The sequence below is a fragment of the Streptomyces sp. NPDC045956 genome, assembly GCF_056430705.1.
The window spans coordinates 287776-345446 of the sequence record NZ_JBWKKZ010000010.1; the positions used below are offsets into that span (position 1 = coordinate 287776).

Sequence of the window (57671 nt, forward strand, 5' to 3'; positions counted from 1 at the left end):
CCCCGGCCGACAGTCCTCCCACGTCGAGCAGGCCGTAGTACGCCGTCACGAACGCGATCGGAACCGCGGCGCCCTGGACGAAGGACCACCCCTGCGGAAGGGGAGCCGTCAGCCGCTCGTCCGCCACCGCCAACGGGCCCATCGCACCGCTGAAGAACCCCAGCACCCGGTCCCCCACGGCCAGCTTCGACACCCCGGGCCCGACCTCCACCACCACACCGGCGGCCTCGCCCCCCAGTTCCACCTCCCCGGGGTACATGCCCAGCACGTTCAGCACGTCCCGGAAGTTCATGCCCGCCGCTCGTACCGCCACCCGCACCTGTCCTGCTTCGAGCACGCTTTCAGCGTCGGGCGCGGCCACCAGCCCCACACCCTCGACGGCGCCCCGCGACACCACACCCACTCGCCACGGGCCCTCGGGGGCCCGCAGGGTGCGTTCGGCGAGCGAGGCCAGCCGGGCGGCGTACAACCGGCCGTCGCGGACTGCCAGTTCGGGTTCGTGCGCGCCGGGCGCGCCGAGCAGCGCGGTCCACGGGGCGGCGTCGACGTCGACCAGCTGCAGGCGGCCGGGGTGCTCCGACTGCACGCTGCGCAGCAGCCCGCGCACGGCGGCACCCGCCACGTCGGACAGGTCGTCACCCGCGTCGACGGCGACAGCGCCCCGGGTGAGCACCACGAGGGTGGCGTCGGTGTCCTCGCGGGCCAGGAACTCCTGGACGATGGCCAGCATCGCGGTCACCCGGGCCTCCGCGTCGTCGCCGTCGGCGGCGGCATCGTCGCGGCCGTCGGCGGCATCGTCGCGGCCGGCGTCCGGCGCGGAGGTGACGAGGAGCAGGTCGGCCGTGGCCGAGGCGAGGTCGGACGCCCGCGCGCAGTCGGCCCCCAGCTCCGAAAGCGCCTCGGCCGCGCCGTACGGGTCGGGGCCCAGGACCGCCCAGGTGCCGGGGGTGCGGGCCACGTCGGGGAGCGGAGTCCAGTCCACCCGGTGCAGTGGCCGCGACGGGGCGGCACCTGTCGCGGCGGCCTCGGCGAGGGGACGCAGCACCACGCGTCCGACGGAGACGACGGGCTGCCCGCCGGGGTCGACGGCCACCAGCTCCACCCCGTCGGCGCCGCGGGGGGAAACACGCACGCGGAGCCTGGTGGCGCCGGAGACGGTCAGTGCGATCCGGGACCAGGAGAACGGCAGTCCGGGGGGCCCGGCAGGGCCGTCGGACGCCTCCGTCCGCACGGCGAGCGAGTGGAGTGCGGCGTCGAGCAGTGCGGGGTGCACTCCGAAGCGTCCGGCGTCGGCGTGCGCCGTCTCGGGCAGCTCGACCTCGGCCCAGAGTTCGTCGCCCGCTCGCCACACCGCGCGCAGGCCCTGGAAGACGGGCCCGTAGTCCAGGCCGGCCGCGGCCAGCTCGGTGTAGAGGTCGTCGACCGGCACGGCCCGCGCGTCGGCCGGCGGCCAGGTCGGCTCCGGCACGGCCTCCGCGGTGCCGGTCGCCCGCAGCGTGCCGGAGGCGTTCCTGGTCCACGGCTGCCCGAACCAGCCGGTGTCGCCTGACATACGCGAGTGGACGGTGATCTCCCGTTCCCCCTCCTCGCCCGGGGCGCTCACGGTGACCTGGAGCTGGACGGACTCCTCGGCGGTCAGCACCAGCGGTGTGTGCAGGACGAGTTCGTCCACGACGTCGCAGTCCGTCTCGTCTCCGGCGCGCACCGCGAGATCGACGAACACCGTGCCGGGCACCACGATCCGGTCGTGCACACGGTGTTCCGCGAGCCACGGGTGCGTACGGAGGGAAAGGCGTCCGGTGAACAACAGGCCGCCGTCGTCGGCGAGATCCACACCGGCGGCGAGGATCGGATGCCCGGTCTCCCCCAGTCCGGCGGAGACCACGTCACCGGGGCGTGCCGACGCCGGAGCCGAGGGCCAGTAGCGCTCGCGGGCGAACGCGTAGGTGGGCAGCTCGATGCGCCGGCCACCGACGGGGGCGAGCAGGGCGGACCAGTCCACCGTGATACCCCGCACGTGCAGGGTCCCCAGGGCACGGAGGAGCGTTTCGGTCTCGTCGCGCCCACGTCGCAGTGCCGGTACGGCCACGGCCTGGTCCAGCAGCGCCGAGGCGGCCGCCGACAGCACTCCGTCCGGGCCCAGCTCCAGTGCCGTCCGCACCCCGGTGAGCCGGCCGAGCGCGTCGGCGAAGCGGACCGGCTCGCGCACCTGACCCACCCAGTACTCGGGGGTGGCCAGGTCACCCGGGGCGGTGGTGAGGACCGGGACCTGCGGGGCGTGGTACGTCAACGACCGCGCCACGGCCGCGAAGTCGACCAGCATCGGCTCCATCAGGCGGGAGTGGAAGGCATGCGAGACGGCCAGGCGCTTCACCCGCACACCTTGTGCCCGCAGCCGCTCCTCCAGATCGGTGACCGCCTCCGCCTCACCCGACACCGTCACCGACGTGGGCCCGTTGACCGCCGCCAGGTCCACCCCGTTGGGCAGCTCCAGATCCTCCTCGGCCACCTCCACGGCCAGCATCGCCCCACCCTCGGGCAACGCGTCCATCAACCGCCCCCGCGCCGACACCAGCACGCAGGCATCCTCCAGCGACAACACCCCCGCCACATGCGCCGCCGCCAGCTCACCGATGGAATGCCCGACCAGCACGTCCGGGACCACACCCCAGGACTCCAGCAGCCGGAACAGCGCCACCTCCAGCGCGAACAGCCCCGCCTGCGCATAGACCGTCCGCTCCAGCAGCCCGGCATCCTCGCCGAACACCACCTCACGCAACGGACGTTCGAGATCCACCCGCGCACACACCCCGTCGAAAGCATCCGCGAACACCGGAAACGCCCCGTACAGCTCCCGGCCCATCCCCGGCCGCTGCGACCCCTGGCCCGAGAACAGCAGCACCAGGGAGCCGTCCTCCTCGGCCCGTCCGACGACAGCGGCGCCGAGGTTGCGCAGGGCGGCGTCCGCGGTCTCGGTGTCGGCCGCCAGCACCACGGCCCGGTGCTCCAGGGCTCCCCTGGTCGTCGCCAGCGAGTGCGCCACGTCAGCGATCCTGTGCCCGCCCAGGGCCGCTCGCAGCTTTTCCGCCTGCGCCGGAAGCGCGGCCGCCGTACGGGCGGAGAGCAGGAGCGGGAGCAGCGAGGTGGTGTCACCTGGCGGGGCCGGTGTTGGCGCGGGCTCTCCCGCGGGCGCGGCCTCCAGCACCACGTGGGCGTTGGTGCCGCTGACACCGAACGAGGAGACGCCCGCCCGGCGGGGCCGGTCCGTCTCCGGCCAGGGACGGGCCTCGGTCAGCAGCTCCACCGCACCTGCCGACCAGTCCACCTGGGGCGTGGGCGCGTCGACGTGCAGCGTCCCCGGGAGTACGCCGCGGCGGAGCGCCTCCACCATCTTGATCACTCCGGCCACCCCGGCAGCGGCCTGGGTGTGCCCAATGTTCGATTTCAGTGAGCCCAGGTAGAGGGGTTCCGTACGCTCCTGGCCGTAGGTGGCCAGCAGCGCCTGCGCCTCGATCGGGTCGCCGAGCTTCGTGCCCGTACCGTGCGCCTCCACCGCGTCGACGTCGGAGTACCGCAGGTCCGCGTCGGCCAGCGCCCTGCGGATGACGCGTCGCTGGGCGGGGCCGTTGGGGGCGGTGAGCCCGTTGGAGGCACCGTCGGAGTTGACCGCGCTGCCGCGCACCACGGCCAGAACCCGGTGCCCGTTGCGCCGGGCGTCCGACAGCCGCTCCACCAGCAGCACACCGACGCCCTCGCCCCAGCCTGTGCCGTCGGCTGCGGCGGCGAACGCCTTGCAGCGACCGTCGGCCGCGAGCCCCAGCTGTCGGCTGAACTCCACGAAGGCGGTCGGTGTGGACATCACCGTGACGCCGCCCGCCAGCGCCATCGAGCACTCGCCGGCCCGCAGGGCGCGTACCGCCAGGTGCAGCGCCACCAGGGACGACGAGCATGCGGTGTCCACCGTGAGGGTGGGTCCCTCGAAACCGAGGGTGTAGGCGACGCGGCCGGAGAGCACGGCGGCCGCGTTGCCGGCGCCCTGGTGCCCCTCGCTGACGTCGGGGGCCCCGGCGAGCAGGATCGGGTAGTCCTGTCCGTTGGTGCCCGCGAACACGGCGGTGTCGCTGCCGCGCAGCGCGGTGGGGTCGACGCCGGCGTGCTCCAGGGCCTCCCAGGCGACCTGAAGCATCAGGCGCTGCTGCGGGTCGGTGGCGACCGCCTCGCGGGGTGAGATGCCGAAGAACGGGGCGTCGAACTCGGCGACGTCGCCGAGGAATCCGCCCTCACGGACGTACGAGGTACCCGGCGTGCCGTCGGGTTCGTAGAGACGTGCGGTGTCCCAGCCCCGGTCCTCGGGGAAGTCGGTGATGCCGTCGCGGCCCTCGGCGACCAACTGCCACAGCTCGTCCGGCGAGGTGACGCCTCCGGGGTAGCGGCAGGCCATACCGATGATGGCGACGGGCTCGTCGGCGGCGGCCGGGGCCGTCACGCCTCTGTCACCGTCCAGGTGCTGGATGAGGTCGTCGAGGTGTTCGGCCAGCGCGGCGGGGGTGGGGTGGTCGAAGACGACGGTGGCGGGCAGGCTGAAGCCGGTGACGTCGGCGAGGAGGTTGCGCAGCTCGACGGCGGTGAGCGAGTCGAATCCCAGGTCCCTGAAGGCCCTGCGGGGTTCGACGGCATCGGCGTCGTGGTGACCTAGGACGACGGCGGCACGGGCACGCACCGACTCGACCAGTTCACGCCGTCTCTCCTTGGCATCGAGCGCGGCGAGGCGGACCGCGAACGGGGAACCCGCCTCCGCGTCCGTCCTCCCGGCCGGCTCCTCTCCCCCGTCCTGCGGCAAGGTGCCGGGCAGCCCGTCGAAGAGCCGTTGCGGCCGCGCGGCGGTGAAGGCGGGCAGGAAGCGTGCCCATTCCACGTCGGCCACGACCACGGAGACGTCCCCGCCGTCCACCGCCGCGCCCAGAGCGTCGAGTGCCTTGGCCGGTTCCATGGTGCGCAGTCCGCGACGCCGCAGGTAGTCGGCGGTCTCCTCCGCGCCGGCCATGCCGCTGCCGTGCCATGGGCCCCACGCCACACAGGTGGCGGGCAGACCCCGGGCGGCGCGACGGGAGGCGAGGGCGTCCAGAGCGGCGTTGGCCGCCCCGTAGGCGGCCTGGCCGCCGCTGCCCCAGATGCCGGAGACCGATGAGAAGAGCACGAAGGCGTCGAGGTCCGCGTCCCGGAGCGCGTCGTCGAGGTGGAGGGCTCCGGTGACCTTGGCGGCCAGCACGGTGGCGATGTCGGCTTCGCTCGCGTCGTCGAGGGGGCCGAAGTCACCGCTTCCGGCGGCATGCACCACGGCGTTCGGCGGGTGCGCGGCCAGCAGCTCGTCGAGGGCCGCGCGGTCGCTGACGTCGCAGGCGGCGACCGTGACCTCGGTCCCCGCCGCGGTGAGTTCGGCGGCGAGGTCGGTCATGCCCGGGGCTTCGGCGCCGCGCCGGCCGGCCAGCACCAGGTGCGGGGCGCCGCGGTCCGCGAGCCACCGGGCGACATGGGCGCCGAGTGCGCCGGTGCCGCCGGTGATCAGGGTGGTGCCGCGCGGCCTCCAGGGCTCCGCCGGACGCACGGGAGCCGGAGTCAGTCTCCGGCCGAAGACTCCCTCGGCACGGAGGGCCACCTGGTCCTCGCCCGTACCGCCGAGCACGGCCGCCAGTCTGCGGGCGGCTTCCGCGTCAAGGTCTCGCGGAAGGTCGACGGCGCCGCCCCAGCGGTGCGGCTTCTCCAGCGCGGCTGCCCGGCCCATCGCCCACAGCTGTGCCGCCCCGGGGTCGGCGGCGGATTCCTCGGCACCGGTCGTGACCGCACCTCGGGTGAGTACCCACACCGGGGCGCCCTCTCCGCGCACCGCGTCGAGCAGTGCGGCCAGCCCGAGGGACAGCTCCGGATGGGCGGGGTGCGGCCGGGGGTCGTGCGGGAGGATCAGCCCGTCGACGTCCGGGGCGGGCGTGCGGCCTACGACGACGGTGGCGCCGTGAGCGCTCAGCGCTTCGGCGCACCAGGCGACCGGACCGTCCTCCGGTGCGTCGGGGTCTGCCAGTACCTGCCAGGTCCCCCGCAGTACCGGTCGCCCGGCTTCCGGCAGAGGGTGCCAGGTGACCGCGTACCGCCAATCCGCTGGGTCGGCGCCTTCGGAGGAAGGCGGTACCGCCCAGAAGTGCTCCCGCTGGAAGGCGTAGGTGGGGAGGTCCACGACGCGACCGCCCAGGCAGCCGAAGACGGCCCCCCACTCGCACCGCACTCCGGCGACGTGCGCCGCCCCGACCCCCGCGAGCAGGGCACTCACACCCTCACCGCCGGAACGCTGCAACGGAACGACGACCACCTCGGAGCGGTCGGCCAGACACAACCCCGCCTGCGCCGACAACACCCCGTCCGGACCGCACTCCACAAACCGGGTGACCCCGGTGCCGTACGCCTCACGCACCGCGTCCGCGAAACGCACCGGCTCCCGCACCTGACCCACCCAGTACTCCGGGGTGTCGATCGCACCCGGAGCGGTGGTGAGCACCGGTATCCGGGGGGCGTGGTAGGTCAACGCCTCGGTGACGGCCGCGAAATCGGCCAGCATCGGCTCCATCAGGCGGGAGTGGAAGGCGTGCGAGACCGCCAGCCGCTTCACCCGCACACCTTGTGCCCGCAGCCGCTCCTCCAGCCCCGCGACCGCATCCGCCGCACCCGACACCGTCACCGACGTGGGCCCGTTCACCGCCGCCAGGTCCACCCCGTCCGGCAGCTCCAGATCCTCCTCGGCCACCTCCACGGCCAGCATCGCCCCACCCTCGGGCAACGCGTCCATCAACCGCCCCCGCGCCGACACCAGCACGCAGGCGTCGTCCAGCGACAACACCCCCGCCACATGCGCGGCGGCCAGCTCACCGATCGAGTGCCCCACCAGCACGTCCGGGGCCACACCCCAGGACTCCACCAGCCGGAACAGCGCCACCTCCAGCGCGAACAACCCCGCCTGCGCATAGACCGTCCGCTCCAACAGCCCCGCGTCCTCGCCGAACACCACCTCACGCAACGGACGCTCGAGATGGACACCCGCACACACCGCGTCGAAAGCATCCGCGAACACCGGAAACGCCCCGTACAACTCCCGGCCCATCCCCAACCGCTGCGAACCCTGACCCGAGAACAGGAACCCCGTCCCGCCCGAACCCACCTCCCCCGTCACCACACCCACGCCCGGCACACCCTCAGCCACCGACTCCAACCCCGCCAGCAACTCCTCCCGCCCACCACCGACCACCACCGCACGGCACTCCAGCGCAGCCCGCGTCGTCGCCAGCGACAACCCCACATCCATCGCGGCCACCTCAGGCCGCGCCACGAGAAACCCACGCAACCGCCCGGCCTGAGCACGCAAAGACCGCTCGTCCCGCCCGGACAGCACCCACACCCCGACGGACGACGAAGAACCCGACCCCCCGCCGTCCGCCACCGCCCCCTCGGCCTCGACCCCCTCCAAGATCACGTGCGCGTTGGTACCGCTGACACCGAACGAGGACACCCCGGCCCGACGGGGTGCTCCGGAGTCGGGCCACGACCGGTTCTCGGTGAGCAGCTCGACGCTGCCCGAGGACCAGTCGACGTGCGGGCTGGGCGCGTCGACGTGGAGGGTCCTGGGGAGCACGCCGTGGCGCATCGCCTGCACCATCTTGATGACTCCGGCCACACCGGAAGCGGCCTGGGTGTGGCCGATGTTGGACTTCAGGGAGCCCAGGTACAGGGGTTCCGTACGCTCCTGGCCGTAGGTGCCCAGCAACGCCTGCGCCTCGATGGGATCACCCAGGGTCGTACCGGTGCCATGGGCCTCGACCGCGTCTATCTCCGCGGCGGAGAGCCGGGCGGCGGCCAGCGCGTCCAGGATGACGCGGCGCTGGGCGGGGCCGTTGGGGGCGGTGAGCCCGTTGGAGGCGCCGTCGGAGTTGACCGCGCTGCCGCGCACCACGGCCAGCACCCGGTGCCCGTTGCGCCGGGCGTCGGACAGCCGCTCCACCAGGAGCACCCCGACGCCCTCGCTCCAGCCGGTGCCGTCGGCTGCGGCCGCGAACGCCTTGCAGCGGCCGTCACGGGCCAGACCGCGCTGTCTGCTGAACTCGACGAAGGCGGCCGGCGTGGCCATGACGGTGACCCCGCCCGCCAGCGCCATGGTGCACTCGCCGGCCTGCAGGGCGCGTACGGCCAGGTGGAGCGCCACCAGGGACGAGGAGCAGGCCGTGTCCACCGTGACCGCCGGCCCCTCGAAGCCGAAACTGTACGCCACCCGGCCGCAGAGCACGCTGGTCGCGGTGCCGGTCAGCGCGTAGCCCGCCGCCTCCTCGGCGACGGGGACGCCGACGCCGTAGCCGGAGGTCCCGGCTCCGACGTACACGCCGACCGGACGGCCCTTGACCTCCCTCGGGTCGATGCCCGCCCGCTCGAACGCCTCCCAGGAGGCCTCCAGGAGCAGACGCTGCTGGGGGTCCATCGCGGCGGCCTCGCGGGGCGAGATGCTGAAGAAGGCCGCGTCGAAGCGTCCCGCGTCGTGGACGAAGCCGCCCTGGCGGGAGTACGAGGTGCCCTCACCCCGGGAGTGCGGGTCGTAGAGGGAGCGGAGGTCCCAGCCCCGGTCGGCGGGGAACTCGCTGACGCCGTCGCCTCCGGCGGAGACCAGGTCCCAGAGCGACTCGGGCGAGTCGACCCCGCCGGGCAGCCGGCACGCCATCCCGACGATGGCGATCGGCTCGTGCCCGGCGACGACCAGCTCCTGGTTGCGGGTCTTGAGCCGTTCGTTCTCCTTGATCAGGGTGCGCAGGGCTTCGACGTAACGTTCGTCGGCGGACGCCGCCATGGTCAGTGCTCCCCGTCGTTGGCTTCGACGAGCTTCAGCAGTGCCTCGCCGTCCAGTTCGTCCACCGCGTGCGCGGTCGGTGCTTCCACGTCGTCGGTCTTCTCCCCCGCCAGTCTCAGCAGGGGTTCGAGCAGTCCGGCCTCCCGCAGCCGGGCCGTCGGTACGGCGGCCAGGGCGGCGCGCACGCGCTGTTCCTCGTCGGCCGCGTCCTCGTCGACGTCCGGGGCGATGCCGCACTCCTCGAGGAGGTGCTCGGCGAGTTCGGCGGGCGTCGGGTAGTCGAAGACCACCGTGGCGGTCAGCGACAGGCCGCTGACCGCGGTGAGCCGGTTGCGCATCTCCACGGCGGTGAGCGAGTCGAATCCGAGGTCCCGGAAGGCGCGGTCGGGTTTGATGTCACCGCCGTGCGTGTGCCCGAGCACCAGGGCGGTCTGCGCTCGCACCAGTTCCAGGACCTTCTCGGACCGCTCGTACCGCGGCAGGGCGAGTAGGTCCGCGCGCAGGTCGCCGGGGGCTCCGGCGTCGTCCGCCCCGTCGGCGGACGCGCCGCCCTCCAGCCGGACCAGCAGGGAACTGGGCCGGGAGGAGGTGAACGTCCGCGCGAACACCGGCCAGTCGATGTCCGCCACGGTGACCGTGGGGACGGTGTCCGCGACCGCGTCGGCCATGGCGGTGATCGCCAGGTCCGGGTCCATCGCCAGGACGCCCCGGCGGGCCAGTTCGGCGCCCGCGCCCTCCGCCATGCCCTCCCCGCCCCAGGCGCCGAAAGCGACGCAGGTCGCGGGCGCCCCACGGGACGCCCGCCGCAGGGCCAGGGTCTCCAGCCGGGCGTTGGCGGCGGCGTACGCGGCCTGTCCGGCACCGCCCCAGACGGCGGCGACCGACCCGAACAGCACGAAGGCGTCGAGGTCACCGCAGAGTGCGTCCAGGTTCTCGGCGCCGGCCGCCTTTCCCGCCTGAGCCGCCACCAGGTCGTCCTCGGTGAGTTCGGCCAGCCTGCCCAGGCCCCCTACGCCCGCGGCGTGCACCACGGCGTTCGGCGGGTACGCGGCCAGCAGCGCGGCGACGGCGTCCCGGTCGGAGAAGTCGCAGGAGACCACCGCTGTCTCGGCCCCCAGCTCCGTCAGCTCCGCGACCAGTTCGTCGGCGCCGGGTGCGTCGGCACCCCGCCGACCGGCCAGCACCAGTCGTGCGGCCCCGCCGAGTGCCGCCCACCGGGCGACGCGGGAGCCGAGCGCTCCCGTTCCGCCGGTGATCAGGACGGTGCCCCGCGGGTGCCAGGGCGTGCCGGTGACCGGAGCCGCGGTGACCAGCCGCCGTGCGAGCAGTACGTCCCGCAGGGCGACCTGGTCCTCGGCGGTGACCCCGGAGAGGACCGCGATCAGGGAGGCGTCGCCGACCCCGGTCTCGGGCAGGTCGATCAGCCCTCCCCACAGCGCGGGATGTTCCAACGCGGCCACCCGGCCCAGCGCCCACATGGCGTGGCCGCCTGCCGCGGGGGGCTCCTCGCCCGGCAGCGCCACGGCACCGCGAGAGGCGCACCACAGGCGCGTGTCGGTGTCGGCCAGCGCCTGGACGAGGGCGAGTCCGGTGGCCACGGCGGTGGCGTCGGCCAGGCCGAGCAGGGACAGCACCCCTGCCCAGGGGCGGTCGGCGGAGGAACCCTTCACCAGTGCCTGGAGTTCGGCCGCCGCGTCGGCAGGATCGATCACCTGGACGTGCGGGTGTCCCCCGCTGCGTCGGATCGCTTCGGCGCAGTCGGCGGCGACGTCCCCGTGCTCCGGGTGCGCCAGCACCAACCAGCCGCCCACGAGAACCGGGTCCACGGGGAGGGAGACCGGCTGCCACTCCTCCCGGTAGCGCAGGCTCCGGGAGGAACAGAGGTCGTGCCAACCCGCCAGCACCGACAACGTGTCGTCGAGCCGCTCCCGTTCGTCGTCGGTGTCCACACCGAGCAGCCCGGCCACGGCGTCCGCGTCACCCCCGCGCACGGCGGCCCAGAACGCGTCGTCGGCGCCCTGCCCGCCGGCCCCGCCGGTACGGGAGGCGGGCAGCGGCCAGTACCTCTGCTGCTGGAAGGCGTAGGTGGGGAGGTCCACGACGCGACCGCCCAGGCAGCCGAAGACGGCCCCCCACTCGCACCGCACTCCGGCGACGTGCGCCGCCCCGACCCCCGCGAGCAGGGCACTCACACCCTCACCGCCGACACGCTGCAACGGAACGACGACCACCTCGGAGCGGTCGGCCAGACACAACCCCGCCTGCGCCGACAACACCCCGTCCGGACCGCACTCCACAAACCGGGTGACCCCGGTGCCGTACGCCTCACGCACCGCGTCCGCGAAACGCACCGGCTCCCGCACCTGACCCACCCAGTACTCCGGGGTGTCGATCGCACCCGGAGCGGTGGTGAGCACCGGTATCCGGGGGGCGTGGTAGGTCAACGCCTCGGTGACGGCGGCGAAGTCGGCCAGCATGGGCTCCATCAGGCGGGAGTGGAAGGCGTGCGAGACCGCCAGCCGCTTGACCCGCACATCCTGCGCCCGCAGCCGCTCATCCAGCTCCGTGACCGCATCCGCCGCACCGGAGACCGTCACCGAAGCAGGACCATTCACGGCAGCCAGATCCACGCCCTCGGGCAGCTCCAGCCTGTCCTCGGCCAGCCCGACGGCGAGCATCGCCCCGCCTTCGGGCAGCGCGTCCATCAACCGCCCCCGCGCGGACACCAACGCGCAGGCGTCGTCGAGCGACAGCACCCCCGCGCAGTGCGCCGCCGCCAGCTCACCGATCGAATGGCCCACCAGCACGTCCGGGACCACACCCCAGGACTCCACCAGCCGGAACAGCGCCACCTCCAGCGCGAACAACCCCGCCTGCGCATAGACCGTCCGCTCCAACAGCCCCGCGTCCTCGCCGAACACCACCTCACGCAACGGACGCTCGAGATGGACACCCGCACACACCGCGTCGAAAGCATCCGCGAACACCGGAAACGCCCCGTACAACTCCCGGCCCATCCCCAACCGCTGCGAACCCTGACCCGAGAACAGGAACCCCGTCCCGCCCGAACCCACCTCCCCCGTCACCACACCCACGCCCGGCACACCCTCAGCCACCGACTCCAACCCCGCCAGCAACTCCTCCCGCCCACCACCGACCACCACCGCACGGCACTCCAGCGCAGCCCGCGTCGTCGCCAGCGACAACCCCACATCCACCGCGGCCACCTCAGGCCGCGCCACGAGAAACCCACGCAACCGCCCGGCCTGAGCACGCAGAGACAGCTCGTCCCGCCCGGACAGCACCCACACCCCAACGGACGACGAAGAACCCGACTTCCCGCCGTCCGCCACCGCCCCCTCGGCCTCGACCCCCTCCAGAATCACGTGCGCGTTGGTACCGCTGACACCGAACGAGGACACCCCGGCCCGACGGGGTCGGCCGGTCTCCGGCCAGGGGCGTGTCTCGGTCAGCAGCTCCACCGCGCCCGCCGACCAGTCCACCTGGGGCGTGGGTGCGTCGACGTGCAACGTCTTGGGGAGTACGCCCCGGCGGAGTCCCTCCACCATCTTGATCACACCCGCCATTCCGGCGGCGGCCTGGGTGTGTCCGATGTTGGACTTGATCGAGCCCAGGTACAGGGGTTCCGTACGCTCCTGGCCGTAGGTGGCCAGCAGCGCCTGGGCCTCGATGGGATCACCCAGGGTCGTGCCGGTGCCGTGGGCCTCCACCGCGTCGACCTCGGCCGGTACGAGTGCCGCGCTCGCCAGTGCCTGGCGGATGACGCGCTGCTGCGCGGGGCCGTTGGGGGCGGTGAGGCCGCTCGACGCACCGTCCTGGTTGACCGCGCTGCCGCGCACCACGGCCAGCACCCGGTGCCCGTTGCGCCGGGCGTCCGACAGCCGCTCCACCAGGAGCACACCGACGCCCTCGCCCCAGCCGGTGCCGTCGGCTGCGGCGGCGAACGCCTTGCAGCGGCCGTCGGCGGCGGAGCCCTCCTCCAGGCCGAAGCCGGCGAACATCATCGGCCCGGACATGACCGTGACCCCGCCGACCAGGGCGAGTTCGCACTCGCCGGCGCGCAGCGCCTGCGCGGCGAGGTGCAGCGCCACCAGGGACGAGGAGCAGGCCGTGTCCACGGTGACCGCCGGTCCCCGGAGCCCGAAGGTGTAGGCGAGGCGGCCGGAGAGAACGCTGCCGGCGTTGGCCGTGCCCAGGTAGCCTTCGAGCGCTTCGGGATCGACCACCGACGGGTAGTCGTGGTACATCACGCCGGCGAAGACGCCCGTGCGTCCACCGCGCAGGGTGCGCACGTCGATGCCCGCCCGTTCGAACGCCTCCCAGGACGCTTCGAGGAGCTGCCGCTGCTGCGGATCGGTGGCGGCGGCCTCCCTCGGGCTGATGCCGAACAGTCCGGCGTCGAAGTCGCCGACGTCGTGGACGAATCCGCCGCGGGGTGCGGCCGACGTCCGTGCCGGGTCCCAGCCCCGGTCCGTGGGCAGCGGGCCGAGCGCGTCGGTGCCGGACTCGACGAGTGTCCACAGGTCTTCCGGGGAGCGGACGCCGCCGGGGTACCGGCAGGCCATGCCGATCACGGCTATCGGTTCGCGCGACCGGTGCTCCAGTTCGCGTACGCGGCGGTTGGCGTCGCGCAGTTGTGTCGTGGCCCGCTTCAGGTAAGCGAGCAGTTTCTCGTGCTGGGCCGGGTCCGTGTCGCTCATGATCTGCTGTTCGCGTCCTCTCACGGCGTCTCGAACTCGGAGTCGAGGAGGTCGAAGACCTCGTCGATCGAGGCGGAGTCCAGGTTGTCGTCGTCCCGCCCGGTCTGCTCGCCCTGGCACCGGTCGGCCAGGGACCGCAGCCGGGCCGCGAGCCGGGCCCGGTCCTCCTCGTCGCCGTCCAGCCGCGTCAGGTCTGCTTCCAGCCGGGCCAGTTCGGCCAGCAGTCGGTCGGCCTCCCGTACCGGTTCGGGAGCGAGTTCGGCGCGGAGTCGGCGGGCGAGTTCGGTGCAGTTCGGGTGGTCGAACACGAGCGTGGCGGGCAGCCGCAGCCCGGTGGAGGCGGCCAGCCGGTTGCGCAGCTCCACGCCGGTCAGGGAGTCCATGCCGAGTTCCAGGAAGCCCCGGTCGACGTCGACTTCACCTGGGGTGGCGAAGCCGAGGGTGGCGGCAACCTGGCCGCGGACCAGGTCGAGCACGACGCGCCGCTGGTCCGCCTCGGGCACTCCGGAGAGCGCGGCCCGCAGGACGGCGGGGTCACCCGAACCGGTCTGGGACCGCCGCTTCTGACGGGGAACCAGCGTCCTGAACAGCGGGGGCACCAGGTCGCGTCCCCGAAGGGCCGCCGGCCGGAAGGCCATCGGCACGACCAGCGGCCGGTCGGCGGCACAGGCCGCCGAGAAGGCGGCCATGCCGTCCTCCGTGGTGAGCGTGCTCATGCCGGAGCGGGTCACGCGGCGCACGTCGGCGTCGGTGAGCGTCCCGGTCAGGCCGGTGCGTTCGGCCCACGGCCCCCAGGCCAGCGACACCGCGGGCAGCCCCAGCCGGCGGCGGTGCGCGGCGAAGGCGTCCAGGAACACGTTGGCCGCCGCGTAGTTGCCTTGCCCCGCCCCGCCGAGCACACCGGCCGCGGAGGAGAACAGTGCGAACGCCGTGAGGTCGGCGTCCCGGGTCAGCTCGTGCAGGTTGACCGCACCTCGCACCTTGGGCCCGAGCACGCGCGCGACACTCCGGTCCGTCATCCGGGTGATCACGCCGTCGTCCAGGACGGCGGCGGTGTGCACCACCGCGGTCAGCGGGTGCCGCGCGGGGATCCGGGCCAGGGTGTCGGCCAGTGCCTCCCGGTCGGCCACGTCGCAGGCGGCGACGGTCGCCCGGGCTCCCAGGTCCGCCAGTTCGGCGACCAGCTCCTCGGCGCCGGGGGCGGCGGGGCCGCTGCGGCTGACGAGCAGGAGGTGCCGTACCCCGTGGTGTCGCACCAGGTGCCGGGCGAGGGCGCTGCCGAGGGTGCCGGTGGCGCCGGTGACGAGGACCGTGCCGTCGGCGGTCTCCAGGCCGGTGGGCGGCTCCGGTTCCGTCCCGTCGGTCCGTCCTCCGGGTACGGGCATGCGGACCAGCCGGGGCGCCAGGACCCGTCCGCCGCGTACGGCGACCTCGGTCTCCCCGGCCTCCAGGGCGGCGACGACGGCCCGGTGCAGGAGCACGGGGTCCGGATCGGCCGCCGGGTCGAGGTCGACCAGCAGGAACCGGCCGGGGTGTTCGGCCTGCGCGGAGCGCACCAGGCCGCGTACGGGGGCGTTGACCAGGTCCGTCAGGTCGTCGTCATCCGTGGCGACCGCGCCCCGGGTGACCAGCACCAGGGGTTGTCCGGTGCGCTGTTCGTCGGCGATCCGGTCACGGACGAGGCCGAGGGCCCGGGTGACGGCCTCCTCCACGGCGTCGGCCGTGCCGGCTCCGGCGGCGGGGCCGACGAACGGTGCGACGACGAGGTCGGCCTCGTCGGGCTTCGTCTCGCCGAACGCCCCGTCCAGCCAGGTGTCGTCCCCGAGCAGGGCGAGCCGGCCGGGAGCGGCGTCGGAGAGCGGCACCTCGGTGCCCCAGTCCACGTGCAGGAGTGTGTCGGCCAGACCGTGGCGGACAGCGGCCAGTTCGGCGCCCGCCGGCCGCGCCACCAGGGCCCCCACCCCGCCGACCGGGATTCCGGTGTCGTCGAAGAGTTCCAGGCCGACGCCGTCGTCGGACTCGGTGAGCCGCACCCGGAGGGTCACGGCACCGGTGGCGCTCAGCGTCACCTCCCGCCACATGAAGGGGAGGTCGGCGGTACGGCCGGCCTCGGTGCCGTCGCGCAGGCGGCGCAGCAGGCCGATGCCGTGCAGGGCCGCGTCGAACAGCGCCGGGTGAAGGAGGAAGCCCTTGTCGGACACCTCGTCGGACAGACGCACCTCGGCGTACAGCGCGCCGTCACGGTGCCAGGCTCCGGTGAGCGCCCGGAAGGCCGGGCCGTAGCTGTAGCCGGCGTCGGCGATGGCGTCGTAGAAGCCGGTGAGTTCGACCGGCTCGGCGCCCGGCGGAGGCCAGGTGGTGAGCGAGCGGGCGGCGGGGGCGACGGCGGGTGCCAGGGTGCCGGTGGCGTGCCGGACCCACGGGGCGTCCTGGAGTTCGGCGTCGCGTGCGTGGACGGCCACCTCCCGGCGGCCCGTCTCGCCGGCGGCGCCGACCGTGAGCTGCACCTCCACGGCGTGGTCCTCGCCCAGCACCAGGGGGGTGCCCAGGGCGAGTTCCTCCAGTACCGGGGCCTGTACCCGGGCGCCGGCGTGCAGGGCCATCTCCACGAAGGCGGTGCCCGGCAGCAGGACGGCGCCGAGAACGGCGTGGTCGGCCAGCCAGGGCTGGGTGCGTGCGGACAGCCGCCCGGTGAACACGGTGCTCGCGCCGTCGGCGAGGGTCAGCGTGGCGGTCAGCAGCGGGTGCCCGGTGCCGCTCAGGCCGGCCGCGCCGAGGTCGCCGACGCCCGGGGACGCGGTGTCGAGCCAGTACCGCTCCCGCTGGAACGGGTACACCGGCAGCGGGACCGTCCGCACCGGCAGTCCCGCGAGGGGTGCGGTGAGGTCGGCCGTGCCCCCGTGGGTGTGGAGTTCGGCGACGGAGAGGAGGAAGCGCTCCATGCCGCCCTGGTCGCGGCGGAGCGTACCGAGCACGGTGACCTCGCCCGGGGCGAGGTCGGGGATGTCGTCGAGGATCTCGCCGAGCGAGGGCGCGAGGACCGGGTGCGGACCGATCTCCACCAGGAACCGGGCACCCTGCTCCACCAGCCCCCGCACGCCCCGGTCCAGGTCGACGGGGGTGACGAGGTTCCGCTGCCAGTAGGCGGCGTCGAGGAGTTCTCCGTCGGTCCGCTCGCCGGTGACCGTGGAGTGGAAGGGGACGGCGCCCGTCGTGGGGCCGAGTCCCGTGAGCAGGTCCGCCAGTTCCCGGGCCGCCGGCTCCACCTGGGCGCAGTGGGAGGAGAAGTCCACTCGGATACGTCTCGCCCGGACGCCGTCCGCCTCGCAGGCGGCGAGGAAGTCGCCCAGTGCCTCGCGCTCCCCGGCGACCACGCTCCACGCGGGGCTGTTGATCCCGGCCAGGGAGAGCCGCGTGCCCCACGGCTCCAGCAGCTCGCGGGTCCGGTCGGCCGGCAGGGCCACGGACGCCATGCCGCCGAGGCCGGCCAGCGGGAGGAGCACCTTGCCGCGCAGGGCGACGACCCGGGCCGCCTCGGCGCGCGTGAGGACACCGGAGGCGTAGGCGGCGGCGATCTCGCCCTGCGAGTGGCCGAGGACCATGTCGGGTTCGACGCCGTGGGCCCGCCAGAGGGCGACGAGCGCCGCGGTCACACCGAAGAGCACGACCGGTGTCACGTCGACCCGGTCCAGCGGCGGGGCGCCCTCGGCGCCGCGCAGCACGTCGATCAGCGACCAGTCCAGGTGGCGGGCGAACTCCTCGCCGCACGCGTACAGCTCGGCGGCGAAGACCTCGGAGGTCTCCATCAGTTCGACGGCCATGCCCTCCCACTGGCCGCCCTGGCCGGGGAAGACGAAGGCGACCTTCCCGGCGCGCTCCACGCCCTGGACCAGGTGCGGCGCGGCCTCGCCGCGGGCGAGGGCGCGGAGCGCGGCCCGGCGGTCGGCGTCGGATGCGGCGACCACGGCGGCGCGGTGTCCGAGCAGGGCCCGGGTGGCGGTCAGCGAGTGGGCGACATCCGCGGGATGGGCGGCGGGTGCGGCGTCCAGGTGCTCGAGGAGTCGCAGGGCCTGGCCCCGCAGCGCCGCCGCGCCCCGGGCGGACAGCAGCCACGGTGCCACCACGCCGTCGAGTTCGGGAGCCCGTTCGGGCTCGGGAGCCCGGTCGGACTCGGGTTCCCGACCGGCCCCGGGGGCACGCTCCGGGTCCTGGGCCGGCGCGGGCTGTTCCACGTACTGCTCCAGGACCAGGTGGGCGTTGGTGCCGCTGCCGCCGAAGGAGGACACGCCGGCCCGTCGGGGGCGCCCCCCGGTGTCGGGCCAGGGGGTGGTCTCCGTCAGCAGCTCGACCGCCCCGGTCGACCAGTCGACGTGCGGGGTGGGCGCGTCGATGTGCAGGGTCCGGGGCAGGACGCCCTCGCGCAGCGCCATGACCGTCTTGATGACGCCCCCCACGCCGGCCGCCGACTGGGTGTGACCGATGTTCGACTTCACCGAGCCGAGCCACAGCGGCCGGTCCTCGGCGCGGTTCTGGCCGTACGTCGCCAGGATCGACTGCGCCTCGATGGGGTCCCCGAGGGTGGTGCCCGTGCCGTGCGCCTCGACGGTGTCGATGTCGGCGGCGTCCAGACCTGAGTTGGCCAGTGCCTGGCGGATGACCTTCTGCTGGGCGCGGCCGCTGGGCGCGGTGAGGCCGTTGGAGGCGCCGTCCTGGTTGACGGCGGTGCCGCGGATCAGCGCCAGGACCGGGTGCCCGGCGCGCAGCGCGTCCGAGAGGCGCTCCACCAGGATCATGCCGACCCCTTCGCCCCAGCCGGTGCCGTCGGCCGCCGCGGCGAACGGCTTGCACCGGCCGTCGGCGGCGAGGCCGCGCTGGCGGCTGAACTCCGTGAAGGAGGCGGGGGTGGCCAGGACCGCGGCGCCGCCCGCGACCGCCAGGTCGCATTCGTTGTTCCGCAGTGCCCGGCAGGCCAGGTGGATGGCGACGGCGGAGGACGAGCAGGCGGTGTCGACGGTGGCGGCCGGCCCTTCGAGGCCGAAGGTGTAGGAGATGCGGCCGGAGGCGGCGGCGGTACCGGTGCCGGCGAGGAAGAAGCCCTCGGCCTCGTTGCCCGGCTGCTGGGCCCCGATGCCGTAGCCGACGAAGGAGGTGCCGACGAAGACGCCCGTCGAGCTGCCCCGCAGGGAGGACGGGTCGATCGTGGCCCGTTCCATCGCCTCCCAGGTCGCCTCCAGCAGCAGCCGCTGCTGCGGGTCGGTGGCCACCGCCTCGCGGGGGCTGATACCGAAGAGGGACGCGTCGAAGTGGGAGGCGTCCGCGAGGAATCCGCCCTCCTTGACGTAGGAGGTGCCGGGGTGGTCGGGGTCGGGGTGGTAGAGGTGCTCCACGTCCCAGCCGCGGTCCGACGGGAAGGGCCCCATGGCGTCGGTGCCGTCCAGCACGAGCCGCCACAGGTCCTCGGGCGAGTCCACTCCGCCGGCGTACCGGCAGCTCATGCCGATCACGGCCAGCGGCTCGTCCGCGGCGGCGCCGCCGGCTCGGGCCGCGGTGCCCTCGGCGGCGCCCTGCTCGCCGAGCACCTCGACGAGCAGGTGGTCCGCCAGGTCGGCGGGGGTGGGGTGGTCGAACACCAGGGTCGGCGGCAGCTTGCGGCCCGTGGCTGCCTGCAACCGGTTGCGCACGTCGACGGCCATCAGGGAGTCGAAGCCGAGGTCGCGGAAGGCGCGGCCGGCCTCGATCGCGGCGGTGTCGGTGTAGCCCAGCGCGGCGGCGGCGTGTTCCCGTACGAGGTCGAGCAGGTGCCGGGTCCGCTGCGGTCCGGTCAACCCGGCCAGCAGGTCGTGCAGTTCGCCGGTCTCCCCGGGCTGGTCGGCCGGGGTCTCGGGCGTGGCGAGCGCGGCCCGGGCCTCGGGGATGTCCATGATCAGCGGGCGGGCGCGGGCCGCGCTGTAGCCGGGTGCGAAGCGTGCCCAGTCGATGTCGGCGACGGTCAGGCAGGTCTCGTCGGCGTCCAGCGCCCGGTCGAGCGCTTCGAGGGCGAGGCGGGGATCCATGGCGTGCAGTCCGCGCCGGCCGAGTTCCGCGACGGCCCGCCCGTCGTCGGCCATGCCGCCCTCGGCCCAGCCGCCCCAGGCCACGGCGGTGGCCGGCAGTCCCCGGGTGCGGCGGTTCTGGGCCAGGGCGTCGAGTACGGCGTTGCCCGCCGCGTAGGCGGCCTGGCCCGCGCCGCCCCAGACCCCGGCGCCGGAGGAGAAGAGGACGAACGTGCCGACGTCATCGGCCAGTTCGTCCAGGTGCCGGGCCCCCTCGGTCTTGGCGGCCGTCACCGCGGCGAGCTCGGTCTCCCCGCAGTCGGCGAGGGCGGTCGCCTGTGCCACCCCGGCGGCGTGGATCACCGTGTCGGCGGGGTGCTCGGCGAGCAGCGCGGCGACCTGGTTCCGGTCGGTGACGTCGCATGCGGCGACGATCGTCTCGACGCCCCGTGCGGTGAGTTCGGCGGCCAGTTCCCGGGCCCCGGGGGTGTCGGGGCCGCGGCGGCCGGTGAGAACGAGCTTGCGCGCGCCCCGGGCGGCCATGTGGTGGGCGAGGTGCCGTCCGATGCCGCCCGTGCCGCCGGTGATCAGCACGGTGGAGCCGGGCTGCCAGGACCGGACCGGCGTGCTCTGCGGGGCCCGGACCATGCGGCGTACGAAGACGCCGGCTGGCCGGAGCGCCACCTGGTCCTCCGCGGCGGAGTCGGCCGAGTCGGCGGAGTCCCCGGAGGTCTCGGGCTGCCGCGCGATCAGCCGCAGCAGCTTGTTCAGTACCCGCTCGTCCGCTTGCTCCGGCAGGTCGACGAGGCCGCCCCAGCAGTCGGGCCGCTCCAGCGACGACACCAGGCCCAGCCCCCAGGTGGCGGCCTGCGCGATGTCCCGTACCGGGTCCATGCGTCCGACGGAGACGGCGCCGCTGGTGACCAGGTGGACCGGGACCGGGGCCGGGCGGGCGGTCACGGCACGCAGCAGGGCGAGGTTCCGCGCGGCACCGACGCTGATGCCGGGGTGGACGGGGTGCGGGCGGGAGTCGAGGGCGAGCAGCGAGATCACCCCGGACAGCGGCCGTTCCCCGGACGGTTCCCCGGGCGGGTCGGCGGTCACGTGGGCCGTGCCGCCGGCCCGGTCCACCAGCGCGGCGAGCCGGCCGGCCAGGTCGTCCTGCTCCTCCCCCGCGACGATCGCCCAGGTACCGGTCAGCGTGGGACGGCCGGGCCCGGTGAGGGGCGTGTGCCTCCACTCCACCCGGTAGCGCCAGCCGTCCACCGTGGACCGGTCGTGGGAGCGTCGCCGCCACGCCGCGAGGGCGGGCAGTGCGGGGGCCAGGGCGTCGGTGCCCAGGGACTCGGCGAGCGCTTCGGCGTCGCCGCCCTCCACCGCTGCCCAGAAGCGGCCCTCCTCGGCCGTACCGCCCTGGGCGGGGCCGGCCGTCTCCTCCGGGAGGGGCTCCCACCAGTAGCGGTCGCGCTGGAAGGGATAGGTGGGCAGGTCGACGGCCCTGCCCCGGGAGGCCCAGGAGGGGCTGACGCCCCGGACGAACGCTTCGGCGAGCGAGACGGAGAACCGTTCGAGCCCGCCCTCCTCACGGCGCAGCGAGGCCAGCAGCACGGGGTCGGACGCGCCGGCGTCCTCCGCGGTCTCCTGCACGGCCCCGGCGAGCGCCGGGTGGGGGCTGCACTCGACGAAGACGCCGAACCCGTCCGCGAGCAGCGCGCGCGTGGCGGGGGCGAACTGCACGGTCTGCCGCATGTTGCGGTACCAGTACTCCGCGTCCAGTGCGGTGGTGTCGAGCAGTCCGCCGGTGACCGTGGAGTAGAAGGGGAGGCGCGAGGCACGGGGCCGTACGGGCGCCAGCACCGCGAGCGCCTCCTCGCGCAGCGGTTCGACGACGGCCGAGTGCGCCGCGCCCTTGATACGGAGCTTGCGGCACCGTACGCCCTCGGCCTCCAGCTCGGCGAGGAACTCGTCCAGGGGTGCCTCGTCGCCGGCGACGGAGACGGACGACACCCCGTTGACGGCGGCGATGTTGAGCGCGTCGCCCCAGCGTTCCAGTCGCGCCAACGCCTCCTGCGCGGGCAGCGAGACGGAGGCCACCGCCCCCTGGCCGACCACCCGGCACAGCAGGCGGCTGCGGTGGGTGACGACCCGCGCGGCGTCCTCCAGGGACAGCGCGCCGGCGAGGTGGGCGGCGGCGATCTCGCCCTGCGAGTGGCCGACCACCGCCTCCGGCTCGACGCCGTGCTCGCGCCAGAGCCCGGCGAGCGCGACCATCGTCGCGAACAGCACGGGCTGGATGACGTCGGCCCGTGCCATGTCCCCGGCTCCGGGCAGGCCGCGCAGGGTGTCTTCGACCGACCAGTCGAGGTGCTCCTCCAGTGCCTGCGCACAGGTCCGCAGCGTGTTCCGGAAGGTCGCGGACTCCGCCAGCAGCCGGTCGGCCATGCCGGGCCACTGCGAGCCCTGGCCGGGCAGCACGAACGCCACCCGGCCGGTCCGCCCCGCGGTCCCCGTCACCACTCCGGGCGCGGGGGCGCCCTCGGCGAACGCGGTGAGCTGCGCGTGGTGGTCGGGGCCGAGGAGGACGGCGCGGTGCTCGAAACGGGAGCGGGTGGCGGCCAGCGAGTGGGCCACGTCCTGGCCGGCGGGCGCCGGGTCGGTGTCGAGGTGGTCGGCGAGCCGTCGCGCCTGGGCGCGCAGGGCGGCGGGGGTACGGGCGGAGAGCAGCCAGGGCAGGGCGACCTCCGCGCCGCCGTCGGCCGCGGACGGCTCCGCAGCCTGCTCGGGGAGGACCTGCTCGGGGAGGGCCTGTTCGAGGATGGTGTGGGCGTTGGTCCCGCTCATGCCGAAGGACGAGACGGCCGCCCGGCGCGGACGTTCGCCGTCCGCCCACTCGACCCGTTCGGTCAGCAGCCGGACCCCGCTGCCGTCCCAGTCCACGTGCCGGGTGGGCTCGGTGATGTGCAGGGAGCGAGGCAGCACGCCGTGGCGCAGGGCCATCACCGTCTTGATGATCCCGGCGACTCCGGCGGCCGACTGGGTGTGCCCGATGTTGGACTTCAGCGAACCCAGCCACAGCGGCTGTCCCTCGTCGCGTCCGCGCCCGTAGGTGGCCATCAGGGCCTGGACCTCGATGGGGTCGCCGAGTTCCGTGCCGGTGCCGTGCGCCTCGACCGCGTCCACGTCGGCGGTGTTAAGGCCCGCGTCGGCGAGCGCCGCCCGGATGACCCGCTGCTGGGCGGGGCCGTGCGGGGCGGTGAGGCCGTTGGAGGCGCCGTCCTGGTTGACGGCACTGCCGCGCACCACGGCCAGGACCGGGTGCCCGTTGCGGCGCGCGTCGGAGAGCCGCTCGACCAGGAGCATGCCGACGCCCTCGCCCCAGCCGGTGCCCTCGGCGTCGGAGGAGAAGGCCCGGCAACGGCCGCCGGGCGCGAGCGCGCCGCCCTGCGCGGCGTCGGTGAAGATGCCCGGTACCGACATGACGGTGGCGCCGCCGGCCAGCGCCATCGCGCACTCTCCGCGCCGCAGTGCCCCGATGGCCAGGTGCAGTGCCACCAGCGACGACGAACACGCGGTGTCCACGGTCACCGCCGGCCCCTCGAGTCCGAAGGTGTAGGCGAGCCGGCCGGAGATGACGCTCGTCGCGGTGCCGGTGAGGACGTGCGGGCGGGAGCCGTCGGGGACGTCGAACCGGCCGAGGCCGTATCCGGAGGTGGCGGTGCCGACGTAGACGCCGGTGGAGGTGGCGCGCAGTTCCGCCGGGTCGACGCCGGCCCGCTCGAAGGCCTCCCAGGAGGTCTCCAGCAGCAGCCGCTGCTGGGGGTCCATCGCCAGCGCCTCGCGGGGCGAGATGCCGAAGAACGCCGGGTCGAATCCGCCGGCGTCCTGGAGGAAGCCGCCCTCGAAGGTCCGCCGGTCGTCGGTCTTGCCGCTCTCGCCGTAGATGTGGGCGAGGTCCCAGGCGCGGTCGGTGGGGAAGTCGCCGACGGCGTCGGTCTCCTCGGTGAGGAGCCGCCACAACGCCTCGGGGGTGTCGGCCCCGCCGGGGAAGCGGCAGGCCATGCCGACGATCGCGACGGGGTCGCCGGCGGTCTCCGCACGGAAGGTGGCGGGCACGGCGGGTGCGGGCGCCGCGAGGTCGCCGAGGACCTCCGTGACGAGGTGCGCGGCGAGTGCCTCGGGGGTCGGGTGGTCGAAGACGAGGGTCGCGGGCAGCCTGCGGCCGGCCGTCCGGCCGATGCGGTTGCGCAGTTCCACCGAGGTCAGCGAGTCGAAGCCGAGGTCCTTGAAGGGCCGTGACGGGTCCACCAGGTCCGGTGACGCGAAGCCGAGCACCGACGCGACCAGACCGCGTACCAGGTCGAGCGCGGTGCGGGCCCGGTCCTCCGCGGACAGTCGGCGCAGCCGCTCGGCGAGGCCGCCGGGGGCGACGCCGCGGTCGGCGACCCGCCGTGCGGGACGGACCAGGCCGTGCAGCAGCGGGGGCAGGGTCGCCGGGGAGGCGGCGAGGCGGGCGGTGTCCAAGGCGGTGGGGAGCAGCGCCGGGTCGGGCAGTGCCAGGGCGGCGTCCAGCAGGCCGAGGCCCCGCTCGGGGCTCAGCGGCGGGAACCCGGAGCGGCGGATGCGGGCCGCCTCGGACTCGGTGAGCGCGTCGGCCATGCCGCCGGTGCCGGCCCAGGGGCCCCAGGCGAGGGACAGCGCGGGCAGTCCTCGGGCTTGCCGGTGACGGGCGAGGGCGTCCAGGTAGGCGTTGGCCGCGGCGTAGTTGGCCTGTCCGGGGCTGCCGAAGGTCCCGGACATCGAGGAGTACATGACGAACGCGGCCAGGTCGGCGCCGGCGGTCGCCTCGTGCAGGGTGAACGCTGCCGTCTTGGGCGCGAGGACGGCCCCGAGCCGGTCCTCGGTGAGCGACTCCACCAGGCCGTCGTCGAGGACGCCCGCCGCGTGCACGACGGCGGTGAGCGGATGCCGTGCCGGGACTTCGGCGAGCAGGGCCGCGAGTGCCTCGGGATCGGTGACGTCACAGGCCGCGACGGTGACCTCGGCTCCCAGGGCGGTCAGTTCGGCGCTCAGTGCGGCGGCGCCGTCGGCCTCCGCTCCCCGGCGTCCGACCAGCAGCAGCCGGCGCAGGCCGTGTGCCAGCACCAGGTGCCGGGCGGTGAGGGCGCCGAGCGCACCCGTACCCCCCGTGACCAGCACCGTGCCCTCCGGGTCCCATGCGGCCGGTACCGACAGCACGACCTTGCCCACGTGCCGGGCCTGGCTCACGAAACGGAAGGCGTCCGGCGCCCGCCGCACGTCGAAGACCCGCACCGGGGGCACCACCAACACGCCCGCCGCGAACAGAGCCAGGACCTCGGCGAGGATCTCCCCGATCCGCTCCGGCCCCGCCTCCCGCAGGTCGAACGCGCGGTAGGCGCACCCGGTGAAGGCGTCCGCCTCCCGCACGTCGGCCTTGCCCATCTCCACGAACCGTCCCCCGGGCGCCAGCAACCGCGCCGAGGCGTCCACGAACTCACCGGCCAAGGCGTTGAGCACCACATGCACCCCGCGCCCACCGGTCCGCTCCCGGAACACCCCCTCGAAGTCCAGGTCCCGCGACGACGCGAGGTGCTCCGCGTCGAGGCCGGTGGCCGCCCACTTCGCGGGCGACGCCGTCCCGTACACCTCCGCGCCCAGATGGCGCGCCACCTGCACCGCCGCCATCCCGACGCCACCGGCGGCCGCGTGCACCAGCACCGACTCGCCGGCCGACAAGCCCGCCAGGTCCACCAGCCCGTAGTACGCCGTGACGAAGGCGATCGGCACCGCCGCCGCCTGTGGGAAGCCCCACCCGTGCGGCATCTGCGCCAGCAGCCGCTCGTCGGTCACCGCCACCGGGCCCATCGCGCCGTCGAAGAACCCCATCACCCGGTCCCCCGCCGCGCAGCGGGTCACCCCGGGGCCCACCTCCAGCACCACGCCGGCGGCCTCGCCCCCCACCAGCACCTCGCCCGGGTACATCCCCAGCACGTTCAGTACGTCACGGAAGTTGACTCCGGCCGCACGCACCGCCACCCGCACCTGGCCCGGGCGCAGCTCGCCCTCCGCGTCCGGCGCCGGGAGCAGCGCCACGTTCTCCACCGCGCCGCGCTCCGTCACGCCCACCCGCCACGCCTCGCCGGGAGGCGGCAGGAGGCCGCGGTCCGCCGCCGTGAGCCGTGCGGCGAGGACGGTGTCCCCGCGTACGGCGGTCTGCGGGTCGCCGGACATGATCGCGAGGGCGAGCGCCCGGGCGTCGTACTCGGCGGAGGGGTCCAGATCGACCAGGACGATGCGGCCGGGGTGCTCCGACTGCGCCGAACGCACCAGGCCCCATACGGCGGCTCCCGCCACGTCGGGCAGGGTGTCGGCGGGGTCCGCCTGTACCGCGCCCCGGGTGGCGACGATCAGGCTGCTGTCCGCGTACCGCTCGTCGCCGAGCCAGGACCGCAGCAGTCCGAGCACCTCGGTGGTCCGTGCGAGTACGGCCCGCGTGCCGGTCGGGACGTGCGCGTCCGGGCAGGCGGACAGCACGAGATGGGTGGGTGTCCGGCCGCTGTCGGCGAGGTCGCCGAGCGTGCCCGTCCGATCGACGAGCGGCTCGCCGCCCCCGGTCTGCGCCAACGCCCCGGGCTCGGGTCCGGCCGCCGGGACCGGCGTCCACTCCAGCCGGTAGAGGTCGTCGGGCCGGCGCGCCTCGTCGGTGAAGGCCGGGGCGGGCCGGGTGACGACACGCTCCACGGTGACGACCGGGCTGCCCGCCGGGTCGACCGCCCGCACCCGGACACCGTCGCCGTCGTTCGCGGGCGAGACCCGGGCACGCAGGAGTGTCGCCCCGGAGGCCCAGAGCGTCACCCCGGACCAGGAGAAGGGCAGGCCGGTCCCCGTGCCGTCTCCCTGCACGGCAACCGACTGGAGCGCGGCGTCGAGCAGGGCCGGGTGCAGCCCGAAGCCGGTGGCGGCGCTCTCCGGCAGGGCGAGTTCGGCGAAGACGTCCCGACCGCGCGTCCACACGGCGGCCACGCCTCGGAACAGCGTGCCGTATTCCAGCCCGGCGGCGCCGAGCCGCTCGTAGAGCGCGGCCGGGTCGGCGGCTGCGGCGCCCTGCGGCGGCCATGCGCCGACGAGTTCGGGGTCCTCGGCGACGGCCGGGGGCCGGGGGGCGAGGACGCCGGTGGCGTGCCGGGTCCAGGGACGGTCCGGCCAGCCGTCGAACGTGCCCCCGTCCTCGCGCCGGGAGTGCAGGGTGAGGGTCCGTCTGCCCTCGTCGTCGGCGGCTCCCACGGCCAGCTGCACCTGCACCGCGCCGTCCTCGGGCACGACCAGCGGCGCCTCCAGCACCAGTTCGTCCAGCCGCTCGGTTCCCGCCTGCTCACCGGCTCGCACCGCGAGGTCCACGAACGCCGTGCCGGGTACCACGATCCGTCCGTGCACCCGGTGCTCCGCCAGCCAGGGCTGGGTGGCCGTCGAGATCCGGGCGGTGAAGAGGTACCCGTCGTCCTCCGCGAGCGCGATCCCCGCGCCCAGCAGCGGGTGATCGGTGACGCCGAGGCCGGCGGACGCGACATCACCGGCCCAGGAGACACCGGAGGGCCAGTAGTGGTCGGGGGCGAAGGCGTACACGGGCAGCGCGACACGCCGGCCGCGCCCGCGTGCGAACACGGCGGCCCGGTCGAGATGCGCACCGCGCGCGTGGACGCACGCGAGGGCACGCAGCAGGGTGGCGTGCTCGTCGTGGCCGGGACGCAGGGCGGGGGCGGTGGTCGCGTCCTCGGTGAGGTGAGGGACCAGGGCGGAGAGCACACCGTCCGGGCCGAGTTCGAGGAACACGCCGGCACCGGTGTCACTGGCCTGGCGCACCGCGTCCGCGAAACGGACCGGCTCACGCACCTGACCCACCCAGTACTCCGGGGTGTCGATCGCACCGGGAGCCGTGATGCGGACCGGGATCTGCGGGGTGTGGTACGTCAACGACTGCGCGACGGCCGCGAAGTCGGCCAGCATCGGCTCCATCAGGCGGGAGTGGAAGGCGTGCGAGACGGCCAGGCGCTTCACCCGTATCTCCTGTGCCCGCAGCCGCTCCTCCAGTTCGGAGACCGCCTCCGCCTCACCGGAGACCGTCACCGACGTAGGCCCGTTGACCGCCGCCAGGTCCACCCCTTCAGGCAGCTCCAGATCCTCCTCGGCCACCTCCACGGCCAGCATCGCCCCACCCTCGGGCAACGCGTCCATCAGACGCCCCCGCGCCGAGACAAGAGCGCAGGCATCCTCCAGCGACAACACCCCCGCCACATGCGCCGCCGCCAGCTCACCGATGGAATGCCCCACCAGCACGTCCGGGACCACACCCCAGGACTCCACCAGCCGGAACAGCGCCACCTCCAGCGCGAACAACCCCGCCTGCGCATAGACGGTCCGCTCCAGCAGCCCCGCGTCCTCGCCGAACACCACCTCACGCAACGGACGCTCGAGATCGACACCCGCACACACCGCGTCGAAGGCCTCCGCGAACACCGGAAACGCCTCGTACAGCTCCCGCCCCATCCCCGACCGCTGCGAACCCTGACCCGAGAACAGCAGCGCCAGGCCGTCCTGCGCGGCCCTGTCACACACCACCGACGGCGTGTCCTCGCCGTCGGCCAACGCCCGTAGGCCGGCCAGCAGTTCCTCCCGGCCGGCACCGAGCACCACAGCCCGGTGTTCCAGCGCCGCGCGCCCCGTCGCCAGGGAGTGACTCACATCGGCCGGGTGGGCCTGGGCGGCCACCGGCAGCAGCCGTCCGGCCTGGCGGCGCAGCGCGTCGGCGGAGCGGCCGGACAGCGGCCACGCCAGGAGTCCGTCCTCCGTACCCGCACCGGCCTCGGCGGTCTCCTCCGCGGCGCTCGCGGCGGGCGCCTCCTCCAGGATGACGTGGGCGTTGGTACCGCTCACCCCGAACGACGACACACCGGCCCGGCGCGGCCGCTCCCCCCGGGGCCAGGACCTTCCGTCGGTGAGCAGCTCCACCGCGCCCGCGGACCAGTCGACCTGCGCGGACGGCTCGTCCACGTGCAGCGTCCGGGGCAGCCGCTCGTGGCGCAGCGCCTGCACCATCTTGATGACGCCGGCGACACCCGCCGCGGCCTGCGCGTGCCCGATGTTGGACTTGACCGAGCCGAGCAGCAGCGGGCGCCCCTCGGGCCGGTCCTGGCCGTAGGCGGCGAGCAGCGCCTGTGCCTCGATCGGGTCCCCCAGCCTGGTACCCGTACCGTGCGCCTCGACCGCGTCCACGTCGGACGCGGAGAGGCGGGCGTCGGCGAGCGCCTGGAGGATGACGCGTTGCTGGGACGGTCCGTTGGGGGCGGTGAGTCCGTTGGACGCGCCGTCCTGGTTGACGGCGCTGCCGCGCACCACCGCCAGCACCTCGTGGCCGTTGCGCACGGCGTCGGAGAGCCGCTCGACCAGCAGCACGCCGACGCCCTCGGACCAGCCGGTGCCGTCGGCGTCCACGGAGAAGGACTTGCAGCGGCCGTCGGCGGCCAGTCCGCGCTGCCTCGTGAACTCGGTGAACACGCCGGGTGTGGCCATGACCGTGACGCCACCGGCCAGGGCGAGCGTGCTCTCGCCGCTGCGCAGCGAACGGCAGGCCAGGTGCAGGGCGACCAGCGACGACGAACACGCCGTGTCCAGGGTCACCGCGGGCCCTTCCAGGCCGAGGGTGTAGGCGACCCGGCCGGAGATCACGGCGGTCGCGCCCCCGGTCAACTGGTGTCCCACGGAGCCGGGTTCGTTCGCCAGCAGCCGCAGGTAGCCCTGGTCGTTGCCGCCCGCGAACACGCCGGTGCGGGTGCCGCGGACCGAGTGGGGGTCGATGCCGGCGTGCTCGAACACCTCCCAGGCCGCCCGGAGCAGCAGCCGTTGCTGGGGGTCCATCGCCAGCGCCTCGCGGGGGGAGACACCGAAGAAGTCGGCGTCGAAGGCGGTCGCGTCGTGGACGAAGCCGCCCCGGCGTGCGGAGCTGTGCCCCTCGCCGTCCGGGTCGCCTTCGAAGAGCCGGGGCAGGTCCCAGCCGCGGTCCTCGGGGAAGTCGGAGATCGCGTCCTGCTCCGCGGCCACCAACCGCCACAGGTCTTCGGGCGTGTGGACGTCGCCCGGGTAGCGGCAGCTCATGCCGATGATCGCGATCGGCTCCTGGTCGGCGGCCTCTCGGTCGCGCAGCTTCTGCTTCGTCCTGCGCAGATCGATCGTGACCAGCTTGAGGTAGTCCCGGAGCGTCTCGTCCTCTGCCATCTGCCAGTGCCTCCCAGGCTCCCGCTCGGCCACGGTCCTCCCGGAGCCGCCATGGCGCGGGTGCCGTGTCCAACACATCCGCGTCCGCACGCTATGGACGCCTCGCGAAGGCGGACAACCCCTATGGGGTGAGGCCGCCCCTTATCTCGCGTCACCGCGCCGCGCGCGGGTCGCGCCGCCTCCGCCGCCGGTGCTCAGCGCAGGTCGACGGGGAACTGGAGCATCCCGCGGACGATGAAGGACCCGCGCCTGCGCACCGGTCCGGCCCGGCGGATCCCGGGTGCCCGGGCGGCGAGGGCGGCGAGGGCGGTCTCCGCCTCCATACGGGCCAGCGCGGCGCCGAGGCAGAAGTGGATGCCCGCCGAGAAGGCCAGGTTCTCCGGTCCCGGGTCCCTCGTGATGTCGAACCGTCCGGGATCGGGATAGACCTCCGGATCCCGGTTGGCGCCGCCCGCGCAGATGGCCACCTCCTCGCCCGCGGCGATCGTCTCGCCCTCCAGCCGGAGGTCGGTGTGCGCGATCCGGCGGTACTGCTGCACCGACGGGTCGTAGCGCAGGGTCTCGCGTACGACGGCGGCCGCCAGCGACGGGTCGGCGACCAGCATGTCCCACTGCTCGGGATGTTCGAGGAGGGCCAGCAGGCCGTTGCCGATGAGGTTGACAGTGGTCTCGGTGCCGGCCAGCGGCAGGAACATGCAGAGCGGGACCATCTCGTCCATGGTCATCCGGCCGTCCTCGACCGCCGGGAGCAGATCGCTGATCAGGTCCTCGCGCGGGTCGGCCCGCCGCTCGGCGATGATCTCCCGGAACATCACCGTCATCTCGCCGATGGCCGCCACCACGCCCCGCGCGGCCGGGACGGTGGCCACGCCGTCGAGCAGGTAGGCCATGCGGCGGCTGAGCCGGAAGAACGACTGCCGGTGGTGGGGCGGGATGCCGACCAGGTCGCCGATCACCCGTAGCGGGAGCCGCTGGGCGAAGGCCCGCATGAAGTTGACCTGGCCGCGGCCCGCCAGCATCTCGTCGATCAGTTCGTCGGTGAACCGCTCGACGTACGGCTGCCAGTGGGCGAGCCGGCGCGGGTTCAGCGAGGGGGTGGCGAGCTTGCGCAACCGGGTGTGGTCGGGCGGGTCCAGTCCGAGCATCGAGTTGTCGAACGGCATGAACTCGGGAGGTTTCTCCCCCTCCGGTGTACGGACACCGAAGCGCCGGTCCCGCAGGATCTGGTTCGCGACGCGGTGGCTGGTGGTGGTCCAGACACCGACCGCGCTGCGGTGCAGCGTCCCCCGCTCGCGCAGCTGCTCGTAGAGCGGATAGGGATCGTCCGGGACGAGCAGGATCGAGGCGTACGGGTCACCGCCCGCGGCCGCGGTGCGCAGGGCGCCCTGCACCACGGTCGTCTGGTACTGCGCCCTGCGCTCCGCCTCAAGCTCCGACATGCCGTCACTCCCCGCGCGTCGAGCAGCCCGTCTGCACCGGCCGTCACCCTACGGAAGGACGCCCCCCTAGCCTCAACCCCTAACCGACCAGCGGGAGTTCCCGCCGGTGGCGGCTCGGCACCTCTGTGACCAGGCTTTAGGGGTTCTCGGCGTCTCGTCGGCCCACTTAGCCTGTGGGGCAGGCACCGGCCCGGCCGACAAGGGTGGCGGCATGACCGCTCCGGAGCCGGCGCCCAGGTCCGCGAAGGCCTTCGGCTCCGAGGGGAGACCGGGCACGCGGACGTCTCGCCCCCAGGACACGGCACCCACCGACGTAGAGGGATGGACGGCATGAGCGTTCTCTACGACCCGAACGATCCCGCCCTCGCCGCCGACAGGTTCGCCTACTACAAGCGGCTGCGCGAGGCCGATCCGGTGCACGAGATCGCGGCAGGGTACTGGCTGCTCACCCGGTACGACGACGTCGAGGCCCTGCTGCGCTCACCGCACTCCTCCAGCGCCTTCCCCAAGGACCCGGGCTGGGCGATGAGCCGGGGCGGGCCGACCTGCCCGGCCATGCGCAGCGTCAGCAAGTGGCTGCTGCTGCAGGACGGAGCCGAGCACCGGCGGCTGCGCAAGCTGATCGCGCGGGTGTTCACGCCGCGCTACATCGATCGTCTGCGGCCGCGGATCGGCGAGATCGTCGACGGTCTGCTCGACAGCATGGGCGAGGGCGAGGTCGACCTGATACGGGACCTGGCGCTGCCGATGCCCGTCGCGGTGGTCGGGGAGCTGCTGGGGATACCCGTCGAGGACCGCGCGAAGTGCCGTGACTGGACGGACAAGGTCGGTTACATCCTGGACCCCGATGTGACGCCCCGCAGACGCATCGCCATGAACAAGGCGGAGCCGGAGTTCCGCGCGTACCTGCTGGGCCTGATGGCCTCCCGGCGCGACGCCGACCCGGACCACGACCTGCTGTCGGTGCTGATGACGGCGGAGGACAACGAACAGCTCACCGAGGAGGAGGTCGTCGCCAACATCCTGCTCATCTTCAACGCGGGGCACGAGACGACGGTCAACCTGATCGGCAACGGCATGCTGGCCTTGCTGCGCCAGCCCGAGGCGCTGGAGGCGCTGCGTGCGGATCCGGGGCTGATGGCGACGGCCGTGGACGAGCTGTCCCGGTTCGACCCGCCGGTGACGCTGTCCAGCCGGATCGCCACCGCGGAGATGGAGTTCGGCGGCAAGGTCATCCCGCCGGGCTCCCACGTGATCGGGTTCCTGGACGCCGCCGGCCGGGACCCGGAGCGCTATCCCGACCCCGACCGCCTGGACCTGGCCCGCACCGAGCCGAAGACGCTGGCGTTCAGTGCCGGCCCGCACTTCTGCCTGGGCGCGGTGCTGGGGCGCCTGGAGGCGGCCACCGTGTTCTCGAAGCTGCTGCAGCGGTACACGAAGATCGAGCTGCTCCGCGAGGACCTGCCGATCAACAGTCACTTCAACCTGCACGGGCTGCTGGAGCTTCCGCTGCGGCTCTCCCGCTGAGCGCCGAGCGCGCCGCGCGCCCGCCTCCCGGCCGCTCACCGGGACGCGGGCGCGCCGGGCCGACCGGTCCGCCACGACGGCCCGCCCGGTTCAGACGGTGCGCAGCACCTCGCGCAGGGCCGCGATCACCTGGTCCTGCTGTTCCTCGGGGAGCGACGGGTACATCGGCAGGGAGAAGATCTCGTCCGCCAGCGCCTCGGTGACCGGCAGCGAGCCCTCGGCCTGCTTCAGGTGGGCGAACCCGTCCATGGTGTGCACCGGCCGGCGGTAGTGCACGTCGAGGTGGACGCCTCGGGGCCGAAGCGCCTCGATGATCGCGTCGCGCCGGGGGTGCCGTACCACGTAGGCGTAGTAGACGTGGTCGTTGCCGGGTGTCACCGCGGGCAGGACCAGGTCGGTGTCGGCGAGCGCCTCGGCGTAGCGGGCCGCGATCCGGCGGCGGCCCTCGATGTACCCGTCGAGCCGCCGCAGCTTGCGGCGCAGGATCTCGGCGTGGATCTCGTCGAGTCGGGAATTGTGACCGGGAGTCCGGGCGACGCTGCGCTGCTCGTCCATGCCGTAGTACCGGAGGCTGCGCAGCGCGGCGTCGGTGTCCGCGTCGTCGGTGACCACCGCTCCCGCGTCGCCGTAGGCACCGAGGACCTTCGTCGGGTAGAAGGAGAACGCCGCGGCCCTGCCGGTGGTGCCGGCCGGTCTGCCGTGCCGTCGGGCACCGTGCGCCTGGGCGCAGTCCTCGATGATCATCAGGTCGTGCCGGGTGGCGACCTCCTCCAGCGCGGGGAGGTCGACGCACTGGCCGTAGAGATGGACGGGCAGCAGACATCGGGTACGCGGGGTGATCGCGGCCTCGACCTGGGCGGTGTCCAGCAGGTAGTCGCTCTCGCGCACGTCGACGAAGACGGGGGTCGCTCCGACCTGGTCGACGGCGACGACGGTGGCGGCGGCGGTGTTGGACACCGTGATCACCTCGTCGCCCGGTCCCACACCCAGGGCGCGCAGCGCGAGGACGAGGGCGTTGGTGCCGTTGTCGACGCCGATGCCGTGCGCCCGTCCGAGGTAGGCGGCGAACTCCTCCTCGAAGCCGGTGACGGAGGGTCCGAGTATCAGCTGTCCGGAGCGGAACACCTGGTCGACGGCGTCGAGGATGTCCGCACGCTCCGCCTCGTACTCGGCGAGGTAGTCCCATACGCGCGTGGTCATGACCGTTCTCTTTCTTCCGGGCCGGCCTGCGTGGGGGCGGTGCGCGGACGCGGTCGTGGCGGGGCCGGGGCCGCCCGCGGACGCCGGTGCCGGGGGCGGGCGGGCAGGTCGGCGACCGCGGTGCCGGTCTCGGCGGCTGCGGGCCGCGCGGGGACGCGGCCCTTCCGTCAGCCGGTGGTCCGGTGGCGCGCGGTGAGGTCCTCGAGGACCGGGACGACCTCGTTGGGCGAGGGCGCGGCGAGTACGTCCTTGCGGAGTGCGGCGGCACCCTCGCGGAAGGCCGGGTCCTCCAGCAGGCGGACCAGGTTCTCACGGACCCGTTCGGGGGTGAACTGCTCCGCCGGCACCGAGATGCCCGCGCCGGACTGGTCCAGGAGGGCGCCGCGGACCTTGGTGTCCCAGAGACCCGGCAGGATCATCTGGGGGACGCCGTAGTAGGCGGCGGTGGACTGCACGCCCGCGCCGCCGATGTGGATGACGGCCGAGCAGCTGGGCAGCAGCCCGTGCATGGGCACGAAGTCGACGACGGTGGTGTTCTCCGGTGCGTCCTCCACCGACTCTCCCGGGCCCGGGAGGAGCGTCGCGATCAGTTCGATGTCCAGTCCGGCGAACGCCTGGAGGGCGCCGATACCGAAGATGTCGAACCCGAAGTAGCTGCGGACGGAGATGCCGGCGGTCACGGCGACGCGGGGTTTCGCGGGCTCGGCGGCCAGCCACTCGGGGAGCTCGGCCCGCCCGTTGTAGGGCACGTACCGGACGCCGACCACGGTCAGTCCGTTGTCGATCCGGTGGCTGGGCGGGTTGGTGTCGATCGTCCAGTGCCCGTTGACGACGGTCTCGTCGAAGGCGGCGCCGTGCCGGGCGAGGGCCTCGGTGAGCCAGTTGCGCAGCGGGTCCACCCGCTCGTTCTCGGGACGCTCGGCGAGCCGGTCCAGGAAGTCGTCGCGGGAGCGGGTGACCACGTCCGCCCCCCACAGCATGCGGGCGTGCGCGGCGCCGGTGACCTGGGCGGCGACGGCGCCGGCCCAGGTGAACTGCTCCCACACGATCAGGTCGGGCTTCCACCACCGGGAGTACGCGACCAGGGCGTCGAGGAACTCGTCGTTGTTGACGATGCGGAAGTACCGCTCGGTCGTCTCGTCGAAGAACCGCAGGAGTTCGTCGTGCCCCAGGTCCGCGGAGTGGGTGACGGCCTCGGCGACCCGGGCCGGCCACTCCTCGTCCTGGTTGGCCTCCATGACCTGCTTCCAGCGGTGGTCGGACCCCAGCGGAACCGCTGTGAGCCCGGCCTCGCTGACGCCCTCCGCCATGTCCGGCTGGGTGGCGACCCGGACCTCGTGGCCCGCGGTTCGCAGTGCCCAGGCCAGCGGCACCATGCTGAAAAAGTGCGTCTTCTCCGCGTGCGTGACGAAGAGTATGCGCATTGTCGTCCTCCAGGCGGGCCCGCCGACGGAAACAGTTCGGACTCGTTCCTTATGCTCGGTTCGCGCTCAGAACCTATGGACTGCTCCGAACGGGGAACAACCCCTACCTCCCCCGCACCTGGCCCCGGCCACCCCGACGTGCGTCCCCGGCGGCGACCACGCCCGGTCGGCGAGCGGGCGCATCGGCCCTCCGGCTCCCTGTAGGGGCCGCGCAGGCAACTTAGGGGTGATCGCGGAGGGGACGGAGCGGCGGCCGACGTATGCTTCTGACATTCTTCTGCCGCAGGACGCTGCCGGTCGGCGTCCCGGCCCGTCCCCGGCGTGGGCCCGAGTGACCGACCTCCGCGCCGTCCCTTTCCCACGCTGACCGATTCCGCGCCCCGCACAGGAACCGCGCCGGCATCACCCGCACGTCGACGCCCTCGTCGGCCCGTGCACGGAGCGGGCGGCCACAGCCGCGACCCCGTGCACCACCGCGAGGCCGGTCGTCCTCCCCCGCACCCCGTCCGCCCGGGTTCGGCCGTGCTGCCGTGCCGCACCCCGGGCTCCACGCCGACCTCGAACGGCTCCGCCACGTCCTTCTGCCACCGGCACCGGCCGTCGGCACGAGGACCACAGGACAAGGAGACCTGCCCCATGGCCACTGTTCTCGACGACGTCCGCTCGGACGGCGGCACACCGACCCTGCCCGAACTGGTCCGCCGACGCGGTGAGCGGCAACCCGACGACACCGCCTACGTCTTCCTGTACAACGGTGAGGACCCCCGGGAGTCGCTCACCTACCGCGAGCTCGCCGACGCGGTGGACGTCCGGGCCCGGTGGTTCACCGCCCGGGGCATGAGCGGGCAGAGCGCCGTGCTCATGTATCCGTCGGGTCTGGAGTTCGTCCGTACGCTCCTGGGATGTATGGCGTCCAAGGTGACCGCGGCGCCCGTCCAGACACCGCGCCACCTCAAGGACGTGGAGCGCATCCGCCGCATCGCGCAGGACGCCGGCGCCACGGCCGTGCTCACCGAGACCTCCGCCAGGCTGGAGTTGGAGGAACAGTTCGGGAACCTGGAGGACCTGCTCGGCCTCGCGGTCCTCGACACCGCCGACGCCGCCTCGGCGCGGGACGACGTGCCGGACTCGGTCGTACGGGGTCCCGCCCCCGGCCCGGACGACGTCGCCCTGCTCCAGTACACGTCGGGCTCGACCGGCGACCCGAAGGGCGTCGTCGTCACCCACGCCAACTTCCTCGCCAACGTCGCCGAGACGGACGCCCTGTGGCCGTGCTCGCCCGAGGGCACCGTGGTCAACTGGCTGCCTCTCTTCCACGACATGGGCATGCTCTTCGGCGTCGTCATGCCGCTGTGGGCCGGCATCCCCTCGTACCTGATGGCACCCGCCGCCTTCATCCGCCGGCCCGCCCGCTGGCTGGAGGCGATCGCCCGGTTCCGCGGCACCCACTCCGCGGCGCCGAGCTTCGCCTACGAGATGTGCGCGCGGGTGGCGGCGGAGGGGAAGGCCGGCGCGGTCGGTGACCTCTCCTCGTGGCGCGTGGCGGCCAACGGCGCCGAACCCGTGCGCTGGCGTGCGATCCGGGACTTCACCGAGGCCTTCGTCCCGCACGGCTTCCGGCCCGAGGCCATGTGCCCGGGCTACGGACTCGCCGAGAACACCCTCAAGGTCACCGGCGGCGACCAGGACCGCGAACCGACGGCCGTGTGGCTGTCCGCGACGGCGCTGCGGGAGGGCCGCGCGGAGATCGTCGACGCGCGGACACCCGGTGCCGTCCCGGTCACCAGCAGCGGCCGCACCGTCCCGGGCACCGAGGTGCGGATCGTCGATCCCGGAACCTCGCGCGCCTGTCCGCCGGACGTCATCGGCGAGATCTGGGTCCACGGACCGTGCGTGGCGGCGGAGTACAAGGGGCGGCCCGAGGCGAGCGCGGAGACCTTCCGGGCACGGACGAGGGACGCCGAGGGGCGCCCGGAGGACGGGCGGGCCTACCTGCGCACCGGCGACCTGGGCTTCCTGCACGACGGTGAACTGCACGTCGCCGGCCGCTTCAAGGACCTGATCATCCACCAGGGACGCAACTACTACCCGCAGGACGTCGAACTGTCCGCCGAGAAGTCCGTGGACGGCCTGCACCCCAACTGCGCCGTCGCGTTCGCCGTCGAACGCGACGAGAAGGAGCACCTCGTGCTCGTCGTCGAGGCCGACGGGCGGACGGTGCGCGCCCACGGCACGGAGAGCCTGCGGGCACGGGTGGTCCGCGCCGTCCACGACCACCATCACCTGACGGTCGACACGGTCCTGCTGGTGCGCAGGGGCGCGATACCGAAGACCTCCAGCGGGAAGGTGCAGCGCCGTGCGTGCCGCGCGCTGTACGAGGGCGGCGACCTGGTCGATCTCGCCGCTCCGTCACCGGGCCGGTGACGGAGCGGCCCCCGCACACCGGTGGGCCCGCGTGCGGGAGCGGCCGGCACGACGAACGACGTCACAAGGGAATGTTCCCGTGTTTGCGTGCCGGGCGCGCCTGCCGCTTGTTCCGCAGGCTCGCCAGCGCCCTGGCGACCTCGTGCCGGGTGCGGGAGGGCGTGATGACCATGTCGACGTAGCCGTGCGCTGCGGCCTCGTAGGGATTGCCGAACCTGCGACGGTAGTCGTCGACGAGGCTCTCCTTGACCGCCGCCCGCTCCTCGGGCGCGGCGGCGGCCAGCTCGCGGCGGTGCAGGATGGGCACGGCGCTGTTGGCCCCCATCACGGCGATCTCGGCGGTGGGCCAGGCCATCACGCGGTCGGCGCCGATCTGCCGGGAACCCATCACCGCGTACCCGCCGCCGTAGGCCTTGCGGGTGATGACGGTGATCTTGGGGACGGTGGACTCGGCGTACGCGTAGAAGAGCTTGATGCCGCGCCGGATGATGCCCTGGTGCTCCTGGTCGACGCCGGGCAGGTAGCCGGGCACGTCCATGAAGGTGAGGACGGGGATGTTGAAGGAGTCGCAGAAGCGGATGAAGCGGGCGGCCTTCTCGGAGGCGTCGATGTCCAGCACCCCGGCCAGGTGCTGGGGCTGGTTGGCGACGACGGCCACCGAGTGGCCCTCGACCCGGCCGAGCGCGCAGATGATGTTGCGGGCGAAGTCCGGATGGATCTCCAGGTAGTCGCCGTCGTCCAGGACCGCGGTGATGACGTCGGCCATGTCGTACATCTGCTGCTCGCTGTCGGGGATGACGGTGTCGAGAGCCAGGTCCGCTTCGGTGATGCCGGGGGCGCAGTCGTGGTCGTAGACCGGAGCCGGGTCCAGGTTGTTGGGCGGCAGGTGGCCGAGGAGGGTCTGCACCCACGAGATGGCGTCCTGCTCGTCGTCGCCGACGTAGTGCGCGTTGCCGGAAACCTCGGCGTGCACGGCGGGGCCGCCGAGTTGCTCGGCGGTCACCTTCTCACCCATGACGGCGGACACGACCTCGGGTCCGGTGACGAACATGTAGGAGGTGTCCTTGACCATGACCGTGAAGTCGGTGAGCGCCGGCGAGTAGACCGAACCGCCCGCGCAGGGGCCCATGATGAGGGAGATCTGCGGGATCACGCCGGAGGAGTGCACGTTGCGGACGCCCAGCTCGGTGTAGTAGGCGATGGACATCACGCCTTCCTGGATTCGGGCGCCGCCGGAGTCGTTGATGCCGATGACGGGGCAGCCGACGCTCATGGCGAAGTCGTAGATCTTCACGACCTTGCTGCCGAAGGCCTCGCCCATGCTGCCGCCGAGGGTGGTGAAGTCATGGGAGAAGACGCACACTTGACGTCCGTCGATGGTGCCGTGGCCGGTCACCACCCCGTCGCCGTAGGGGCGCGGTATGCCCGCCTCGACGGTCCGGTGGCGCACGAACTCGTCGAGTTCGACGAACGAGCCGGGGTCGAGCAGCAGGTCGATGCGCGCGCGGGCGGTGAGCTTCCCCTTGAGGTGCTGCCGGTCCGCGGCCTTCTTCTCGGCGAGGACGACGGCCTCTTCGTGCCGGGCGGCCAGATCGGCGATGCGGTCCGCCGTGGACGCGGGCGACTCCCCGACCGGCGAGACAGGCTCCTGGAGCGACATGGCAGCCCTACCTTCCAACACGACGACCCTGCTTCCGATCCTCCTCGCATCGGGCCATCGGCAGCACCCCTAATCGCCCGCGCACGCCCCTAGACGCGCCGGCCGGTTTCGGACGGCGTACATCCGGCCGTGGCCGTCCCGCACGGGCGGCGGACCTGTGAACACGACCCTCAGTCGGCACACGGCTGCACCGCTCACCTACAGCAGCGCGTCTACCAGGGGCTTCGCGGCCGACTCCACCGTCTCGTCGACAACTCGTCACGTCATCCGTCACGTTGTTAGTGGCGATGCCGTTGTGGCATGGCTGGTAACTGTGAAAGATTCTCAAAAAACTTGTCCAAGTCGAGGACGAGTCGAGGACGAGTCGAGTTCGAAACAGTTCAGAAGGGCCGCCCGGAGGTGGCCCAGGGGTCACCCTTGCACGCGCTCGGACACGTGTGAACGGGGGAGCTGCGGAAGCTGTGCCGGCCAGCGCCTGGCAATCCCCGTTCGGAACTGCTAACGGGGAGGCAGACGCCAGTCATGCTGGTCCATCGAGACGAACAACTGGCCCATCTACGCTGGGCGTTCCACGCCTGTGAGAAGCACGGACACGGACAGGTGGCGCTGGTCACCGGCGCTGTGGGAAGCGGCAAGACCCAGGTACTGGAGACCTTCGGGGAGTGGGCAGCCACCGCCGGTGGACAGGTTCTGAGCGCCGCCGGGTCACGCGCCGAGCAGGGACTCCACTTCGGAGTGCTCGGTCAACTCCTGCACAGCGCGCGGCTCAAACCCGACGGTGTCCGGGAGGTCGAGGAGCTGATACGCGAGGTCGCGCTCGCGGTCCCCACGGCGGAGGCGAGGAGCGCCGCGGCGCCCGAGACCTTAGCGGAGGCCTTGACAGCGGACGGACTGTGGGCACCGCTGCTGCGGACCGCCTTCGACACGTTCCTGACCCTGGCCAACCGAGGGCCCCTGGTCCTGGCGGTCGACGACCTCCAGCACACGGACGCCGCCTCCCTGCACTGTCTGCTGTACGTCACCCGAAGACTGAGAAACGCACGCATCATGGTGGTGCTCTCGGAGGCGACGACGCTGCGCCCGGCGCATCCGCTGTTCCACGCGGAGCTGCGCAGCCTGCCTCGCTTCACCCGTGTCACCCTGCCGCTCCTCACCGTCGACTCCGTCTCCCGGCTGCTCGGCGAGGAGGCCGGGGTGCAGGGCGGTCGCGACGTAGAGGCCGCCGCACCGGACGTGCAGGAAGACGCCCGGCGCATTCTGCGGGTCTCCGGCGGCAATCCGCTGCTGACCCAGGCGCTGGTCGACGAACGGGCCCACCGCGGGACGAACAGCGCCCCCGACGGCGGGGCCCGGGCCGGCGACACCTTCGAGCGGGCCGTGCTCGACTGCCTCTACCGCCACGAGCCGGGCGTCCGCCTGGTGGCCCAGGCCCTCGCGGCGCTGGACCGCCAGGCCGCACCGGAGCTGCTCGGTCAACTCCTCGACGTGCTGCCCGACTCCACCGTGCCCGCCGTCCGCGTCCTCGAAGGCGCCGGGCTCGTCCACGCGGGCCGGCTGCGCCATCCTCGGATCCTGCTCGCGGTGCGCTCCGACATGCCGGCCGAGGAGCGGCGGCGGCTGCACCAGCGGGCGGCCGAGGTGTTGCATGACAACGGTGCCGAAGCGAGCGTGGTCGCCGAGCATCTGGTGGCCTCCGCGTGGACGGACGGCCCCTGGGTGGTGCCCGTCCTCCGGGACGCCGCGGCGCACGCGCTGTCCACCGGCCGCCCCGACCACGCCGCCGCGTGTCTGCGCCTGGGCGGCCGGGCCGAGACCGACGAGGACCGGCGCAACTCCCTGATGGCGATGCTGATCACCGCCCGGTGGCAGGTCAATCCGCTGGCCGTGACCGGTCAGGTGAGCCAGTTGGTGGAGGCGGCGCGGTCCGACGGGTCGTCTCGTGCGACGGCCGTGTCCGCGGTTCCGTACCTGCTGTGGCAAGGCCGGGCGGAGGAGGCGGCCGAGGCGATCAGCGGCTGCGGCGCGGACGACCACGGCCCCGCGTCGCACGAACTGCGGCTGATCCGCCTGCTGATCGCGCTGTCCCATCCGGACTACCTGGGGACGGTTCGGGAGGATCCCGGCTCCTGGATGCGGGCGGCGACGGCGACGAACTCCGGCAGTCCGCTGTTGCAGGCCGTGTCGGTGCTCGGCAACGCGCTGATGCCGACCGGCGGTGTGGACACGGTGACCGCCGCGGAGCAGCTGCTGGAGCGGCATCACCTGGACAGCGGCTCCCTGGGCCTGTTGACCGCTCCCCTGCTGGCCCTGCTCTGTGCCGGCCCCTCCGACCGGGTCGTGGTCTGGGGCGAACGGCTGCTCGCCCGACAGGCCGTCCGGCACATACCGGCCTGGCGGGGGGTCATCCGGGCGATCCACGCGGAAGCGACGCTGCGCCTGGGTGATCTGGAGGCGGCCGAGCGGGGCGCGCGGCTGGCGCTGGAGGACCTGCCGGCGCCTGCCTGGGGCGTGGCCGTCGGTGGTCCGCTGGGCACCCTGATCACCTGCACGACCGAGAGTGGCCGGCTGTTCGAGGCCGAACGATGGCTGTCGCAGCCGGTACCGGCCGGTGTCTTCCGCACTCCGGTGGGCGCGCACTACCTGATCGCCCGGGGTCGGCACCATCTGGCCACGGGGCAGCACCAGGCGGCCGCGGCCGACCTGCACCGGAGCGGTGAGTTGGTCCGTTCCTGGGGCATCGATGTGGCCGGTCTGTTCCCGTGGCGCCTGGAGCTGGCCCGGGTGCAGCTCGGCCTCGGCAACGAGACGCACGCCACGCAACTGCTCCGGGAGCAGCTCCAGGTGTCCCGCGGGCTGGACGACCGCACCCGGGGCCGGGCGCTGCGGCTGCTCGCTTCCACGGCCACGCCGGTCCTCCGGCGCAAGCTGCTGTCCAAGGCGGTGACCGTGTTGCAGGGGTGCAGCGACCAGCACGAGCTGGCGCGGGCCCTGTCCGACACGAGTCAGACGCTCTCCCCGGCCGGTGAGTCCAGACGGGCCCGGCTGTTCGTCCATCGCGCCAACCAGCTGGCGCAGGGCGCGGGCAGGGCGGCGGCGCTGCCGCAGCGGATGCAGCGGCGGGCTGCCCCCGGCGGGGCGACGCCGACGGCGGGCTCGCCCTCGGACGCGTCCTCGGACGGCTTCGAGACCCGTGACCAGGACGGTCTGCTGAGCGAGGCCGAGCGCCGGGTCGCGGTACTGGCGGCCCGCGGGCGTACCAACCGGCAGATCTCCAACGAGCTGTACATCACGGTGAGCACGGTGGAGCAGCACCTCACCCGGGTGTACCGGAAGCTGGACGTGAAGAGCCGCACCGACCTGCCGAACCGGCTCATGGCCCTCGCCGAACCGATGGCGTAGGCCTGTCCGAACGGCGCGACCGGTCGGGGCCGAGCACCGCGGCCCCGACCGCGGGCTCGTCGCGCCGGCCCGCCCCGGGTTCCCGCCGCCGCCTCGTGACCACACCCCCTACCAGGCGGTCGTCCGCGTTCGTTAGGGGTTGTCGGCGCCCGGCGGCACTGCGATCGTCTGGGCCTGGGCCGATCTGCGACCGCACGCCGGGGGCGGACGCAGGCGGCGAACGTCGAGGACGTCTCCCACCCGGGGGCGGACGACACCGGTCGGAAGGGACGACGAACGCGATGGCGACGAGCAGCGACGCGAGCGACCTGTGGGTGCGCCGCTTCCATCCAGCACCCCAGGCACCGGTCCGACTGCTCTGCCTGCCGCACGCGGGTGGCTCCGCGAGCTACTACTTCCCGGTCTCACAGCGTCTCGCTCCGCGCGTCGAGACCCTGGCCGTGCAGTACCCGGGCCGGCAGGACCGCAGGAACGAACGGTGTCTGGAGACGGTGCGGGACCTGGCCGACCAGATCGTCGAGGTCCTCGGTCCGTGGCAGGACAAGCCGCTGGCGCTGTTCGGGCACTCGCTGGGCGCCACGGTCGCCTTCGAGGTGGCCCTGCGCCTGGAGGCACGAGGTTGCCTGCCGGTCGCGCTCATCGCGTCCGGGCGGCGGGCCCCGAGCGCGCCCCGGGACGAGCGGGTTCACCTGCGGGACGACGAGGGCCTGTTGGCGGAGATCAGCCGTCTGGACGGCACCCAGTCCCAACTGCTCGAGGACGACGAGATCCGGCGCATGGTCCTGCCGTCGATCCGCGCCGACTACAAGGCCGCGGAGACCTACCGCTACGAGCCCGGTCCGCCGCTGTCGGCGCCCGTCTACGCCCTGACGGGGGACGCCGACCCCAAGGCCACGACCGACGAGGTCCGCGCCTGGGCCGGCCACACCACGGGGCGGTTCGAGATGACCGTCTACCCGGGTGGTCACTTCTATCTCAACGCCCACGCTCCGGCGGTGACCGAGGAGATCGCCGCATGGCTGGTGCCCGCCGCCACCGCCGGCCGCTAACGCGCGGACACTCCTCCGGCGATTTCCCTGAGCGAACGCGCCATTTGCCATGCCCGCCCGTAGCGGCGTTGTGAATTGTCGAGGGAACGGCCGAACGCGGCGGACGGTCGATCTTCGTCTACTGGACTGATGTGCCGCGGTTCTTCAGCGGCTGCCACCAGTCTCGCTGCTTCTTGTACCACTCGACGGTTTCCGCAAGACCTTCGTCGAAGGAGATCCGCGGGCGATATCCGAGTTCCGTGGAAATCTTCGTGATGTCGACCGAGTACCGGCGGTCGTGACCTTTTCTGTCCGCCACGTTCTCCACCATGGACCAGTCGGCGCCGACCATACGCAGCAGCCGCCCGGTGAGTTCCCGGTTCGCCAGTTCGGTACCGCCGCCGATGTTGTAAACCTCGCCCGCCGCTCCCTTTTCCGCCACCAGCGCGATGGCCCGGCAGTGGTCGTCCACGTGCAACCAGTCCCGCACATTGCCGCCGTCCCCGTACAGCGGCACCTTCCGCCCGTCCAGCAGTCGGGTGACGAAGAGCGGGATCATTTTCTCGGGGTTCTGGTACGGGCCGTAGTTGTTGGAACACCGGGTGATGCACACCGGCAGTCCGTGGGTGCGGTGGTAGGCCCGCGCCAGGAGATCGGAGGACGCCTTGGACGCCGAGTAGGGGGAATTGGGCTCCAGCGGCCGGTCCTCGCTCCACGAACCCTCGTCGATCGAACCGTAGACCTCGTCCGTCGAGACGTGGACGAACTTCCGCACCTCGGCGCGCAGGGAGGCTTCCAGCAGTACCTGGGTGCCGAGAACATTGGTCCGGACGAATTCCTCGGACCCGCTGATCGAGCGGTCCACGTGCGATTCCGCGGCGAAGTGGACGACCAGGTCGCAGCCGGCCAGTACCTCCGCGACCAGTGCGTGGTCGCAGATGTCGCCGCGCACGAAGGTGAAGCGCGGGTCGTCCTCGATCCGCGCCAGGCTGGCCCGGTTGCCGGCGTACGTGAGCTTGTCCAGGACCACCACCTCGGGGGCGGTACCGCCGGTGTACGCGCCGGTCAGGGCCTGTCGGACGAAGTGGGAGCCGATGAACCCGGCGCCGCCGGTCACTACGATGCGCATGCCGCTCCCTCAGTGATCCGCACTCGCGATGGCCATGAGGTAGGCACCGTACTCCGATGTGCCCAGCTGCCCGCCCAGTGCGTAGCAGGCGGCGGAGTCGATGAATCCCATACGGAAGGCGATCTCCTCCAGACAGGCGATTCGTACGCCCTGGCGCTCTTCCAGCACCTGTATGTACTGCCCGGCCTGGAGCAGTGAGTCGTGTGTGCCCGTGTCGAGCCAGGCGAATCCGCGCCCCAGGTCGACCATTCTGGCCCGACCCTGCTGGAGGTACGCCCGGTTGACGTCGGTGATCTCCAGTTCACCGCGGGCGGACGGCCGGATGTCCCGCGCGATGTCCACCACGCCGTTGTCGTAGAGATAGAGTCCCGTGACGGCCAGGTTCGACCTGGGTCTGGCCGGCTTCTCCTCCAGCGATATCAGCTCGCCCCGGCCATCGGTCTCCCCGACGCCGTAGCGTTCCGGGTCCTTCACCGCGTAGCCGAACAGCACACAACCGTCCACGTTCTTGCAGTGATCGCTCAGCAGGTCCGAAAGTCCGGGGCCGTGGAAGATGTTGTCGCCCAGAATGAGCGCAACCGGGTCGTCTCCGATGAATTTCTCACCGATGATGAAGGCTTCCGCGATGCCGTTGGCCCGTGGCTGCTCGGCGTATTCGATGGAAAGACCGAGTTGGCTCCCGTCGCCCAGCAACTCCCGGAAGAGCCCCGTGTGCGAGGGCGTCGATATCACCAGGATGTCCTTGATGCCGCCGAGCATGAGGACGGAGAGCGGGTAGTAGATCATCGGCTTGTTGTAGACGGGCAGTAACTGCTTGGACACGGCATGGGTGAGCGGATAAAGTCGCGTCCCGCTCCCTCCGGCCAGAACGATCCCTTTCATGCTCGTTAACCCCTCGTTTCCGATGATGAACTCGGGATGGATCGAGCGGGCCGCCACTCAACCGAGATCATGCCTGAGTCGGATCGAGAGTATCGTTCGGCGCGCGATTCCGTCTACTACGACGACCAAGTCAGCGGCATTAACAAAAAGGCGTCAGCGACTGGGCGAAAAGATTTGCATCTGTGAAATCATCTACCGCACAGCATCGATGACCCTATCGGCGGCGAGCGCGCCGGCAGCGTGCGCGGGGCCGACCGAGGGAGGAGGGGATCGTCGGTCGGCCCTCGGGCCGACGGGATGGTCTCGGCTCCGGTCGGAAGACGCAGCGGTCCCGTCCTCTTCCGCGAGGACGGGACCGACTATCGGGACGGGCCGCGTGACGCGTCGGGTGTCAGCTCGTCCGGCCGGCGCCGGGCGGGGAGACCGGTCCACCGGCCCGGGTGTCCGCTCCGGGCTCCGCGTCGATCCAGCCGTGCGAGAGGGCGACCTGCACGAGACCCTGACGGACCTGGAGGATCTGTTCGGAGGTCACGGTGGGAGCGGTCCGGAGGATGGTCTCGGTGACCTCCTCGATGTACTCCTTCACGGAGAGTACGTCGCACAGTCCGTCCTCCGGGAAGAACCCCGCGGGACCGGCGGCAGCCGAGGACGTCCTCACCGGCGGCGCCACCGGGCGCTCACGCTCGGCGTTCCCGTTCTGGATGCGGACCCGGCTGGCCTTGAGGCCGCGGTCGCCCTCCTCGACGTCGAACTCCACCTTCATGCCCGGTCCGAGGAGCCTCTTGTCGAAGGCGAGGTCGTTGACGTGGATGAACACGTCCTCGCCGCCGTTGTCGGGCGCGATGAATCCGTAGCCCCGGAACTCGTCGAACCGGATGATCTTCCCAACCGCCACTGCATGCCCCACTCACCCCAAGGCGCACTTACCTCCACCGTGCGCAACTGCGCCCGAGAGTACCTCGCACCCTGTGCACGCACAATGATCCTTCGGACGAGCGACCGATGGCGGGGTTGCGCCGGCGGCGATCACGCGAGGTCCGGGTGTCGCGGTCCGCAAGGACCGCGACACCCGGACCGAGCCTCTGCTCGACCTGCGCCGGCGACGCGTCAGTTCTTGATCGCGACGCCGCAGACGGAGACGTCGGCCGTGGACTCCTCGGACCCGTCGGGGTCCGGCCGCCAGGAGGCCGTCGACACGACCCCCGGCTCCACCAGTTCCAGACCGGTGAAGTAGGTGGCGATCTCCTGCGGCGACCGCAGGTGGTAGGTGTTGGCCGACTGGCCGTTGTAGACCCGGACCGCCGTGTTGAGCGCCTCGTTGGTGTCCGTGCCGTCGCTCAGGGCCAGGTAACTCCCCGCCGGCAGCCCCGACAGCAGCGAACTCACCAGCTCCGCGGGTCGTTCGGCGTCGGAGATCTGACCCATGATGCCCAGCATGGTCAGGGCGACCGGCCTGCTGAAGTCGAGGGTCTTCGCGGCTTCGGCCAGGATGCGTTCCGGGTCCCTGACGTCGGCGTCGATGTAGGCGCACGCACCCTCTTCGCTGCTGGTGAGCAGGGCCTGCGCGTGGACCAGGACGAGGGGGTCGTTGTCCACGTAGACGATGCGGCTCTCCGGCGCGATGCGCTGGGCCAGCTCGTGCGTGTTGTCCGCGGTGGGCAGGCCGGTGCCGATGTCGAGGAACTGGCGGACCCCGGCCTCCCCCGCCAGAAAGCGCACGGCGCGCGAGAGGAAGCGTCGTTGCAGCCGGGCGACGGCGGCGAACTCCGGGAAGGTCGTCAGGATGACCTCACCGGCCTCGCTGTCGACGGGATAGTTGTCCTTGCCACCCAGCAGGTAGTTCCAGACACGGGCCGAGTGCGGGCGATCGGTCTGAAGTCTGGCCCTGACTTCTTCGCGCGGATGTGTCATGGGGAAAGCTTCACACAGGCCCGTACGTCCGTGGTCGACTACCCCGAACTTTCCCGCACTTCGACGTCCTCGCGCGCCCACGGCCGCAGCTTCTCCGGGTTGCGGACCACCCAGATCCGGGTGACGCGCCCGTCGGAGACGTCGAACGCGGCCACGGTCAGTACGACGCCGGCGCGCTGGGCCACCAGGCCGGGCACACCGTTGACCGACCGCACCAGGAGTCGGAGTCCGGGGGCCTTGTCGGCGATGGCGACCATGTACTGCGCGATGCGCGCGCCACCCTCGACCGGGCGCAGAACGGTGCCGACCATGCCGCCGCCGTCGGCGGTCATCACGGCGGCCGGGTCGAGGACGGCGACGAGGGCCGTGATGTCCTTCGCCTCCCAGGCCTCCTTGACCTGCCTCACCACGTCGGCCCGACCCGTCTCCGGCTCGGGCCCGGGCCCCGTCCTGGTGCCGGACCCCGGCTCCGTCCTGGCGCCCGGCCCCGTCCTGGTACCCCGCTTCGTCGCCGCCCCTGTCACGGGCGCGCCCTCCGCGGTCAACCGCCGCCGGGCGGCGGCCGCCAGCTGCTTGCAGGCAGCCGGAGTACGGCCGAGGACCTCGGCGATCTCGGCGAACCGGTACCGGAAGACGTCGTGCAGGACGAACGCCACCCGCTCGGCCGGCGTCATCGACTCCAGGACGACGAGGAAGGCCATGGTCACCGACTCGTCCAGGACGATCTGGTCGGCGGGGTCCGCCGGGCCGACGGGAGCGGCACCGCCCGCCCGGTGCCCCTCGGAGCGGTCGGGCAGCGGCTCGGGCAGCCACGCGCCGACGTACCGTTCCCGGCGCGAGCGCGCCGATCCGAGCAGGTTCAGGCAGATGCGGCTGGTCACCGTCGTCAGCCAGGCGCCGGGCGACAGGATCTCCTCCCGCCCGCTCGGCGGCAGCCCGAACCAGCGCGCGTAGGCCTCCTGCACGGCATCCTCGGCCTCGGTCATCGAACCGAGCAGCCGGTAGGCCACGTTGAGCAGTTGACGTCGCTCACCGGCCACCTCGTGCGGCCCGGTCCCGGCGCTTCCCGTGCTTCCGGCCACCCCTCGCCTTACCTTTCGCGGACCTTCGTGGTCGGACTGGATGAGACCTTGTCGATCTGCCGCCCGAGGGCGGAGAAGAGGACCGTGACATGACCACTCAAGGGCCGGCGGCCGCGGCACGCCACTCCTCGTTCCTGCACGTCGCGATCGCCCTGCAGACCCTGACCGTCTTCCTCCAGGCGGTCTCGGCCGGACTGCTGCTGACCTCCGCCTACGGGGAGACGCTGCACAGCGTCGGAGCCCGGGTGATGTACGGCGCGTCGATGCTGTACGTCCTCGCGGCGGTACTGGCCTGGAAGCCGGGCGGCGGCCCGGCCCGGCCCGTGTGGCACGCGTCGGGCTTCCTCGCCCTCGCCTCGCTCCAGGTCGTGCTCGGCGTCGCTCACGTTCCGTCGGTCCACCTCCCCCTGGGCGTCCTGATGTTCGGGCTGAGTCTGCTGGCGCTGGCCAGGCGCTGAGCTCCGGGGCCGGACCCGACGGAGGCCCCCCCCCGCGCCGGGCCGTCCTCAGCCGGTCGGAGACGGCGGTGCGGTGCGGGGGCGATGGGCCCGGACGTCCACCGGGCGCCCGTCCGGGTCGCGCGCCGTCATGGTCCACTGCGTGGGCAGGGTCTCGATCCGTCCGACCGGGAACCCGGCGCGCAGGATGCGTGCGCGCACCTCGTCCAGTCGCGCGCACGTTCCCACCCGCAGCCCCCATCCCGCCCCGCCGAGAGGGCTGGGTTCCGTACCGGGGGCGGTCGCGGTCTCGACGAACATCAAGTGGTCGTTGCCGCCGACGTCGACGACCGCGATCCGCGGATCGGAGCCGGTCGCGGCCCGCTCGAAGGCGAGCACTCCCCCGAGCAGCTCCGTGTAGTACGGCAGCAGCCGGTCGAGGTCGGTCGTGGACAGGGTCAGATGGTTGATTCCGAGAAGATCCGGCATGGTCCGCCCACTCTAGTGCGGCGGCCCCGCGGCGCTCCGAGAGTTCCGCCGGGGCGGCCAACTGGTGTCCCCCGAACCGGATCCGGGGGTCTGGACAGTGACGGATCGACGTGTTGTCATTCCGCTGTCGCTCGATTTCCAACGTTGGAAGAGCGCCTCGACGCAGGCGCACCCGACCAACGCTCGCGCCCACGACCCCCCACGGTGCCGCCCAGCCGGTGCCGTCCGACCGACTCGTCCCGGTCCGGGACCCCACTGCGAGGAAGGTTCGATGACACGACGTACCGCACGCCCACGAGCGAGAGCGTGGGCCCTGCTGACGGCCGCGGCCCTGGCGCTGCCCACGACCGGTCTGATGTCCACCGCGTCGGCCGCCGGGACACCCGCCGGTGTCTCGGCCCCCGCGGCCGAGCAGGCCGCCGTCGCGGTGCACGGCCTGAAGGGCGAGTACTTCGCCATGTCGGCGCCGGGTGCCAGGGACTTCGCCGAGCTCGGCGGCACCGTACTCGACCCGCAGATCAACTTCTCCGGCCTGACCAGCACCTTCCAGGAACTCACCGGCAGGACGGAGCACACGACCGCCCGGTGGACCGGGCAGATCGAAGCCCCGGCGACCGGGGACTACACCTTCCACGCCAGCGGCGACAACGGCTTCCGGCTGTTCATCGACGACGAACCCGTCATCGACCACTGGGAGCCGGACTGGGACAACGAGCAGACCAGCGCGGCGGTCAGGCTGGCCGCCGGGGAGAAGCACGAGTTCCGCCTGGAGATGTTCCAGGACACCGGCGGCGCCAACATGTTCCTGCGCTGGTCCACTCCGACGCTGCCCAAGCAGGCCGTTCCGATGTCGGCGTTCACGCCCCCGGCCGGGTTCGAGGTCTATCCGGTCGAGCCGTCGGTCGCCGAGGACGGCCGGCGGGTGACGGCGCGCTTCGAGGGCGAGGTCGGCGGCGACGTCGAGGCGCTGGCCGAACGCCTGGAGATCGAGGCCGACACCACGCCCATGCCGATCGAGTCGGTCACGGTGTCCCGCCGCGACCGCACCGCCCTCCAGATCACGCTCGCGGCGCCCGTCCAGAAGAACCAGCAGGTCAAACTCACCTACGACGGTCAAGGCGGGCTCACCTCCGGCGGGGAGACCGTACCGGCGTTCATCCGCTACGCGCAGAACGACTCGGTCCACCGGCTCACCACCGAGTGGGGCGACGAGCTCGACGCGAAGCGGCCGCTGCCGGAGTACCCGCGTCCCCAGCAGGTGCGCTCCGCATGGAAGAACCTCAACGGCCCCTGGCAGTTCGCCGCCGCCGGGGCGGGCGAGCAGCCGGTCTTCGGCAAGGACCTCGACGAGCGGATCGTCGTGCCGTTCCCGGTCGAGTCTCAGCTCTCCGGGCTGGAGCGGCACGAGGACCACATGTTCTACCGCAAGCTCGTCGACGTGCCGAAGAACTGGAAGGTCGGCAAGGGCGGCAAGGGCGACCGGCTCAAGCTCAACTTCGGAGCGGTGGACTACCAGGCCCGCGTGTGGGTCAACGGGCGGGAGGTCGCCGAACACACCGGCGGCTACACCGCGTTCAGCGCCGACATCACCGACGCGCTCAAGGGCAAGGGCCCGCAGGAGGTCGTCGTCGCCGTCACCGACACCGGTGGCGCCAACCAGCCGATGGGCAAGCAGTCCACCAACCCCGGGGGCATCTTCTACACGCAGTCGTCGGGCATCTGGCAGACGGTGTGGATGGAGCCGGTCGCGGAGACGTCCATTGACAACGTAGTCACGACGCCCGACATCGACAGCGGCTCCCTCGCCGTGACGGTGGAGTCCGAGGGCGCCTCCGCACGGGCCCGCGTCGAGGCCGTCGCCCGCGACGAGCGCGGCAGGGTCGTCGGGCGGATCAGCGGGCCGGCCAACGAGGAGTTGCGCCTTCCCGTGGCGAAGCAGCACCTCTGGAGCCCCGACGACCCCTACCTCTACGACCTCGACGTGTCGCTCACCGACGGCAGGTCGAAGGACGCGGTCGACAGCTACTTCGGGATGCGCGAGGTGGGCATCGAGGAGGTCGGCGGCTATCCGAAGCTGGTGCTCAACGGAAAGCCCGTCTTCTCCCTCGCCACCCTCGACCAGGGCTTCTGGCCCGACGGCCTGTACACGGCGCCCAGCGACGAGGCCCTCGCCTTCGATCTGAAGGCCCACAAGGAGTTGGGCTTCAACGCCGTCCGCAAGCACATCAAGGTGGAGCCGGCGCGGTGGTTCTACCACGCGGACCGGCTCGGTCTGCTGGTCTGGCAGGACTTCGTCTCCGGCAACATCACCGACACGGCCGGCCAGAAGGCGTTCGTCGACCAGGGCACGGAGGCGATGCGGCAGCACCACAACGCGCCCTCGGTCATCGGCAACATCGTCTTCAACGAGGGCTGGGGCGAGTGGGACCGCGAGGAGAGCGGCCGCATCGCCGAGGCCGTCAAGGCCGCCGACCCGTCCCGGATCGTCAACGCCCACAGCGGTGTGAACTGCTGCAACTCCAAGGGCGACTCGGGCAAGGGCGACATCATCGACCACCACGACTACAACAACGAGGACCCGCCGTTCCCGGACCACCGGGCCGCGATGGACGGTGAGCACGGCGGCTTCACCCTGCGCACCCCGGGGCACATGTGGCCGGGCGCCCCGACCGTGATCTACAGCGGGGTGGCCGACAAGGAGGCACTGACCCGCAAGTACGTCGAGAACACCGAGCGGTTCTACCTCGACCAGGCCGGTGCCGAGCTGTCCGGCTCCGTGTACACGCAGATCTCCGACCTGGAGAACGAGCTGAACGGCCTCTACACCTACGACCGGCGGGAGATCAAGGTCGACCCCGTCCGGGTGCGCGAGGTCAACCGCAAGGTGATCGCGGCCGGCGCCGCCGCGGGTGACCGGGAGGAACTGAAGGGCGGCGGGCACTGGACCCTGGACGAGGGCGCGGGTTCCACCGCCGCCGACGAGGGCCCGAACGGCTCGGCGCTGACCCTTTCCGAGGGCGCCACCTGGACCTCCGGGGTCAGCGGCAGCGCGCTGAGGTTCGACGGTGCGGGAGCGCACGCCGAGACCGACGGACCGGTGCTCGACACGACCGGGAGCTACTCGGTCTCCGCCTGGGTGACCCTCGACGAACTCCCGGGCAACTACGCCACCGCCGTCAGCCAGGACAGCCGCTTCCGGGCCAGCCCGTTCTACCTCCAGTACGGACAGGGCGCCTTCGCCTTCAGCACGCCCGGCGAGCAGCGAGCCCGGCTGGCGATCACACCGGAGACGGGGCGCTGGTACCACCTCGTCGGGGTGCGTGACGACGCGAGCGACCGGATCAGGCTCTACGTCGACGGGAAGCCCGCCTCGACCGCGACGGCCGGCCCGAACTACGTGGGCACCGGTCCCCTCGCGGTGGGGCGCGCCCAGTGGAACGGTGCCGACACCGACTTCTGGAACGGCGCCGTCGACGAGGTCAGGGCCTACGACAGGGCCCTCACCGCCGAGGAGGTGAGCGCCCTGCACGCGCAGCGTAAGCCGTAGGCGTCCGGCGCGCGCAGGTCCCGGCGAGCGACCGCTCGCCGGGACCTTGTGCGTGCGGCCGGGGGCGACCGGGCCGGAGGTCACTGCGCCGGGTGCACCGCCACGTTGTCGAAGGAGGCGGCCGTGTCGAAGACCCGGACGCCGTTCGCCCCGCTGCGGTAGGTGCCGTCGGTGACGGAGATCCTCGGCGTCGTCATGTCGTCGACGTACACCTTGAGGGAGGAGCCGACGGCGCTGACGCGCAGGCGGTGGGTCGTACCGGGCGCGGTCGGCACCCGCGCGGTGCCCAGTGGGGTCCAGTCGTCGTTCGCCCGGCCCAGGACGACCCTGCCGTCGGGGCCGATGCCCGCGTAGTAGCCGGAGTAGCTGTCCCAGCCGATCGACGGCCGTGTCACCCGGAAGGCCAGGCCGGCGTCGCCGCCGCCCGAGGTGACCGTGACGTCGGCGTCCTGGGTGAAGTCGGCGAAGTTCGTGTCGAGGAGCGCCTTGCCGCCCTGGGAGCGGTTCACCCGGTAGCTTCCGTCACCGGCCGACCAGGAGCCGCCGTACGTCTTCCAGCCCAGCGCGTTGCGGTCGGCGAAGTTGTCCTTCACCTGCATCCGCACCCGGCGGATGGTTCCGTCCTCGTTGAAGTACAGGCGGTCGTAGGCGAGTTGCCGGTGGTTGCCGTCGGTCTCGCCGAGGGGGCGCCGGTGGTAGACGATGTACCACACGTCGGTGCCGGGCACGTTGACGACGGAGTGGTGGCCGGACCCCTTGGCGACGGCCGGGTCCTGGGCGAGCACTCGGTCGATCTTCCTGAAGGGGCCGGTGGGCGAGTCGGACATGGCGTAGGACACCGAGTAGTCCGGGCCGGTCCAGCCACCCTCGGACCACATCAGGTAGTAGGTGCCGTTGCGCTTGAACATGAAGGAGCCCTCGGTGTAGTTCTCCGGGGTGATCTCCTTGTAGGTCGAGCCGTCGGCGAAGGTGCCGAGGCTCGTCATGTCGGGGTTGAGCTTGACGACGTTGGCGTGGTGCCAGCCGCCGTAGTACATGTACGCCTGGCCGTCGTCGTCGATGAAGACGTCCTGGTCGATGGGTTGCGCGCCGTTGTGGAACCGGGAGACGAGCGGTTTGCCCAGGGCGTCCTTGTAGGGCCCCTCCGGCCGGTCGGCGACGGCGACTCCGATGCCGCCGAGCTGCGCGTCGCTCTGGATGTCGTTGGCGGCGAAGTACAGGTAGTACCTGCCGTTGCGGTGCACCGGCGCCGGCGCCCACAGGGCGTACTCGGCCCAGGGGATGTCCGCCGTCCTCAGGACGTCGGGGTGCCGGGTCCAGTGGACCATGTCGGTCGAGGAGAAGGCGTCGAGCCGGGTCTGCTCGGCGTAGCTCTTCGAGGTCGTCGGGTAGACCCAGTAACGGCCGTCGTAGATCTCGGTGTCGGGGTCGGCGTACCAGCCGTCGACGAAGGGGTTGCCCGCCTCGGCCGTCGTGTACACGGGGGCGGCGACGGCGGGGGTCGGGGAGAGCAGGGCGAGGAGCCCGCCGGCGAGCAGCGAGGCGCAGGACCTGGCGAGGAGCCCGGTCGTTCCGGCAGTCATGGCTGGGACCTCCGTGGAGTGGGCACTGGGGCGGACGGTGGGGGACGAGCTGGGGCCGCGTGCCACCGGACGGTCGCCCGACCGGAGCCGGACGCGGCAGCCGGTGCCCGATCCACGGCCACCGCGTCCGGTGCTTGTCACATCAGTTGCCGTCTGCGGCCCAGCCAGGTCTGGGCGATCACGACGAGCGCCAGGAAGGCGCCGCTCACGACCAGTTGGTACGAGGAGTCCAGGGATCCGATCTGGTTGATGACGTTCTGGATGACCTTCAGGAGCAGGACGCCCACCAGCGATCCGCTGACGTAACCGAGGCCGCCGGTGAGCAGGGTGCCGCCGATGACGACGGCCGAGATGGCGTCGAGTTCCATGCCGTTGCCGAGGATGGTCACCCCGGAGGCGAGCCACGCGGCGTTGAGCGCGCCGGCGAGACCGGCCAGCACTCCCGACAGGGTGTAGACGAGGATCTTGGTACGGGCCACGGGGGCGCCCATCAGGGCCGCCGCGTCCTCGTTGCCGCCGACCGCGTACACGTGTTGTCCGAAGCGGGTGCGGCGCAGCACCACGGCGCCCGCGGCGAACAGCGCCAGCGTGATCCAGACCGGGTTGCCGACGCCCAGGGTGCTGCCCTGGCCGAGTTCGGCGAGGAAGGAGCCCTTGCCGATCAGGTAGGTGTTCGCGCCCTCGTCGGTGAGGGCCAGCATCAGTCCCCGCGCCCCCAGCATGGCGGCCAGAGTGACGATGAAGGGGGCGAGGCGGGAGCGGGCCACGAGCAGCCCGTTGACGACGCCGATCAGGCCGCAGACCAGGAGGGGCAGCAGCAGCGCCACCAGGGTTCCGTGCCGGGAGCCCCAGGCCGCGAGGACGCCGCCGAGTGCGAACAGGGAGCCGACCGACAGGTCGATGCCGCCGGTGACGATGACGAAGGTCATGCCGAGCGCGACGATCGCGAGGAACGCCGAACTCGTGGCCATGTTGGAGACGTTGTCGCCGGTGGCGAACGAGTCGAAGCTGAACGAGGCGACGATCGAGACGATCACCAGCACCGCCGGCGCGCCGTGCTGCTGGACGAGGGCGCTCAACCGTTCGGAGCGGGCGGAGCCGACGGGTCCCTCGGTGTCGGCGGCCGCGTCGCTCGCGGTGGTCACGGGCGTGTCCGTGTTCGTGACGGTCATCGCTTCCCTCGTCCCCGTGCCACGTAGACCGCGCACACGATCACTATGGCCTGGGCGATCTGGGTCCACGACGGGGGCAGATCGTGCTTGATCAGGGTGGCGGTGAGCAGTTGGATGAGCACCGCCCCGGCCACGGTGCCGGCGATGTTGACCCGGCCGCCGGTCAGCGGGGTGCCGCCGACCACCACCGCGGTGATGGCGGACAGCTCCATCAGGTTGCCCAGCGAGGTCGGGTCGCTGGCCTGGAGCCGGGCGGTGGCCAGCACGCCCGCCACCGCGGCGAGCAGGGCGCAGGCGACGTACACGATGATGAGCACGCGGCGCACCGGCAGGCCCGCGAGGTGTGCGGCGGGGCGGCTGTCGCCGATGGCCAGCAGTTGCCGGCCGAAGGTGGTGCGGCGGACCACGAAGGCGACCAGCAGTGCCAGTACGGCGGCGATCAGGATGAGGTGGGGGACCCCGAGGACGTCACCTGAGCCGAGGGAGGCCAGCGCCGGGTTGTGCAGGTCCTTCAGTTGCGGGAGCAGCACCAGGGCCAGGCCCCGGCCGCCGACCATGAGGGCCAGCGTGGCCACGATGGGCTGGACCCCGACGAACGCCACCAGCGCTCCGTTGGCCAGCCCCGCCCCCGCGGCGAACAGGGCCACCACCAGCAGGGCGGGCAGCAGTCCGTAGCCGAGGTAGAGGGCCGTCACCGAGGCCGCCAGGGCCATCACCGCGCCGACCGACAGGTCGACGCCCTCGGTGCCGATGACCAGGGCCATGCCCAGCGCGACGATGATGACGGGCGCGACCTGCACGGCCTGGGTGCGGAAGTTCTCGGCGGACAGGAAGTGCGGGGTGATGACGATGTTGACGACCAGGAGGAGCGCCACGCCCGCGTAGACGCCGTAGGTCTGCAACCACTGGAGGAGGCGGGCCTTGTCGAGCGGGGCGGTGCGGAGGGTGGCTTCAGCCATCGGTGCCGGCCTCCTCCGCCGCGTCGGGTGCCGGGGCGCCGCCGGCGATCGTGCGCATCAGCTTGTCCTCGGTGACGTCGTCGCCGGTCAGCACACCGACGACCGCACCGTCCTTCAGTACGACCACGCGGTCGGACCCTTCGATCAGTTCCTCCGGGTCGGAGGAGATGAGCAGGACGCCCAGGCCGTCCCCGGCCAGTTCGTCCACGAGTTTCTGCACCTCGGCCTTGGCGCCGACGTCGATGCCGCGGGTGGGCTCGTCCAGGAGCAGCACCTTGGGGTTCATGGCCAGCCAGCGGGCGAGGAGCACCTTCTGCTGGTTGCCGCCGGAGAGTTCGCCGACCTTCTGGTGCGGGGAGGACGCCTTGATGCGCAGCCGCTTGACGAAGGTGTCGACGATGCTGTCCACGCGGGCCTCGGAGACCAGGCCGAAGCGGGAGAGCCGGGGCAGTGCCGCGAGCGCT

At 72.8% G+C, this 57671-nt stretch carries 23 protein-coding genes (2 of these 23 only partly in view); 6 read left to right on the plus strand and 17 right to left on the minus strand.

Going from position 1 to position 57671, the window contains the following annotated elements; translation table 11 throughout:
- From AC07FV_RS26095 to AC07FV_RS26110, 4 genes are all read right to left on the minus strand, one after another.
- Positions 1–8875, minus strand: the 5' portion of a protein-coding gene (locus tag AC07FV_RS26095) for an SDR family NAD(P)-dependent oxidoreductase (protein ID WP_479089663.1). It extends 1826 nt beyond the left edge of the window; the window shows 8875 of its 10701 coding nt (coding positions 1–8875); it begins with the start codon at positions 8873–8875; the stop codon falls past the left edge of the window.
- Between the two features lie 2 nt (positions 8876–8877).
- Positions 8878–13596: a type I polyketide synthase gene (locus tag AC07FV_RS26100; protein WP_479089664.1), complete on the minus strand. Its 4719-nt coding sequence runs from the start codon at positions 13594–13596 to the stop codon at positions 8878–8880.
- Between the two features lie 20 nt (positions 13597–13616).
- On the minus strand, positions 13617–29915 hold the full coding sequence (locus AC07FV_RS26105) for a type I polyketide synthase (protein WP_479089665.1): 16299 nt from the start codon (positions 29913–29915) through the stop codon (positions 13617–13619).
- Positions 29916–30109: 194 nt separating this feature from the next.
- Entirely contained in the window at positions 30110–31354 is a 1245-nt protein-coding gene (locus AC07FV_RS26110) for a cytochrome P450 (RefSeq protein WP_479089666.1), read from the minus strand.
- A gap of 330 nt (positions 31355–31684) precedes the next feature.
- On the opposite strand from AC07FV_RS26110, the gene AC07FV_RS26115 reads away from it, so the two are divergent.
- Positions 31685–32881: a cytochrome P450 gene (locus AC07FV_RS26115; RefSeq protein WP_479089667.1), complete on the plus strand. Its 1197-nt coding sequence runs from the start codon at positions 31685–31687 to the stop codon at positions 32879–32881.
- Positions 32882–32971: 90 nt separating this feature from the next.
- Here AC07FV_RS26115 and AC07FV_RS26120 read toward each other — a convergent pair whose 3' ends face one another.
- Positions 32972–34081, minus strand: coding sequence for a DegT/DnrJ/EryC1/StrS family aminotransferase (locus tag AC07FV_RS26120; protein WP_479089668.1), 1110 nt, complete (start codon positions 34079–34081; stop codon positions 32972–32974).
- A gap of 167 nt (positions 34082–34248) precedes the next feature.
- Entirely contained in the window at positions 34249–35505 is a 1257-nt protein-coding gene (locus AC07FV_RS26125; protein ID WP_479089669.1) for an activator-dependent family glycosyltransferase, read from the minus strand.
- Positions 35506–36141: 636 nt separating this feature from the next.
- On the opposite strand from AC07FV_RS26125, the gene AC07FV_RS26130 reads away from it, so the two are divergent.
- Positions 36142–37929 carry a fatty acyl-AMP ligase gene (locus AC07FV_RS26130; RefSeq protein WP_479089670.1) on the plus strand — a complete coding sequence of 596 codons (1788 nt, stop codon included), beginning with the start codon at positions 36142–36144 and terminating at the stop codon, positions 37927–37929.
- A gap of 61 nt (positions 37930–37990) precedes the next feature.
- On the opposite strand, the gene AC07FV_RS26135 is transcribed toward AC07FV_RS26130, so the two are convergent.
- A complete protein-coding gene (locus AC07FV_RS26135; RefSeq protein WP_479089671.1) occupies positions 37991–39589 on the minus strand; it encodes an acyl-CoA carboxylase subunit beta in 1599 nt (532 codons plus the stop codon).
- Between the two features lie 522 nt (positions 39590–40111).
- Between AC07FV_RS26135 and AC07FV_RS26140 the strand changes: the two genes are divergently transcribed.
- Both AC07FV_RS26140 and AC07FV_RS26145 read left to right on the plus strand, forming a co-directional pair.
- Entirely contained in the window at positions 40112–42988 is a 2877-nt protein-coding gene (locus AC07FV_RS26140; RefSeq protein WP_479089672.1) for a helix-turn-helix transcriptional regulator, read from the plus strand.
- A 281-nt stretch (positions 42989–43269) separates the two neighbouring features.
- Positions 43270–44037, plus strand: coding sequence for a thioesterase II family protein (locus AC07FV_RS26145; RefSeq protein WP_479089673.1), 768 nt, complete (start codon positions 43270–43272; stop codon positions 44035–44037).
- A 118-nt stretch (positions 44038–44155) separates the two neighbouring features.
- Here the strand turns inward: AC07FV_RS26145 and rfbB are convergent, their stop codons facing one another.
- The 5 genes from rfbB to AC07FV_RS26170 all read right to left on the minus strand — a co-directional run bounded on the left by rfbB (position 44156) and on the right by AC07FV_RS26170 (position 48924).
- On the minus strand, positions 44156–45145 hold the full coding sequence (gene rfbB / locus AC07FV_RS26150; RefSeq protein WP_479089674.1) for a dTDP-glucose 4,6-dehydratase: 990 nt from the start codon (positions 45143–45145) through the stop codon (positions 44156–44158).
- 9 nt (positions 45146–45154) lie between these two features.
- On the minus strand, positions 45155–46027 hold the full coding sequence (gene rfbA, locus AC07FV_RS26155) for a glucose-1-phosphate thymidylyltransferase RfbA (protein ID WP_479089706.1): 873 nt from the start codon (positions 46025–46027) through the stop codon (positions 45155–45157).
- 391 nt (positions 46028–46418) lie between these two features.
- Positions 46419–46922 (minus strand): cold-shock protein, encoded by a 504-nt coding sequence (locus AC07FV_RS26160; RefSeq protein ID WP_479089675.1) that lies wholly within the window; start codon positions 46920–46922, stop codon positions 46419–46421.
- A 212-nt stretch (positions 46923–47134) separates the two neighbouring features.
- Positions 47135–47938 carry an SAM-dependent methyltransferase gene (locus AC07FV_RS26165; protein ID WP_479089676.1) on the minus strand — a complete coding sequence of 268 codons (804 nt, stop codon included), beginning with the start codon at positions 47936–47938 and terminating at the stop codon, positions 47135–47137.
- 38 nt (positions 47939–47976) lie between these two features.
- Entirely contained in the window at positions 47977–48924 is a 948-nt protein-coding gene (locus AC07FV_RS26170; RefSeq protein ID WP_479089707.1) for a sigma factor-like helix-turn-helix DNA-binding protein, read from the minus strand.
- Positions 48925–49109: 185 nt separating this feature from the next.
- On the opposite strand from AC07FV_RS26170, the gene AC07FV_RS26175 reads away from it, so the two are divergent.
- Positions 49110–49478, plus strand: a complete 369-nt coding sequence (locus tag AC07FV_RS26175) for a hypothetical protein (protein WP_479089677.1) — start codon at positions 49110–49112, stop codon at positions 49476–49478.
- Positions 49479–49526: 48 nt separating this feature from the next.
- Here the strand turns inward: AC07FV_RS26175 and AC07FV_RS26180 are convergent, their stop codons facing one another.
- A complete protein-coding gene (locus AC07FV_RS26180; protein WP_479089678.1) occupies positions 49527–49946 on the minus strand; it encodes a VOC family protein in 420 nt (139 codons plus the stop codon).
- A 271-nt stretch (positions 49947–50217) separates the two neighbouring features.
- On the opposite strand from AC07FV_RS26180, the gene AC07FV_RS26185 reads away from it, so the two are divergent.
- Positions 50218–53493 carry a LamG-like jellyroll fold domain-containing protein gene (locus AC07FV_RS26185; protein ID WP_479089679.1) on the plus strand — a complete coding sequence of 1092 codons (3276 nt, stop codon included), beginning with the start codon at positions 50218–50220 and terminating at the stop codon, positions 53491–53493.
- 80 nt (positions 53494–53573) lie between these two features.
- Here AC07FV_RS26185 and AC07FV_RS26190 read toward each other — a convergent pair whose 3' ends face one another.
- The 4 genes from AC07FV_RS26190 to AC07FV_RS26205 all read right to left on the minus strand — a co-directional run.
- On the minus strand, positions 53574–55076 hold the full coding sequence (locus AC07FV_RS26190) for a glycoside hydrolase family 43 protein (protein ID WP_479089680.1): 1503 nt from the start codon (positions 55074–55076) through the stop codon (positions 53574–53576).
- A gap of 137 nt (positions 55077–55213) precedes the next feature.
- Positions 55214–56248 (minus strand): ABC transporter permease, encoded by a 1035-nt coding sequence (locus tag AC07FV_RS26195; RefSeq protein ID WP_479089681.1) that lies wholly within the window; start codon positions 56246–56248, stop codon positions 55214–55216.
- A complete protein-coding gene (locus AC07FV_RS26200) occupies positions 56245–57207 on the minus strand; it encodes an ABC transporter permease (RefSeq protein ID WP_479089682.1) in 963 nt (320 codons plus the stop codon). Before AC07FV_RS26200 ends, AC07FV_RS26195 begins: the two co-directional genes overlap by 4 nt.
- Positions 57200–57671, minus strand: partial view of a sugar ABC transporter ATP-binding protein gene (locus AC07FV_RS26205; protein ID WP_479089683.1) — the 3' end only. 1088 nt of this gene lie beyond the right edge of the window; only the last 472 of its 1560 coding nucleotides appear in the window; the start codon falls outside the window, past its right edge; it ends in the stop codon at positions 57200–57202. Before AC07FV_RS26205 ends, AC07FV_RS26200 begins: the two co-directional genes overlap by 8 nt.

Coding starts and splice junctions, on each gene's coding strand:
- AC07FV_RS26105 (WP_479089665.1), bottom strand. CDS start 29,915: ATGGCAGAGGACGAGACGCTCCGGGACTACCTCAAGCTGGTCACGATC.
- AC07FV_RS26185 (WP_479089679.1), top strand. CDS start 50,218: ATGACACGACGTACCGCACGCCCACGAGCGAGAGCGTGGGCCCTGCTG.
- AC07FV_RS26130 (WP_479089670.1), top strand. CDS start 36,142: ATGGCCACTGTTCTCGACGACGTCCGCTCGGACGGCGGCACACCGACC.
- AC07FV_RS26175 (WP_479089677.1), top strand. CDS start 49,110: ATGACCACTCAAGGGCCGGCGGCCGCGGCACGCCACTCCTCGTTCCTG.
- AC07FV_RS26120 (WP_479089668.1), bottom strand. CDS start 34,081: ATGACCACGCGCGTATGGGACTACCTCGCCGAGTACGAGGCGGAGCGT.
- AC07FV_RS26100 (WP_479089664.1), bottom strand. CDS start 13,596: ATGAGCGACACGGACCCGGCCCAGCACGAGAAACTGCTCGCTTACCTG.
- rfbA (WP_479089706.1), bottom strand. CDS start 46,027: ATGAAAGGGATCGTTCTGGCCGGAGGGAGCGGGACGCGACTTTATCCG.
- AC07FV_RS26170 (WP_479089707.1), bottom strand. CDS start 48,924: ATGACCGAGGCCGAGGATGCCGTGCAGGAGGCCTACGCGCGCTGGTTC.
- AC07FV_RS26190 (WP_479089680.1), bottom strand. CDS start 55,076: ATGACTGCCGGAACGACCGGGCTCCTCGCCAGGTCCTGCGCCTCGCTG.
- AC07FV_RS26115 (WP_479089667.1), top strand. CDS start 31,685: ATGAGCGTTCTCTACGACCCGAACGATCCCGCCCTCGCCGCCGACAGG.
- AC07FV_RS26110 (WP_479089666.1), bottom strand. CDS start 31,354: ATGTCGGAGCTTGAGGCGGAGCGCAGGGCGCAGTACCAGACGACCGTG.
- AC07FV_RS26135 (WP_479089671.1), bottom strand. CDS start 39,589: ATGTCGCTCCAGGAGCCTGTCTCGCCGGTCGGGGAGTCGCCCGCGTCC.
- AC07FV_RS26180 (WP_479089678.1), bottom strand. CDS start 49,946: ATGCCGGATCTTCTCGGAATCAACCATCTGACCCTGTCCACGACCGAC.
- AC07FV_RS26140 (WP_479089672.1), top strand. CDS start 40,112: ATGCTGGTCCATCGAGACGAACAACTGGCCCATCTACGCTGGGCGTTC.
- AC07FV_RS26145 (WP_479089673.1), top strand. CDS start 43,270: ATGGCGACGAGCAGCGACGCGAGCGACCTGTGGGTGCGCCGCTTCCAT.
- AC07FV_RS26195 (WP_479089681.1), bottom strand. CDS start 56,248: ATGACCGTCACGAACACGGACACGCCCGTGACCACCGCGAGCGACGCG.
- AC07FV_RS26200 (WP_479089682.1), bottom strand. CDS start 57,207: ATGGCTGAAGCCACCCTCCGCACCGCCCCGCTCGACAAGGCCCGCCTC.
- rfbB (WP_479089674.1), bottom strand. CDS start 45,145: ATGCGCATCGTAGTGACCGGCGGCGCCGGGTTCATCGGCTCCCACTTC.
- AC07FV_RS26165 (WP_479089676.1), bottom strand. CDS start 47,938: ATGACACATCCGCGCGAAGAAGTCAGGGCCAGACTTCAGACCGATCGC.
- AC07FV_RS26125 (WP_479089669.1), bottom strand. CDS start 35,505: ATGCGCATACTCTTCGTCACGCACGCGGAGAAGACGCACTTTTTCAGC.